The organism is [Roseibacterium] beibuensis (assembly GCF_039542305.1).
Classification (GTDB): domain Bacteria; phylum Pseudomonadota; class Alphaproteobacteria; order Rhodobacterales; family Rhodobacteraceae; genus Roseibacterium; species Roseibacterium beibuensis.
The window spans coordinates 1-53,932 of record NZ_BAABHW010000006.1 but is presented as its reverse complement, the minus strand read 5'-3'; the positions used below and the strand labels follow the sequence as shown (position 1 = coordinate 53,932).

The 53,932-nt window shown below is 64.9% G+C and carries 58 protein-coding genes and 1 tRNA gene; 35 read left to right on the top strand and 24 right to left on the bottom strand.

Annotated elements, in window-relative coordinates; translation table 11 throughout:
- Positions 1–205: 205 nt before the first annotated feature.
- The 4 genes from rpsO to ABD923_RS16575 all read left to right on the top strand — a co-directional run bounded on the left by rpsO (position 206) and on the right by ABD923_RS16575 (position 4,829).
- Positions 206–475, top strand: coding sequence for a 30S ribosomal protein S15 (gene rpsO / locus ABD923_RS16590; protein ID WP_259553383.1), 270 nt, complete (start codon positions 206–208; stop codon positions 473–475).
- Between the two features lie 118 nt (positions 476–593).
- Positions 594–1,568, top strand: a complete 975-nt coding sequence (locus ABD923_RS16585) for an NAD(P)H-binding protein (protein ID WP_259553384.1) — start codon at positions 594–596, stop codon at positions 1,566–1,568.
- 183 nt (positions 1,569–1,751) lie between these two features.
- Positions 1,752–3,887, top strand: coding sequence for a polyribonucleotide nucleotidyltransferase (gene pnp / locus ABD923_RS16580; RefSeq protein WP_259553385.1), 2,136 nt, complete (start codon positions 1,752–1,754; stop codon positions 3,885–3,887).
- Between the two features lie 315 nt (positions 3,888–4,202).
- Positions 4,203–4,829, top strand: coding sequence for a L,D-transpeptidase (locus ABD923_RS16575; protein ID WP_259553386.1), 627 nt, complete (start codon positions 4,203–4,205; stop codon positions 4,827–4,829).
- A 70-nt stretch (positions 4,830–4,899) separates the two neighbouring features.
- On the opposite strand, the gene ABD923_RS16570 is transcribed toward ABD923_RS16575, so the two are convergent.
- Positions 4,900–5,553 (bottom strand): peroxiredoxin, encoded by a 654-nt coding sequence (locus tag ABD923_RS16570; protein ID WP_259553387.1) that lies wholly within the window; start codon positions 5,551–5,553, stop codon positions 4,900–4,902.
- 236 nt (positions 5,554–5,789) lie between these two features.
- Here ABD923_RS16570 and ABD923_RS16565 point away from each other — a divergent pair, with 236 nt between their 5' ends.
- On the top strand, positions 5,790–7,223 hold the full coding sequence (locus ABD923_RS16565; RefSeq protein WP_259553388.1) for an aldehyde dehydrogenase family protein: 1,434 nt from the start codon (positions 5,790–5,792) through the stop codon (positions 7,221–7,223).
- 69 nt (positions 7,224–7,292) lie between these two features.
- Here ABD923_RS16565 and ABD923_RS16560 read toward each other — a convergent pair whose 3' ends face one another.
- The 5 genes from ABD923_RS16560 to ABD923_RS16540 all read right to left on the bottom strand — a co-directional run bounded on the left by ABD923_RS16560 (position 7,293) and on the right by ABD923_RS16540 (position 10,014).
- Positions 7,293–7,943: an RluA family pseudouridine synthase gene (locus ABD923_RS16560; RefSeq protein ID WP_259553389.1), complete on the bottom strand. Its 651-nt coding sequence runs from the start codon at positions 7,941–7,943 to the stop codon at positions 7,293–7,295.
- Between the two features lie 81 nt (positions 7,944–8,024).
- Positions 8,025–8,312 carry a hypothetical protein gene (locus ABD923_RS16555; RefSeq protein WP_259553390.1) on the bottom strand — a complete coding sequence of 96 codons (288 nt, stop codon included), beginning with the start codon at positions 8,310–8,312 and terminating at the stop codon, positions 8,025–8,027.
- A gap of 10 nt (positions 8,313–8,322) precedes the next feature.
- Positions 8,323–8,526: a hypothetical protein gene (locus ABD923_RS16550; RefSeq protein ID WP_259553391.1), complete on the bottom strand. Its 204-nt coding sequence runs from the start codon at positions 8,524–8,526 to the stop codon at positions 8,323–8,325.
- A complete protein-coding gene (locus tag ABD923_RS16545) occupies positions 8,523–9,050 on the bottom strand; it encodes a DinB family protein (protein WP_259553392.1) in 528 nt (175 codons plus the stop codon). The genes ABD923_RS16550 and ABD923_RS16545 overlap by 4 nt, the downstream gene beginning before the upstream one ends.
- 97 nt (positions 9,051–9,147) lie before the next feature.
- Positions 9,148–10,014 (bottom strand): MBL fold metallo-hydrolase, encoded by an 867-nt coding sequence (locus ABD923_RS16540; RefSeq protein WP_345229539.1) that lies wholly within the window; start codon positions 10,012–10,014, stop codon positions 9,148–9,150.
- Positions 10,015–10,171: 157 nt separating this feature from the next.
- Between ABD923_RS16540 and ABD923_RS16535 the strand changes: the two genes are divergently transcribed.
- The 3 genes from ABD923_RS16535 to ABD923_RS16525 are packed head-to-tail and all read left to right on the top strand — an operon-like array spanning position 10,172 to position 13,090.
- Entirely contained in the window at positions 10,172–11,233 is a 1,062-nt protein-coding gene (locus ABD923_RS16535; protein WP_259553394.1) for a pyridoxal-phosphate dependent enzyme, read from the top strand.
- Complete coding sequence (locus ABD923_RS16530; RefSeq protein ID WP_259553395.1) at positions 11,226–12,353, top strand: M24 family metallopeptidase; 1,128 nt, start codon at positions 11,226–11,228, stop codon at positions 12,351–12,353. Before ABD923_RS16535 ends, ABD923_RS16530 begins: the two co-directional genes overlap by 8 nt.
- Positions 12,350–13,090, top strand: coding sequence for a maleate cis-trans isomerase family protein (locus ABD923_RS16525; protein ID WP_259553396.1), 741 nt, complete (start codon positions 12,350–12,352; stop codon positions 13,088–13,090). Before ABD923_RS16530 ends, ABD923_RS16525 begins: the two co-directional genes overlap by 4 nt.
- A gap of 6 nt (positions 13,091–13,096) precedes the next feature.
- Here ABD923_RS16525 and ABD923_RS16520 read toward each other — a convergent pair whose 3' ends face one another.
- The 3 genes from ABD923_RS16520 to ABD923_RS16510 form a co-directional block, all read right to left on the bottom strand.
- The gene (locus ABD923_RS16520; RefSeq protein ID WP_259553399.1) at positions 13,097–13,744 is read right to left on the bottom strand and encodes a ChrR family anti-sigma-E factor; all 648 of its coding nucleotides are present in this window, start codon (positions 13,742–13,744) and stop codon (positions 13,097–13,099) included.
- Between the two features lie 6 nt (positions 13,745–13,750).
- On the bottom strand, positions 13,751–14,284 hold the full coding sequence (locus tag ABD923_RS16515; protein ID WP_308124710.1) for a sigma-70 family RNA polymerase sigma factor: 534 nt from the start codon (positions 14,282–14,284) through the stop codon (positions 13,751–13,753).
- A 151-nt stretch (positions 14,285–14,435) separates the two neighbouring features.
- Entirely contained in the window at positions 14,436–14,645 is a 210-nt protein-coding gene (locus tag ABD923_RS16510; protein ID WP_259553452.1) for a hypothetical protein, read from the bottom strand.
- On the opposite strand from ABD923_RS16510, the gene ABD923_RS16505 reads away from it, so the two are divergent.
- The 5 genes from ABD923_RS16505 (at position 14,578) to ABD923_RS16485 (ending at position 19,021) form a co-directional block, all read left to right on the top strand.
- Positions 14,578–15,870: an NAD(P)/FAD-dependent oxidoreductase gene (locus tag ABD923_RS16505; protein WP_259553400.1), complete on the top strand. Its 1,293-nt coding sequence runs from the start codon at positions 14,578–14,580 to the stop codon at positions 15,868–15,870. The two genes, ABD923_RS16510 and ABD923_RS16505, sit on opposite strands and share 68 nt — an antisense overlap.
- Positions 15,867–16,628 (top strand): DUF1365 domain-containing protein, encoded by a 762-nt coding sequence (locus tag ABD923_RS16500; protein ID WP_259553401.1) that lies wholly within the window; start codon positions 15,867–15,869, stop codon positions 16,626–16,628. Before ABD923_RS16505 ends, ABD923_RS16500 begins: the two co-directional genes overlap by 4 nt.
- Complete coding sequence (locus tag ABD923_RS16495; protein WP_259553402.1) at positions 16,625–17,869, top strand: MFS transporter; 1,245 nt, start codon at positions 16,625–16,627, stop codon at positions 17,867–17,869. Before ABD923_RS16500 ends, ABD923_RS16495 begins: the two co-directional genes overlap by 4 nt.
- Before the next feature lie 18 nt (positions 17,870–17,887).
- Positions 17,888–18,631 (top strand): SDR family NAD(P)-dependent oxidoreductase, encoded by a 744-nt coding sequence (locus ABD923_RS16490; protein ID WP_259553403.1) that lies wholly within the window; start codon positions 17,888–17,890, stop codon positions 18,629–18,631.
- 75 nt (positions 18,632–18,706) lie between these two features.
- Positions 18,707–19,021, top strand: a complete 315-nt coding sequence (locus ABD923_RS16485; protein ID WP_259553405.1) for a DUF3775 domain-containing protein — start codon at positions 18,707–18,709, stop codon at positions 19,019–19,021.
- Between the two features lie 175 nt (positions 19,022–19,196).
- Here the strand turns inward: ABD923_RS16485 and ABD923_RS16480 are convergent, their stop codons facing one another.
- The 4 genes from ABD923_RS16480 to ABD923_RS16465 form a co-directional block, all read right to left on the bottom strand.
- Positions 19,197–20,339, bottom strand: coding sequence for a saccharopine dehydrogenase family protein (locus ABD923_RS16480; RefSeq protein WP_259553406.1), 1,143 nt, complete (start codon positions 20,337–20,339; stop codon positions 19,197–19,199).
- A 14-nt stretch (positions 20,340–20,353) separates the two neighbouring features.
- Positions 20,354–21,409, bottom strand: coding sequence for a saccharopine dehydrogenase (locus tag ABD923_RS16475; RefSeq protein ID WP_259553407.1), 1,056 nt, complete (start codon positions 21,407–21,409; stop codon positions 20,354–20,356).
- A gap of 12 nt (positions 21,410–21,421) precedes the next feature.
- Positions 21,422–22,075 (bottom strand): histidine phosphatase family protein, encoded by a 654-nt coding sequence (locus ABD923_RS16470; RefSeq protein WP_259553408.1) that lies wholly within the window; start codon positions 22,073–22,075, stop codon positions 21,422–21,424.
- 66 nt (positions 22,076–22,141) lie between these two features.
- A complete protein-coding gene (locus ABD923_RS16465) occupies positions 22,142–22,306 on the bottom strand; it encodes a hypothetical protein (RefSeq protein WP_259553409.1) in 165 nt (54 codons plus the stop codon).
- A gap of 63 nt (positions 22,307–22,369) precedes the next feature.
- Here ABD923_RS16465 and ABD923_RS16460 point away from each other — a divergent pair, with 63 nt between their 5' ends.
- Positions 22,370–23,578 carry a hydantoinase/carbamoylase family amidase gene (locus tag ABD923_RS16460; RefSeq protein ID WP_259553411.1) on the top strand — a complete coding sequence of 403 codons (1,209 nt, stop codon included), beginning with the start codon at positions 22,370–22,372 and terminating at the stop codon, positions 23,576–23,578.
- A 17-nt stretch (positions 23,579–23,595) separates the two neighbouring features.
- Positions 23,596–24,030 carry a ferritin family protein gene (locus ABD923_RS16455; protein WP_259553412.1) on the top strand — a complete coding sequence of 145 codons (435 nt, stop codon included), beginning with the start codon at positions 23,596–23,598 and terminating at the stop codon, positions 24,028–24,030.
- On the opposite strand, the gene ABD923_RS16450 is transcribed toward ABD923_RS16455, so the two are convergent.
- Positions 24,027–24,728 (bottom strand): response regulator transcription factor, encoded by a 702-nt coding sequence (locus tag ABD923_RS16450; protein ID WP_259553413.1) that lies wholly within the window; start codon positions 24,726–24,728, stop codon positions 24,027–24,029. The genes ABD923_RS16455 and ABD923_RS16450 overlap by 4 nt on opposite strands.
- Complete coding sequence (locus ABD923_RS16445; RefSeq protein ID WP_259553414.1) at positions 24,725–26,674, bottom strand: hybrid sensor histidine kinase/response regulator; 1,950 nt, start codon at positions 26,672–26,674, stop codon at positions 24,725–24,727. The genes ABD923_RS16450 and ABD923_RS16445 overlap by 4 nt, the downstream gene beginning before the upstream one ends.
- A 194-nt stretch (positions 26,675–26,868) precedes the next feature.
- On the opposite strand from ABD923_RS16445, the gene ABD923_RS16440 reads away from it, so the two are divergent.
- From ABD923_RS16440 to ABD923_RS16425, 4 genes are all read left to right on the top strand, one after another.
- On the top strand, positions 26,869–28,845 hold the full coding sequence (locus ABD923_RS16440; RefSeq protein WP_259553415.1) for an AMP-binding protein: 1,977 nt from the start codon (positions 26,869–26,871) through the stop codon (positions 28,843–28,845).
- 58 nt (positions 28,846–28,903) lie between these two features.
- Complete coding sequence (locus ABD923_RS16435) at positions 28,904–29,158, top strand: hypothetical protein (protein ID WP_259553416.1); 255 nt, start codon at positions 28,904–28,906, stop codon at positions 29,156–29,158.
- Positions 29,155–29,994 carry an ABC transporter ATP-binding protein gene (locus ABD923_RS16430; protein WP_222191894.1) on the top strand — a complete coding sequence of 280 codons (840 nt, stop codon included), beginning with the start codon at positions 29,155–29,157 and terminating at the stop codon, positions 29,992–29,994. The genes ABD923_RS16435 and ABD923_RS16430 overlap by 4 nt, the downstream gene beginning before the upstream one ends.
- 68 nt (positions 29,995–30,062) lie before the next feature.
- The gene (locus ABD923_RS16425; protein WP_259553417.1) at positions 30,063–31,049 is read left to right on the top strand and encodes a branched-chain amino acid ABC transporter permease; all 987 of its coding nucleotides are present in this window, start codon (positions 30,063–30,065) and stop codon (positions 31,047–31,049) included.
- Positions 31,050–31,079: 30 nt separating this feature from the next.
- Here the strand turns inward: ABD923_RS16425 and ABD923_RS16420 are convergent, their stop codons facing one another.
- A complete protein-coding gene (locus ABD923_RS16420; protein WP_259553418.1) occupies positions 31,080–31,349 on the bottom strand; it encodes a hypothetical protein in 270 nt (89 codons plus the stop codon).
- Between the two features lie 242 nt (positions 31,350–31,591).
- Between ABD923_RS16420 and ABD923_RS16415 the strand changes: the two genes are divergently transcribed.
- The 4 genes from ABD923_RS16415 to ABD923_RS16400 all read left to right on the top strand — a co-directional run bounded on the left by ABD923_RS16415 (position 31,592) and on the right by ABD923_RS16400 (position 35,388).
- On the top strand, positions 31,592–31,837 hold the full coding sequence (locus ABD923_RS16415) for a hypothetical protein (protein ID WP_259553419.1): 246 nt from the start codon (positions 31,592–31,594) through the stop codon (positions 31,835–31,837).
- Between the two features lie 105 nt (positions 31,838–31,942).
- Positions 31,943–33,019, top strand: a complete 1,077-nt coding sequence (locus ABD923_RS16410) for a branched-chain amino acid ABC transporter permease (protein WP_259553421.1) — start codon at positions 31,943–31,945, stop codon at positions 33,017–33,019.
- Between the two features lie 97 nt (positions 33,020–33,116).
- Entirely contained in the window at positions 33,117–34,400 is a 1,284-nt protein-coding gene (locus tag ABD923_RS16405; protein ID WP_259553422.1) for an ABC transporter substrate-binding protein, read from the top strand.
- Positions 34,401–34,527: 127 nt separating this feature from the next.
- Positions 34,528–35,388 (top strand): ABC transporter ATP-binding protein, encoded by an 861-nt coding sequence (locus ABD923_RS16400; protein ID WP_259553423.1) that lies wholly within the window; start codon positions 34,528–34,530, stop codon positions 35,386–35,388.
- On the opposite strand, the gene ABD923_RS16395 is transcribed toward ABD923_RS16400, so the two are convergent.
- Positions 35,358–36,281 carry a hypothetical protein gene (locus ABD923_RS16395; protein WP_259553424.1) on the bottom strand — a complete coding sequence of 308 codons (924 nt, stop codon included), beginning with the start codon at positions 36,279–36,281 and terminating at the stop codon, positions 35,358–35,360. The genes ABD923_RS16400 and ABD923_RS16395 overlap by 31 nt on opposite strands.
- 145 nt (positions 36,282–36,426) lie before the next feature.
- On the opposite strand from ABD923_RS16395, the gene ABD923_RS16390 reads away from it, so the two are divergent.
- Positions 36,427–37,680 carry a phenylacetate--CoA ligase family protein gene (locus tag ABD923_RS16390; RefSeq protein WP_259553426.1) on the top strand — a complete coding sequence of 418 codons (1,254 nt, stop codon included), beginning with the start codon at positions 36,427–36,429 and terminating at the stop codon, positions 37,678–37,680.
- Positions 37,681–37,782: 102 nt separating this feature from the next.
- The gene (locus tag ABD923_RS16385; RefSeq protein ID WP_259553428.1) at positions 37,783–39,441 is read left to right on the top strand and encodes a peptidoglycan-binding protein; all 1,659 of its coding nucleotides are present in this window, start codon (positions 37,783–37,785) and stop codon (positions 39,439–39,441) included.
- Positions 39,442–39,512: 71 nt separating this feature from the next.
- Here ABD923_RS16385 and ykgO read toward each other — a convergent pair whose 3' ends face one another.
- Both ykgO and ABD923_RS16375 read right to left on the bottom strand, forming a co-directional pair.
- Positions 39,513–39,638 carry a type B 50S ribosomal protein L36 gene (gene ykgO / locus ABD923_RS16380; RefSeq protein WP_012177066.1) on the bottom strand — a complete coding sequence of 42 codons (126 nt, stop codon included), beginning with the start codon at positions 39,636–39,638 and terminating at the stop codon, positions 39,513–39,515.
- Between the two features lie 94 nt (positions 39,639–39,732).
- Positions 39,733–39,807 (bottom strand) — tRNA-Val (locus ABD923_RS16375).
- A gap of 170 nt (positions 39,808–39,977) precedes the next feature.
- Here ABD923_RS16375 and ABD923_RS16370 point away from each other — a divergent pair.
- Complete coding sequence (locus tag ABD923_RS16370) at positions 39,978–40,835, top strand: N-formylglutamate amidohydrolase (RefSeq protein WP_259553433.1); 858 nt, start codon at positions 39,978–39,980, stop codon at positions 40,833–40,835.
- Positions 40,836–40,847: 12 nt separating this feature from the next.
- On the opposite strand, the gene ABD923_RS16365 is transcribed toward ABD923_RS16370, so the two are convergent.
- A complete protein-coding gene (locus ABD923_RS16365) occupies positions 40,848–42,101 on the bottom strand; it encodes a DNA polymerase IV (protein WP_259553435.1) in 1,254 nt (417 codons plus the stop codon).
- Positions 42,102–42,200: 99 nt separating this feature from the next.
- Here ABD923_RS16365 and ABD923_RS16360 point away from each other — a divergent pair, with 99 nt between their 5' ends.
- From ABD923_RS16360 to ABD923_RS16345, 4 genes are all read left to right on the top strand, one after another.
- Positions 42,201–42,515, top strand: a complete 315-nt coding sequence (locus ABD923_RS16360) for a DUF6958 family protein (protein WP_259553436.1) — start codon at positions 42,201–42,203, stop codon at positions 42,513–42,515.
- An 84-nt stretch (positions 42,516–42,599) separates the two neighbouring features.
- On the top strand, positions 42,600–43,514 hold the full coding sequence (locus ABD923_RS16355) for an SPFH domain-containing protein (protein ID WP_425584034.1): 915 nt from the start codon (positions 42,600–42,602) through the stop codon (positions 43,512–43,514).
- The gene (locus tag ABD923_RS16350) at positions 43,511–43,801 is read left to right on the top strand and encodes an NfeD family protein (protein WP_259553438.1); all 291 of its coding nucleotides are present in this window, start codon (positions 43,511–43,513) and stop codon (positions 43,799–43,801) included. Before ABD923_RS16355 ends, ABD923_RS16350 begins: the two co-directional genes overlap by 4 nt.
- Positions 43,791–43,925 carry a hypothetical protein gene (locus ABD923_RS16345; RefSeq protein WP_259553439.1) on the top strand — a complete coding sequence of 45 codons (135 nt, stop codon included), beginning with the start codon at positions 43,791–43,793 and terminating at the stop codon, positions 43,923–43,925. The genes ABD923_RS16350 and ABD923_RS16345 overlap by 11 nt, the downstream gene beginning before the upstream one ends.
- Here ABD923_RS16345 and pyrF read toward each other — a convergent pair.
- Complete coding sequence (gene pyrF / locus ABD923_RS16340; protein WP_345229538.1) at positions 43,922–44,611, bottom strand: orotidine-5'-phosphate decarboxylase; 690 nt, start codon at positions 44,609–44,611, stop codon at positions 43,922–43,924. The genes ABD923_RS16345 and pyrF overlap by 4 nt on opposite strands.
- Before the next feature lie 150 nt (positions 44,612–44,761).
- Here pyrF and ABD923_RS16335 point away from each other — a divergent pair, with 150 nt between their 5' ends.
- On the top strand, positions 44,762–46,207 hold the full coding sequence (locus ABD923_RS16335; protein ID WP_345229537.1) for a hypothetical protein: 1,446 nt from the start codon (positions 44,762–44,764) through the stop codon (positions 46,205–46,207).
- A gap of 224 nt (positions 46,208–46,431) precedes the next feature.
- Complete coding sequence (gene clpB / locus ABD923_RS16330) at positions 46,432–49,047, top strand: ATP-dependent chaperone ClpB (RefSeq protein ID WP_259553440.1); 2,616 nt, start codon at positions 46,432–46,434, stop codon at positions 49,045–49,047.
- Between the two features lie 76 nt (positions 49,048–49,123).
- Here clpB and ABD923_RS16325 read toward each other — a convergent pair whose 3' ends face one another.
- Together ABD923_RS16325 and ABD923_RS16320 are read right to left on the bottom strand one after the other, a co-directional pair.
- A complete protein-coding gene (locus tag ABD923_RS16325) occupies positions 49,124–49,621 on the bottom strand; it encodes a fasciclin domain-containing protein (RefSeq protein WP_259553441.1) in 498 nt (165 codons plus the stop codon).
- Positions 49,622–49,696: 75 nt separating this feature from the next.
- The gene (locus tag ABD923_RS16320) at positions 49,697–50,179 is read right to left on the bottom strand and encodes a fasciclin domain-containing protein (protein ID WP_259553442.1); all 483 of its coding nucleotides are present in this window, start codon (positions 50,177–50,179) and stop codon (positions 49,697–49,699) included.
- A gap of 239 nt (positions 50,180–50,418) precedes the next feature.
- Between ABD923_RS16320 and ABD923_RS16315 the strand changes: the two genes are divergently transcribed.
- From ABD923_RS16315 to msrQ, 3 genes are all read left to right on the top strand, one after another.
- Positions 50,419–51,882 carry an FMN-binding glutamate synthase family protein gene (locus tag ABD923_RS16315; protein ID WP_405048331.1) on the top strand — a complete coding sequence of 488 codons (1,464 nt, stop codon included), beginning with the start codon at positions 50,419–50,421 and terminating at the stop codon, positions 51,880–51,882.
- Positions 51,883–52,026: 144 nt separating this feature from the next.
- Positions 52,027–52,935: a protein-methionine-sulfoxide reductase catalytic subunit MsrP gene (gene msrP, locus ABD923_RS16310; protein ID WP_259553443.1), complete on the top strand. Its 909-nt coding sequence runs from the start codon at positions 52,027–52,029 to the stop codon at positions 52,933–52,935.
- Positions 52,936–52,939: 4 nt separating this feature from the next.
- A complete protein-coding gene (msrQ, locus tag ABD923_RS16305; RefSeq protein WP_259553444.1) occupies positions 52,940–53,578 on the top strand; it encodes a protein-methionine-sulfoxide reductase heme-binding subunit MsrQ in 639 nt (212 codons plus the stop codon).
- A gap of 123 nt (positions 53,579–53,701) precedes the next feature.
- Here msrQ and ABD923_RS16300 read toward each other — a convergent pair.
- Positions 53,702–53,932 (bottom strand): hypothetical protein (locus ABD923_RS16300; protein WP_345229536.1); only part of this gene is annotated, 231 nt, incomplete at its 5' end.

Here is a 53,932-nt window from a genome sequence, read left to right as displayed (position 1 = left end):
TCGAAAATTGCCGGGCTTTGGACCTTGTGGTCAATACGCAACACCAAAGTTGGTTAATGCGGCCATCTGAGAAAAGCAGGGGGCTAGGCAAACCGGGACAAATGCAGTATCCGCCCCCATCCGGTCGCACCACGCGTCCGAATCCCTCCACGGGCCTTGCTGGACGACATCCCGGCTTGTGCCATGATCCTGAAAGGAGACCCCGATGTCGATTGCTGCGGAAGAAAAGACCCGCCTGATGAAGGAATATGCCACCAAGGACGGCGACACCGGTTCGCCCGAAGTGCAGGTGGCCATCCTGACCAGCCGTATTTCCACGCTGACCGAGCATTTCAAGACCCACAAGAAGGACAACCACTCGCGTCGTGGCCTTCTGAAGCTGGTCGCTCAGCGCCGTAAGCTGCTGGATTACCTGAAAGGCAAGGACGAGGGCCGCTACCAGGACCTCATCAAGCGCCTCGGTATCCGTCGCTGATCCCATCCCGCATGGGAAGATCTGGAAAGGCCGTCCGGTTCGGGCGGCCTTTTTTGCGTCGCACGGGCGCGACCCATTTGCCGATTGCGCCGCCCTGCCGGGCGCTTAGGCTGCCGCCATGGAAGACATGCAAACAGGTTCGGGCAAACGGGTGTTGCTGGTCGGTGGGACCGGCAGCATAGGGCGCGCCACCGCGGCGGCGCTGATCGCAGACGGTCATGAGGTGACCGCGCTGGTTCGACCGGGGGCAGATACATCGGCCCTGCAGGCCTGCACCCTTGTGTCGGGCGCGATCACCGATGCATCCGACAGGCGTGCCGCGCTGTCGGGTGGGTTTGACACCGTCATCTCCTGCCTCGCGTCGCGGACCGGAGCGCCGCAGGATGCCTGGGCCATCGATTACCAGGCCCATTCCGACCTGCTGAAAGACGCGCAGGAGGCGGGCGTCGGCCAGTTCGTCCTGCTCTCGGCAATCTGCGTGCAGAAGCCGCTTCTGGCCTTTCAGAAAGCCAAGCTGGCCTTCGAAGAGGAATTGCAGGCCTCCGGTCTGACATTCTCGATCGTTCGCCCCACGGCGTTTTTCAAATCCCTGTCGGGTCAGATCGACCGGCTGAAGGCGGGCAAACCTTTCCTTGTCTTCGGGAACGGAGAGTTGACCGCCTGCAAGCCGATCAGCGATGCCGATCTCGGCACCTATATCGCACGCTGCCTGGTCGACGCTGGCTTGCAGAACCGCGTCTTGCCGATTGGCGGCCCGGGTCCGGCGATCACCCCGCTGGATCAGGCAGAAATGTTGTTCGATCTGCTGGGGCAGGAGCCGAAAATCCGCCATGTCACCCCACGCTTGCTCGATGCGATCATAGGGGCGCTGTCGCTGGCGGGGCGTGTGTCGCGCAAGGCGGCCGAGAAGGCGGAACTGGCGCGTATCGGGCGGTACTATGCCACCGAGTCCATGCTGGTGCTCGACCCCGCCACGGGACGTTACGACGCGGACGCCACCCCGGAATTTGGCGAGGACACGCTGCGCGAGCATTACCGCAAACTGCTGCAAGGGGAGATTGCGGATGATCGCGGCGCGCACGCGGTGTTCTGAGACGTGCCGCAACCGGACAAGGCCCTTTCAAACGTGGCCCATCTCCTGTATGGCCCCCGACATCTGAGACGTGACGCTCTGACCCCGGCGCATGGAATGATGAGGGGGTCGGCGGCAATGGGGCCGCCATGAAAACGGGAGACCCGACAGGGGTTGGGAGTGCTCCCCGATAGGAAACGATTGATGTTCAATATCTCTAAGAAAAGCATGCAGTGGGGGGAAGAGACCCTCACGCTCGAAACGGGCAAGGTTGCCCGTCAGGCCGACGGTACCGTTATCGCCACACTGGGCGAGACCTCGGTCATGGCGAACGTGACGTTCGCCAAGGAACCCAAGCCGGGGCAGGATTTCTTTCCCCTGACGGTTCACTACCAGGAGAAATACTACGCCGCGGGCAAGGTGCCCGGTGGCTTCTTCAAGCGCGAGGCGCGTCCGACCGAAAAAGAGACGCTGACCGCGCGCCTGATCGACCGCCCGATCCGCCCGCTCTTCGTGCCGGGCTTCAAGAACGAAGTCCTCGTCATGTGCACCGTGCTGTCGCATGACCTGGTCAACGACCCCGACATCGTCGCGATGATCGCGGCCTCGGCGGCGCTGACCATTTCGGGCGCTCCGTTCCGTGGCCCGATCGCAGGCTGCCGCGTCGGTTTCGAGGATGGCGAATACATCCTGAACCCGACCGTCGACGACATGCACGACCTGCGCAACAACCCCGACCAGCGTCTGGACCTTGTTGTCGCCGGCACCAAGAACGCCGTCATGATGGTCGAGTCGGAAGCCTACGAGCTGTCCGAGGCCGAGATGCTGGGCGCGGTGAATTTCGCGCACGAGCAGATCCAGCCGGTGATCGACCTGATCATCTCGCTGGCCGAAGAAGCCGCGAAAGAGCCGTTCAACTTCACCCCGCCGGATTACTCGGACCTCTACGAGGCCGTGAAAGCCGCGGGCGAAGCCAAGATGCGCGACGCTTACGCGATCCTCGACAAGCAGGAACGCCAGTCGGCCGTGTCCGCCGCCAAGGAAGAGATCATCGCAGGTCTTTCCGAGGAGCAGCAGGAAGATCCGAACCTCGGTTCCGCACTGAAAAAGCTGGAATCGACGGTCTTGCGCTCGGACGTGGTCAAGAACGGCCGCCGCATCGACGGTCGCGCGCTGGATGAGGTTCGCCCGATCGTCTGCGAAACCGGCCTTCTGCCGCGGACGCACGGCTCGGCCCTGTTCACCCGCGGGGAAACGCAGGGCCTGGTCGTCACCACGCTGGGCACCGGCGATGACGAGCAGATGATCGACGCGCTGCAAGGCACCTATCGGTCGAACTTCCTGCTGCACTACAACTTCCCGCCCTACTCGGTTGGTGAAGTGGGTCGTGTCGGCTCGCCCGGTCGTCGTGAAATCGGTCACGGCAAGCTGGCATGGCGCGCGCTGCAGGCCGTTCTGCCGGCGCCGACCGATTTCCCCTACACGATCCGCGTCGTGTCCGAGATCACCGAGTCGAACGGCTCGTCCTCGATGGCGTCGGTCTGCGGCGGCTCTCTGTCGATGATGGATGCGGGCGTGCCGCTGAAGGCGCCGGTCGCTGGTGTGGCCATGGGCCTCGTCCTCGAAGAAGACGGTTCCTACGGCATCCTGACCGATATTCTTGGCGACGAGGATCACCTCGGCGACATGGACTTCAAGGTTGCGGGCACCGAGAACGGCATCACCTCGCTCCAGATGGACATCAAGGTAGCCGGCATCACGCCCGAGATCATGGAGAAGGCCCTGGCCCAGGCCAAGGCCGGCCGGATGCACATCCTTGGCGAGATGGCCAAGGCGCTGACCGAAGCGTCCGAGTTCTCGGTCCACGCCCCGCGCATCGAAACGATGCAGGTGCCCACCGACAAGATCCGCGAAGTGATCGGCTCGGGCGGCAAGGTCATCCGCGAGATCGTGGAGGTCTCGGGTGCCAAGGTCGACATCAACGATGACGGCATCATCAAGATCGCCAGCCCCAACGGCGAAGCCATCGAAAAGGCCCGCGAGATGATCCATTCGATCGTCGCCGAGCCGGAAGAAGGCAAGGTCTACAAGGGCAAGGTCGTGAAGATCGTCGATTTCGGCGCCTTCGTGAACTTCTTCGGCAAGCGTGACGGCCTCGTGCATGTCAGCCAGATCGAGAACCGCCGCCTGAACCATCCGTCTGACGTTCTGAAGGAAGGTCAGGAAGTGTGGGTCAAGCTGCTTGGTTTCGACGATCGTGGCAAGGTCCGTCTCGCCATGAAGATGGTCGACCAGGAGACCGGCAAAGAGATCGCGAAAGAAGACGCGGCGGCTGACTGACGCCACGCTTCCGCGTTTTGACACTGTTACGGGCGCGTCCAGACCGGGCGCGCCCGTTTCCTTTGACGGTGAAATCCTGCGATGCATAGCGCGCGTTGACTCGCGCAAACGCGGGGTATGGCGCTGTCGCCTGCAGGGGCCTTGTCGTGATCAGACGGAGTCTTGCCGACGGGCGGCAGGTTTCGGCAGGATCGAGTCCGCGCGCAACACTGACCGAAAAGTGAGAGTGTTGGGACTTGTCCACAGGAACTTGAGACCGCAAAAGGGGTTTGCTTTGCAGAGCGATTCCGAAGTTTGACCAGAGGAGGTGAGCCAATGCTGACTCGCCGTCATTTCATCATCACGTCCGCGGCCCTGTTTTCGGGGCCGATTGCCATGCCGGCCTTTGGTCAGGACGCGGTCGATTTCGACTTCGACCAAACCGTCGAGCGGCCTGATCCGCAGGGCGACAACCCGTGGGGGCTGCATCCGCGCTTCATGCCGACGCGCGTGGCGCACCGCGCTGGTTTGCGCCCGGGCGACATCCATGTCGATCCGGTTCCGAAATACCTCTACCACATCGGCGATGACGGCACCGCGATGCGCTACGGCGTAGCGGTGGGGCGCTCCGGTCTGCAAAGCCCGGGCACCTACACCATCAATCGCAAGGTCGAATGGCCGAGCTGGACGCCCACGGCGAACATGATCGCCCGCGAGCCCGAGGTTTACGCGCAGTTCGCCGGTGGCGTGCCGGGCGGCCCGGAGAACCCGTTGGGGGCCCGCGCGCTGTACCTCTATCGCGGCGGGGCCGACAGCTACCTGCGCATCCACGGCACGCCGCAGCCCTGGTCGATCGGCACCTCGGCAAGCTCTGGCTGTGTCCGCCTGGTCAATGACCACGTCATCCAGCTTTACGAGAACGTGGAAATGGGAACGCGTGTCACGCTGCATTCGCCGCGCTGACGGCGACCGTTTCCAAAAGGAAAGGCCCCCGATGTTTCGGGGGCCTTTTTCTTGGGGTGCTGTGCCTGAATCAGGCTGGCATCTTGGTCGTGCGGAGATAGGGCAGCTTGACGTCGATCTCGCCGAATTTTTCCTTGGCGGCGGCATCGTCCAGCGACAGGGCCACGATGACATCCTGGCCATGCACCCAGTTCGCGGGCGTCGCGATCGGCACGTTGTAGCACGCCTGCAGCGCGTCGAGCGCGCGCAGCACTTCGGCAAAGTTGCGGCCGACCGACATCGGGTAGGACATCATCAACTGCACCTTCTTGTCGGGCGAGACGATGAAGACGACACGCACGCTGGCCGAGTCGGCGGCGGTGCGGCCATCGGGCAGGTAGGCCTCGGCCGGCAGCATGTCGAGCGCCTTGGACACTTCAAGCGACTCGTCGGCGATGATCGGGAAGGCGGCCTCGGCGCCGGCATAGCTTTCGATGTCGGACTTCCACTGCTTGTGCTCTTCGACGGCATCGACGGACAGGCCGATCACCTTCGTGTTGCGCTTGGCCCACTCATCGGCCAACTGCGCCACGGCGCCGAACTCGGTCGTGCAAACCGGGGTGAAATCCTTGGGGTGCGAGAACAGGATCATCCACGAGTCGCCGATATAGTCATGCATCGAGATCGTGCCCTGGTCGGTCTCGACGGTCAGGTTCGGGAAGGTATCGTTGATGCGCAGAGCCACGGCGGGCCTCCTGTGTTGGTTACCAGTGTCAAATTAGAGTATAGGTATGCGCTGTGACGGTTTCACGGGTACAAATCTGGAATCATTCCAGAAAAGGATGTGCATAATGCCGCACCTGCAAAATCGGCACACGCATCCTTCATTGCCCTGCTCAGCGAAACGCACGTTTGATGCCTGCGCGGCTTGCGGCTGGCCGAACGTGGTGACAGGTTCTGACCAGCGAAAGGGAGGCAAAGATGCCCAACAGCACCGATTTCTACATCAATGGCAAATGGGTCGCGCCGATCCGGCCCAAGGATTTTCCGGTCATCAACCCGGCCACCGAAGAGGTCTGCGCCACGATCAGCCTTGGCGAGGAAGAGGACACGAACGCCGCCGTCGCCGCCGCCTCGGCCGCCTTTGACGGCTGGTCGATGACCGACCCGGCCGAGCGTATCGCCGCGGTCGAGCGCCTGCTTGAAATCTACAATCGTCGCGCCGACGAGATGGCCGAGGCGATCAGCCTTGAAATGGGCGCGCCCATCGATTTCGCGCGGCAGCAACAGGTCGGCGCGGGCTCGTGGCATCTGGATGGGTTCATCCAGGCCGCCAAGGCGTTCGAATGGGACCGTCCCTTGGGCGACTGGGCACCGGGCGAGCGCATTTTCCACGAACCGATCGGCGTCTGTGCGCTGATCACGCCGTGGAACTGGCCGATGAACCAGATCACGCTCAAGGTGGCGCCGGCGCTTCTGGCCGGGTGCACCATGGTTCTGAAACCCTCGGAAATCGCGCCGCTGTCCGGTCTGCTCTTCGCCGAGATGATCGACGAGGCCGGTGTGCCCGCTGGCGTGTTCAACCTCGTGAACGGGGATGGCCCGGGTGTTGGTAGCACCCTGTCTGCGCATCCCGAGGTCGACATGGTCAGCTTTACCGGCTCGACCCGGGCTGGTCGCCTGATCTCCATCGCGGCGGCCGACACGATCAAGCGCGTCAGCCTCGAACTGGGCGGCAAGGGCGCGAACATCATCTTCGCCGATGCCGGCGAAAAGGCGGTCAAGCAGGGGGTTATTCGCTGCTTCAACAACACGGGCCAAAGCTGCAACGCGCCGACGCGCATGCTGGTCGAACGCTCGCGCTATGACGAGGCCGTGGAACAGGCCGCCGCGGCCGCGCAATCCATCAACGTCGGTGCGTCCAGCGAACCGGGCCGCCATATCGGCCCCGCCGTCAGCGAGGTGCAGTTCAACAAGATCCAGGACCTGATCCAGACGGGGATCGACGAAGGCGCTCGCCTGGTTGCCGGTGGCACCGGCCGCCCCGAGCACCTGAACCGCGGCTATTTCATCCGCCCGACCGTCTTTGCCGATGTCACCCCGGACATGACGATCTACCGCGAGGAAATCTTCGGCCCGGTCCTGTCGATCCTGCCATTCGACTCGGAAGAGGACGCCGTTCGGATTGCGAATGACACCGATTACGGCCTGACGAACTATGTCCAGACGACCGACAAGGACAAACTGCGCCGGGTCGCCCGGCGTCTGCGCTCGGGCATGGTGGAGTGCAACGGCAAGGGCCTTGGCAAGGGAAGCCCCTTCGGCGGGTTCAAGCAGTCCGGTAACGGACGCGAAGGCGGTGCCTTCGGCTTGCACGAATTCCTCGAGGTCAAGACCGTCACCGATTGGGACTGAAGTCAGGACGTCATATTCAAAGAAACGGCCCCAGTCGGGGCCGTTTTTCATTTGCGACCCACCAATCTGTCAGAACGGGACTTTCGCGCTGAAACTCATGCCCATTCCGCCGTCCGGGTGGCGCAGTTTCAGGCTTTCGGCATGAAGCATGAGGCGCGGGAAATCGCGCGCCGGCCCCTCGGCATAGAACGGATCGCCAAGGATCGGGTGACCGATTTCCTTCATGTGAACCCGGAGCTGATGCGACCGCCCCGTCAGTGGGAACAGGCGGATGCGGGTCGTGCCGTCCTCGTGCCGGACAACGCGCCAGTCGGTCTTGGCGGGTTTGCCGTTCTCGAAATCGACATGCTGCTTGGGCCGGTTGGGCCAATCCACGATCAGGGGCAGGTCCACTGTGCCGGTCTTGTCCTGCACCTCGCCCCACAAGCGCGCGTGGTAGACCTTCTTCATGTGGCGCCGCTCGAACTGCAGCCCAAGATGCCGCTGCGCCGCCGGGGTCCGGGCAAAGACCATGACGCCCGACGTGTCCATGTCCAGCCGGTGCACCAGCAACGCCTCGGGGAAAGCGCCCTGAAGGCGCGACATGAGGCAATCGGCCAGATGCTCGCCCCGACCCGGCACGGACAACAGCCCGGCCGGTTTGTTCACAAGGATGATCGACGCATCCTCGTGGAGGATATCCAGCGGCGTGTCGGGCGGGGCGTAAACGAAATCTGTCATCGCGCCCCTATGTGGCCCCTCCCGCGAGGGTTGCCAAGGCGCGGTGTCTGGGATGTCGCGTGATGGGGTCGCCGGCGCTGCCTAGTCGATGCCCCCCGCGGCCTCGTTTCCGGCGACCATCGCCTGGATCGCCGCCATCGCGATCAGAACCGCCGTCAGGAAGAACAGGGTCTGGCGGTCTTTCCGGTCCGCGGGGTTCTTCAGCCAGAACCCCAGTTGCCGGATGAACCCCCCGGTCGAGGGGATGCCCGCGCCCGAGCGTTCCACCTCGCGCTCGCGGAACAGGAACAGCGTGCGGAACATCAATCCGGCCCACGCCAGAAAGACGAGGGCCATCGTTACCAGCCGAATGATTTGTCCCGTGTTCATGGTTTTCTCCTTACTGTTTGTCCGATCTGCGTAGCTTGATCAGGCTGGAAATGGCCGAGGCCCCGAAAAACGCCGCCGCGATCAGGCCGATTTCCAGCGATGCGATGCCGGAAATGCCGTTCATCCCGTAGGCGGCGGCCAACAGGGCAATCCCGCCGAGGCTGATGGCAAGGCGCAGTTTCAACTCGCCGCGACTGGGTCCGAACCGGCTCATGCGTGGTAGGGGTGCGCGCTGGGGTGGCGGTCATAGGCGAGGTGGAACTCGTCCAGTTGCGGCGGCGCGACCCCGAGCGATTGCAGCTGCACATGCGCCTGTCCCCGGTGGTGGATCTGGTGCTGAAAGAGATGCAGCAAGAGGGCGTCCACCCGTTCGTCAAACGCCCCGTCGCAGCGAATGGTCTGCCGGTGTTCGGCCAGCCGGTCCGGCGTCAGGTCGTGGCAGAACCTGGCAAGGCGCAAATCGGCTGCACTCTGCAATTCCGCAAGCGTCTTTGGGTTGGTGACGGGATCGCGGTCATAGACGGCGCGTCCCAACCCACCCGCGTCGAGCGCGTCGATGTAGAACAGGTCCACCTCGTAGATATGGTTGAGCGTGTCGCAGAGCGTGGGAAAGAATCCCGGCGCCGGGGCGGTGAAGGCGCCGTCCGGCAATGCCTCCACGGCATTATGGAAACGGGCGTTCGCCCAGGCATTGTTGAGCGCCATCAGGGCGTAGGGATGCGCGGCTTTCGTCGTCATGGCGGCCCTTTCGGTCGGGGTCGATGCGGGCAGTGTAGCGTGTCGCGGTGCCTTTACCTTGATCTGACGCGGTTTTGGCGCGATCTGCGCGACCCGCTCAGCGCTTTGGCCTGATCTCCATCCCGTCACGCCCGATGATGACTTCGCCGCCGAAATGGCCCTCCATGGCAGCGCGCCAATCCGCCTCGGAAATGCCGGGGTCGTCGGCCGGGACAAGGTGGTGCAGGGCGAGGGTCCGCACCCCGGCCATCTCGGCGATCCGGGCGGCATCGCGGGCCTCGGTATGGCTGCGCACGATGTGTTCCTTCAGCCGCGCTCCATTGCCCGTGCGCGCCACGAGCCGGTCGACGCCTGCCTCGAGCATGGCCTCGTGAACCAGAATGTCCGAGCCGCGCGCGAACTCGGCCAGCGGTGGGAAATAGGCGGTGTCGGACGAAAAGGTCACCGACCAGTCCGCGCTGACGAACCGCAGGGCGAAGCAGTCGGTGACGGGCGGGTGGTCGACGCGCATCGCGCGCACGGACAGGCCATCGATCTCCAGCGGCCCGTCCTCGATATCCCGCACCTGCACGAGATCCCGGATGTCGGGGCGGCCTTCATCCTCGATCCGCAGGTCGATGTCGTAGGAGAGGGAGGCGCAAAATCCCTCCCACACGCCCCTTGTGCCCTTGGGTCCGTAGATCGTGACGGGCGTGGCAAGGCCGGTCGTCCATGCCGTGTGCAACAATGGCCCAAGCTCCAGCACATGGTCCGAATGCAGATGCGTGATGAAGATCAGATCGAGGTCCTTGAGCGAGAGGCCCGCCTCGACCAACCCCTTGCTGACGCCCAATCCGCAATCCACGACGCAGATGCGGTCCGCGATGCAGAGCAAGGACGCGGTCGGCATCGGCCCGCCGGGACGGATCGCGGGCCCGCCTTTCGTTCCCAGGAGAACGAGCCTGTCTGGAATCGCTTTGCCCATCGGTGCCTCTCCATCCACTGTGGTGCCGGCAAGGTCGGCCGGACGCCCCGCCTTGTCCAGAGGCGACCGACAAAGGGGCGCCCGCCCGGGCAAGGCAACGCTTGCAATCATGAGAGGTGCAGTCAGGATAGCCGGACTGCTGTCAAAGGGGGGCGCGATGAAATTCCTGCAAAACCCATGGCGTCACGCGCCTTTGCCCGACGGGCTGTCCGCGATCCCCGGCGACGTGGCCGAGGATGCCACCCCGGTCGAGGCGCTGCTGGCGCAGTGTCCGAAGCATCGCGAAACGCCACTGGTCTCGGTGCCGGAACTGGCCGCTGAACTTGGGGTTTCCGCCATCCACGTGAAGGATGAGCGCAACCGCATGGGGCTGGGCAGCTTCAAGGCGCTTGGCGCGTCGCACGTGATCGCGCGCGATGCCGTTGAGGTCGTGGGCGATGATCCGGCCAAGGCACTGACGGGTCGAACCTATGTCGCGGCGTCGGCGGGCAACCATGGACTGTCCGTCGCCGCCGGAGCGGGCGTGTTTGGCGCGCGGGCGGTCATCTACCTGTCGGAAACCGTGCCGGCCGCCTTTGCCGAACTGTTGCGGGCGAAAGGGGCCGAGGTCGTGGTGGAGGGCGCGGATTACGAGGCCTCGATGGCCGCCGCCGAGGCCCGCGCCGCCGCCGAGGGATGGACGCTTCTGTCGGATTCCACCTGGGACGGTTACGAAATCGGCAAGGGCGTGATGGAGGGCTATCTTGCGATGGCCGCCGAAGCCGCGCGCCAGATCCCCGAGGCCCCCACGCACATCTTTCTGCAGGCCGGTGTGGGCGGCCTTGCCGCCGCCTGTGCCGCTTATGCTCGGCGCGTGTGGGGCGATGGCCCGATCATCACCGTCGTCGAACCGGACGCGGCCGAAACTCTTATGGCGTCGATCAAGGCAGGCCGCCCGACCCATGCCGCGGGGCCGGTCAGCACGATGGGACGGCTTGACTGCAAGGACCCGTCCCATATCGCGCTCAAGTCTCTCGCCCAAACGGCAGACACTTTCCTGAGCATCAGCGACGCGGAATGCGACGACGCCATCTCGCGCCTGCCCGTCCATGGCTTGGCGACCTCTCCATCCGGCGGGGCGGGGTTTGCCGGATTGCTCCACGCCCCCCGCAAGGAGCTGCACCTCGGCCCGGACGCGCGCGTCTTGCTCTACCTGTCGGAAGGTCCGGTGGATGCCTGATTTCCCCGCCGAAGAATACGCGGCCCGGACAGCCAAGGCGCAGGAGGGCATGGCGCGGCAGGGCATCGACGCGATGTTCCTGACAACCGAGGCCGAGTTCCGCTATTTCTCCGGCTTTCGAACCGCGTTCTGGCAGAGCCCGACACGGCCTTGGTTCCTGATCCTGCCCCGGCGCGGCAGCCCCATTGCCATCATCCCGCAGATCGGCGTGGAGTTGATGGAGACCACCTGGGTCGACGACATCCGGCCCTTCGACTCCCCCGCGACGGATGCACCGCATCTGCATCTTCTGCAAAACGCGCTGTCAGACGCGAGCACCATCGCCACGCCGATGGGCGAGGAATCGTCGCTGCGCATGCCCTTGGCGGAGTTCGATCGCCTGCGGCGCGGCCTGTCCGCGACGTGGGTGGACGCGACCCCGCTCATCAAGGCGTTGCGGATGGTGAAATCGCCCGCCGAACAGAAAAAGATCCGAGAGATCTGCCGGATCGGCAGCGCCGCCTTCGCGCGGGCGGGGGATTTGTTCCACCCCGGTCAGCCGCTGGACGAGGTGTTCCGCAGCTTCCGCATCGCATTGTTGCAGGAGGGCGCCGAAGAGGTGCCCTATCTCGTCGGCGCCGCCGCAGCGGGTGGATACAGCGACGTGATCTCCCCGCCCGGTTCGCGCCCGCTGGCAGATGGGGATGTCCTGATGCTGGACACTGGGGCCAGCTTGGGGGGCTATTTTTGCGATTTCGACCGCAACTGGGCGATTGGGCAGGCCTCGGATGCGGCGGCGTCGGCGCATCGGCACTTGCACGCGGCGACGGAGGCGGCGCTTGCCGCGATCAGGCCCGGCATGACGGCGGCCCTGCTATGCGAGGTCATGGCCCAGGCCTTGGGGCAGGGGTCGGGCATCGGGCGGCTGGGTCACGGTCTTGGCATACAGTTGACGGAATGGCCCTCGCTCGCGCCCCATGACCAGACCGTGCTGGAACCCGGCATGGTGCTGACGCTGGAGCCGAGCCTGCAAATCGCACCGGGAAAGATGATGGTGCACGAAGAGAACATCCTGTTGACCGAAACCGGGGTAGAGCTGTTGACGGACCGCACGCCCCCCGACCTTCCGGTGCTTTCATGACCCACGCCTTGTCTTACGATACCGACGGCGGCGCAGGATCGCGTGCGCGGTTTGGACTGATCGTGCTCAGCACCGACGAAACGCTGGAGGTCGAAGCGCGCGGGGTCATGGCTCACGATGGGATCGGCCTCTATCACGCGCGTATCCCGGCCCATGCCTTGGTGACGCCGGAAACTCTGCGTGAGATGGAGGCGCATCTGCCCGACACAGCGGGGCGGTTGCCGGCCGGTCTGGACGCGATTGGCTATGCCTGCACGTCGGCGGCGACGGTGATCGGGCCGGACCGCGTGGCGGAGCTTGTCCAGTCGCGCCATCCGGATGCCCTGGTGACCAACCCCATCACGGCCGTTATCGCCGCCTTGCAGGCGCTGGATGCAGAACGCATCGCCTTGGTGACACCCTACGTGGCCGAGGTGAATGCGCCGATCCGTGCGAAACTGGCCGAGGCCGGGGTCGCCTGCGTCGATGAGCGGTCGTTCCTGCAGAAAGAGGATTGGACCGTTGCCCGGATTTCCGAAGCCTCGACGCTGGACGCGCTGATCGCGGCAGGCGCCGCCGGGGCAGATGCCGTGTTTGCCTCCTGCACGAACCTGCGCAGCTTCAACGTTCTGGAAAAAGCCGAGGGCCTGATCGGGTGCCCCGTCGTGACATCCAACCAGGCCCTTTTGTGGCACATGCTCAAGCTGGCGAAGGTCGAGGCGCGCGGCTGGGGGCCGGGGCGTCTGTTCGACCTGTAAGCGCCGTCAGATCCCGATAAAGGGCTGCGCGATGCGCGGCAGCAATTTCTGGAATTTCAGGCGCGCGTCGGTGGCGACAAGGCAAATACAGTCCTCGCCATCATCGTCGGCAATCGGCGTATGGTGCGTGTCGTTGTCGGCAACCTCTAGATCGCCGCGTACGAAATGCCCGTCATCCGCGCTGTAACCGCCCTGAAGCACAAGCGTCAGCTCCATGCCACCGTGGCTATGCTCGGGCATGGCCTGTCCGGCGGGAATATAAAGAAGGCGCGCGGTGCCCTCCTTGTCGGCATGCAGGACGGCCTGCCTGGCCCCCAAGCCAACGCTGCGCCATTTCACGCTGTCGGTGTCGCCGCCGAGCAGCGCGCGCAACGGTCCGGGAAACACACCAGCCTTGGGCTGTGCGGTGACCGTGCGATCGGTGTCCTCGCCGATCCGCGCCAAGGTCTGTTCAAGGCTGTCGGGGGCGATCTCTGCCTCTTCGAGGTCTTCGAGCACGGCGCCGCCGAGGGCTTCGAAACCGGCCAGACGGGACCGCACGTCATCGCTCATCGAGACATGGGTCGCGATGACCAGGTCGAACGCCTGCGGCAATGCACCCGTGGCATAGCCCATCAGCAGGTCATCCGGAATTTGATGCTGTACGTCGGTCATCGGTCTTCAACTCATTGAATGGCGTAGCCTTTCGAGAGCCAACCTAATCCGGGACTTGATCGTGCCAAGGGGCAGTCCCGTTTCGGCGGCGATCTCGGAATGGGTGAGATCGCCGAAATAGGCTCGTTCGATCAGGCGGCGCTGTTTCTCGGGCAACTGGCGGATCGCATCCGTCAGCCTTGCGCTATCCTGTTGAAGTGCGAGCACGTCTGCCTGGTCGGGCTGTTCCTCGGGGCCCCAGGGAAGGTCCTCGGGTTCGGGGCGGGCATTCTTCCTGATCAGGTCGATCTTGCGGTTCCGCGCGATCGTGAAGATCCACGTCGCCACGGAGGCGCGTGCCGCGTCATACATGTGCGCTTTCTGCCAGAGCGTGGCCATCACGTCCTGCATGCATTCCTCGGCGAGGCTTTCATCCGCCCCGGACTTGATCAGGAACGCCTTTACCCGGGGTGCAAAATGCCGGAACACCTCGGCAAAGGCCGATTTGTCCTCGTCTTTTGCAATCGCCGTGATGCGGGCGACCCAATGTGCTTCGGTCACTTCGTTTGCCGCCACCGTCTGGTCACATCTTTCCCGGCAGCGCCGCACCACAGCATCCGCATCGCGGACGGCTGAAGCTTGGCTGCCTGTCTGATCGACATGGTCATTCGGCACCAACATATGACTTATACGGCGCTTTTCCTAATCTGGATCACACAAACTTTTCATGCGAAACAGATTTTTCCGTAGTGTCCATCCATTTGGCAATCTTGGATTTTTCTTTGATCCATCTGGCGCGCGGGGCCGTAAAGCTTTCAACATCGGAAAAATTCTTCAAGGATCGGGGAAAGTAAGTGCCATTCGAAACATCGAACGCAGCACCCAAGCGCATTGCGGTCATCGGGGCGGGTATTTCGGGCATGGGGGCCGCCTATCATCTGGCCACCGACCATGCCGTCACCCTGTTCGAGGCCGAGCCGCGCCTTGGCGGTCATGCGCGGACCATCGTGGCGGGCAAGAATGGCGATCAACCGGTCGATACCGGGTTCATCGTGTTCAACTACGTGAACTACCCGCACCTAACCAAGCTGTTCGCCGAACTGGACGTGCCGGTTGCGAAATCGGACATGAGTTTCGCGGCATCCATCGGCGGCGGGAAGATCGAGTATGGCTTGCGCAACCTCTCCGCCCTGTTCGCGCAGAAGTCGAACCTGGCGCGGCCCGGGTTCCTGCGCATGATCCGTGACCTGATGCGCTTCAACGCCGAGGCCGATCGGGTGGCGACGGATTCCTCGATCACCTTGGGGGAGTTGATGGACCAGATGGGCATGGGCCAGTGGTTCCGCGACTACTACCTGACGCCGATCTCCGGCGCGATCTGGTCGACCCCGAAAGAAGAGATCATGGATTTCCCGGCGCAGGCGCTGGTGCGGTTCTTCCGCAACCATAACCTGTTGCAGGCCTCGGGTCAGCACCAGTGGTGGACGGTGCAGGGCGGCTCCATCGAATACGTGACGCGGCTTGAGCAGGCGATGCGCCGTCGCGGGGTCGACATTCGGGTCGCGGCGCCGGTCGATGCCGTGCGCCGCCTGCCCGGCGGGATCGAGGTGATCCGGGACGGTCACCCCGAGGCCTTTGACGAGGTGGTCTTCGCGACCCATTCGGACGACACGCTGCGCCTGCTGGCCGATCCGACGGCGGCGGAGACGGCGGCCCTCGGCGCGGTGCGCTATCAGCCGAACGAGGCCGTCCTGCACGCCGATGCCCGCGCCATGCCCAACCGTCGCGCCACCTGGTCCAGCTGGAACTACACCGAGCGCCCGGGCCATGAGGGCGGCCCGATCGACCTGACCTACTGGATGAACTGCTTGCAGCCGATCCCGGAAACCGACCCGCTTTTCGTGACGCTGAACAGCCGCGCGCCGATCCGCGACGAGTTGATCTACGACACCACGACCTTCCGTCACCCCGTTTACGACTTGGCCGCACTTGCCGCGCAAGGCACTATCCGCGAGATGAACGGGGCGAACAACACGTGGTTCTGCGGGGCCTGGATGAAGAACGGTTTTCATGAGGACGGCTATGCCAGCGCCATCGACGTGGTCGAGGCGATGACCAGCCGCGACGAACGGGTCATGGCCGCATGAGCGCGGTGGATCATATCGCCGGGGAAACCTTTCACGGGCGGCGCGGGTCGGTCGAGAACGCCTTCAAATACGGCATCGACTACGTGTTGTTGGACGCCGAGGAGGCCAAGCCGCGCGCGCCATGGCTTTTCGGGCGCAACCGCGCCGGGTTTCTGTCGCTTCAGGACAAAGACCATGGCGGGCCGGTGAAGGATGGGCGCGGTGCCGCCTGGGCACGCGAGGTTCTGGCGGCAAACGGTCTGACGGATGTGACCGACGGGAAACTGATGCTTCTGGCACAGCCGCGGACGCTCGGGCACGTGTTCAACCCGGTCAGTTTCTGGCTCGCGCATGACGGGCCGGGGCGCTTGCGTGCCGTGATTGCCGAGGTCACCAACACGTTCGGCGATCGCCATTCCTATCTTTGTGTCCATGACGACCGGCGCCCGATCACGCGCGAAGACACCCTGACCGCGCAGAAGATCTTTCACGTCTCGCCGTTCCAGCCGATCGAGGGGGGTTACACCTTCCGCTTCGACATTCGGAATGACCGGGTTGGCGTCTGGATCGACTTCTCGACCGGAAATGAGGGGCTCTATGCAACGCTGACCGGAAAGCGACAGGTTCTGACCACCGGTGCGATCCTGCGCTCGGCGCTCAGGCGGCCCCTCGGGGCACGGCGCGTTTTCGCCCTGATCCACTGGCAGGCCCTTGTGCTGTGGTGGAAAGGGGCCTCCTATCGCGACCGGCCCGAGCCGCCGGGCCACGAGGTGTCGTGACACCTCGACCCAAGCCGAACCTCGCGGGATTCGGAACCTTCGCGGCGATGCTGTCGGCAGCGGGCCTGCCGATCTACATCCACGCGCCGAAATTCTACGTCGATGAATATGGCGTCGGTCTGACCGCCCTGGCCGGAGTGCTTTTTGCCCTGCGGCTTATCGATGTGGTTCAGGATCCGGCCCTTGGCTGGTTGGCCAGTTGGGTGCGGCAATCGCGGGCGCAGGCGGTGGCCTTGGGTGTGGCGGTTTTGGCCGGGTCCATGGTGGGCCTGTTCGCGGTTGCTCCGCCGGTTGCGCCGCTTTTGTGGTTCGGCCTGATGATGACGGGGCTGTTCTCGGCCTTCTCGTTCCTGACGATCTGCATGTATGCGGAAGGGGTGCAAACCGCCGCGCGCCTTGGGGAAACCGGTCACCTGCGGCTTGCGGCATGGCGCGAGACCGGGGCGCTTTTGGGGGTTTGTGCCGCCGCGGTCCTGCCCGCGGTTTTGTCCGGCTCTCCCGCGCCCTTTACTGGGTTTGCACTCGGGTTCGTCGCCCTTTGCGCGGCGGCGCTGTGGCTGATGCGCGGGGAGTGGGGGCAGGCCGCGCAGGTCGGCCGGGCCGGTTTCGCCGAGGTTCTGTCCGACCCGCTGCTGCGGCGGCTTTTGTTGATCGCGCTTCTGAACGCGGCGCCGGTCGCCGTCTCTTCCACCCTGTTCCTGTTCTATGTGGAAAGCGTGCTGGGCGCGCCGGGGTGGGAGGGGCCGCTTCTGGTGCTGTTCTTCCTGACGGCCGCCGCAACCACGCCGATCTGGACGCGCCTTGCCCGACGGTTTGGGGCGCGCGCCATGCTGCTTGCCGGCATGGTCCTGGCCATCGCCAGTTTCTCGACCGTCCTGACGCTCGACGCTGGCGATACCGTGGCCTTTGCCTTGGTTTGCCTGGCCTCGGGCGCGGCCATCGGGGCCGATTTCGCGCTGCTTCCCGCGCTTTTCGCCACGCGGATGGAACAGGTCGCGCCCGAGGCTTCGGCCGGGTTCGGCCTGTGGTCCTTCGTGCAGAAGGCGACCCTCGCCTTGGCCGCGATCCTGCTCTTGCCAGCGCTTGACCAGGCCGGGTTCCGCTCGGGGCAGGAGAACACGTCCGAGGCCTTGCAAATGCTGACATGGCTCTATGCTTTGGTGCCATGCGTGTTGAAACTCGGGGCGCTCGTCCTTTTGTCGGTGACTAGGTTGCCCGCGCAAGTGGCGCGCAACGTGTGATGTGAAAGGAACGGCGGTATGCGGGATTGGAGCGGCAAGAGATACTGGTTGATCGGGGCGTCCGAAGGGCTCGGGCGGTCGCTGGCCCACCAGATGAGCCGGACCGGCGTTGACCTCGTGCTGTCGGCTCGCTCCGAGGACCGGTTGCAGGAACTTGTCGCGGATTTGCCCGGAAAGGCCTCTTACGTGCCGATCGACATCGCCGATCGCGGCAGCGTCGAGGCCGCCGCCAAGGAGGTCGGCGAGATCGACGGCGTCGTGTTCCTGGCCGGGGTGTATTGGCCCATCGCCGCCACTGAATGGGACGCCGAAAAGGTCGAGGCGATGTTCGATATCAACCTGACCGGCGCGGTGCGTGTGCTGGGGCAGGTGGTGCCGCGCTTCGTCGAGAAGGGCGAGGGCCATATCGTTTTGACCGGCAGCCTGTCGGGCTATCGCGGGCTACCCGGGGCCATCGGGTATTCGGCCTCGAAGGCGGGGTTGTTCAGCCTGGCCGAGTCGCTGCACGGCGATCTGCGGGGCACCGATATCCATGTGCAGATCATCAATCCCGGGTTCATCCGCACGCGCCTGACCGACAAGAACGATTTCAAGATGCCCGCGATCCTGGAGCCGGACGAGGCGGGCCGCGTCTTTTTCGAGAAGATGAACGGCGGCAGCTTCGCGTCGCATTTCCCCTGGGCGTTCGGGATGATTTTCAAGCTGAGCCAGTTGATGCCGGCCTGGATGTATTTCCCGCTGTTTTTCAAGAAGGGCGACTGAGGGCATTTGCGTCAGATCAAGGTGACGAAGGTCTCGTCCGGCTGATATGGAAGACGGAAAAGGAGGACGCGCGATATGGAAATCTCTGTACGGAAAGTGGCCCAGATTGTCCTCATGGGGCATGAACTGGATCGGGCCGAAGGCGAGCTCAGGGCGTTCATCGAACGCCTGAACGAGGATGAAGCGGCGGAACTGGTCGCGCTGTTCTGGATCGGGCGTGGATCGTTCGATGCCGATGACTGGGCCGAAGCGGTGGAAACCGCGCAGGCCGAAGCGACCGTGCCGACCGCCGACTACCTGCTGGGAAGCCCGCATTTCTCGGATCACCTCGAGGCTGGTTGCGAGGCCATGGGCATCGACGTGGCCGACGAGGAAGACGGGCTGATGTAGGCCAAAACCCCGAGCGGTTGCGCCGCGCGTGCCGCGCGTCGCCCGGGGGAGGCACGGCCTCACGCCCCTTTGGGGCGATCGCCCGTGCCTTCTGCCTTCGGCAGGCATATTTGAGGGATAAAGATGGGGCGGGCCGTGGTGCCCGCCTTTGTCGTTGTCTTGCCGCGTCGCCGGGTCAGGCCGCGTGGTCGACGATTTCCAGATGCTGGGCGAGGGTTCCGACCGTCTGCATCCAGTCCTTGACCAAGGCGGGATCGGAGGGTGCTGCGTGAACGCCGGGGGCGATCTTGCCGGCGATCGCGGCTTCGACGGCGAGCGAGACCGGGACGGAGACAAGCCGCGCCATGGCGGTGCCGCGGCTGTCGCCCCAGGCATCCATGACATAGGTCTTGTGCCAGACCGGTTCGCCGTTCTTCCGGGCTTCGAGCCCGACACAGAGGACGACCCGGTCCGGCTCGCCCTCGTCATAGGCGTTGTCGGTCCAGAACCCGTCGGACATCTCTTTCAGCCGCGCATCGCCTTCGGGGCCGCTGAGCGTTTCGATCTCGGCGAAGACGTCGGCCCAGGCCTCGGACCAGCCGTCGAGGCGCAGGGTACCGCGCACGAACTGGTCGACCGTCCAGTCATCGCCGAGCCCGTATTCCGCCATGAAAGGCAGGGAGTCGCGGTTGGGATAGACCTCGAAGCTTTCGGGGCTGGGCAGCGGCGCGGTGTAGGTGGAGATGGCGTTCCACGGGCGGTCCACCACCCATTCGGCGCCGTCCTTGATGGAGCGCGAGGGCGAACGCAGGGCCTTGAGCACGCCCAGGGGCGACCAGCTGAACTTGTAGCGGAACGGGTTGGGCGTTTTGGGGATGCCGCCGCAATAGGAGATGAAGCGGTGCGTGTTGGACGGGTCGAAGGCGTCGGAGGCGCGATACGCGGCCATCAGCGCGTGGGCCATCAGGTGGTCGATCCCGGGGTCGAGCCCGACCTCGTTCACGAGGGTCACGCCCGCCTTTTTCGCGGCCTCGTCGAGCGCGCGCATCTCGGGCGAGATGTAGCTGGAGGAGACGAAATGCGCGCCCTTGGCGATGCAGGCCTCGGCAATTGCGACATGCCAGTCGCCCGGCAGCATCGAGACGGCGACGTCGCCGGGGGTCAGGGCCTCGGTCAGCGCGGCGAGGTCGAAGGCCCGGATATCGTCGGTCAGGTCGCCCACGGCCTCGCGGGCCTTCTCGACGGTTCGGTTCCAGACCACCACGTCATGCCCCGCCTCGATCAGGCGGCGAAGCCCCGGGATGGCCGAAAGGCCGGTGCCGCACCAATGGATCGTCATCTTGCGCCTCCTGTTCAGACGGTTGCGATATGCTTGTCGAAGATGGTTTTCGCCCGGCCCCAGACGCCGTCGTCCAGCGCATCGAGCGTCTTGAGCGATGGCAGAAGCTGGCCCGCGTAATCCTGCGCGCTTTCGACCGGAAGAAGCGAGGGCAGGTTGTCGATGGCCATCACGTCAAGCGGCGGGTCGTCGTGGACCCGCAGGGCCGGGGCGGCCCAGTCGGTGGCACGGTCATAAACCTTGATCGGCGAGAACTCCGAGGTCGGGTCGCAGGCGATATCGCCGATCACGCGCAGCGTGCGCGGGGCGGTCCTGGCCTCGGCGGGAACGAAGACCGGGACACCGGGCGTGGCGAGGATGCAGTTGAGGAAAATATCGTGCTGCAGGATTTCGGGGAAGGGGCCGCCATGGGCGGTTTCGTCGATATCCCAGCGCGTGACCGCCAGCCCCATCTGGTCGCAGAAATCGCCCGCGCCGGTGCCGACACGGCCCTTGGCGCCGATGATGATCGCGCTGGGGCGGTGGCTGTCGATCCGGTCGAGGGCGGCGGCGATGGTGTCACGCAGGGCCTCGGCGTTCGGGTAGGTGGCGACGGGCCCGCAGACGCCGCCCTCGGCCTCGGCGATCCAGCACATGGTCGAGATGGCGGCCCCGGCATAGCCCGCCCAGTAGCCGAAGGCGGCGACGCGGCGGCCGTCGTCGTCGGTCAGGTACTCGAGATCGTAGAGCGTACCGCCGCCCGCCTTGAACCGCTTGAGCAGTTCGCGCCCGGCTGGCTGGCCCTTGTAGGCATGGCCGAACATGATGTGGCGATGCGGCAGCGGGGTGCCATCCTCGGGCAATTCCTTGAGGCCGAAGATGATCGCGTCTTCCGGGGCCTGCCGCCAGCTGCCGGCCTGGGCGATGCGGGCGCCGGTGGCGCGGTAGCCGTCGATCGGAATGGCGCGCACCGGGCTGTCTTCGACGGTGACGGTCATGCCCGCGGCCAGCAGGTCTGCCACGCCCTCGGGGGTGATGCCCACGCGTTCCTCGTTCGGGCGTTCCTCGGCGCGGACCCAGAGATGTGTCATCGGCTTTCCCTTTCAGAACTCGGTGCGGGCATGGATGCGGTCGGGTGTATCGAGATGGGGCGTGGCGTTGAACCCTGACAGGATCCGCGCCTGGTCCAGCACCATCACGCGGTGGATCGAGCAATTCCGGATCGGCACCAACAGGTGGGCCATGCGCGCGATGTCGAGTTCGAGCAGGTGGCGCACCATCATGCCGATCACGCCGCCAGACGTGACGCACAGCACGCGCCGCCCCGGCGTCGCGGCAAGGTCCAGCACCTCGGCCACGCGTGCCTCGAAATCGGCATAGCTTTCGTCGCCACGGATCTCGGCGCGATGCCAGGCTTCCATGATGTCGCGGATGTGATGGACGAAATCCTCGGGGCCATGCATCTCGGTCTCGCCGTTCTTTTCGGCATGCGCGCGGGAGAGGTTGAAATAATCCAGCTCGTTCAGGCGCGGATCGACCCGTGGCTGCGCCCCCATGTTGCCCATGCCTTCCGCCGTTTCGCGGTGGCGGCGCAGGCCACCCATGAACACCTCGTCGAAGGGGGCGTCATGGGTGCGCAGCCACTCGCCCAGCCAAACGGCCTGCTGGTGGCCCAGATCGCTCAGCCGGTCATAGCCCGCCTCGTCATTCGCTGCTGAATTCGCCTGCCCGTGCCGGACCAGAACCAGTTCGCCCACACCAAACCTCTCTCGCGGATCCTGTGCCCTGTGATGGGGGATCGCGCGGCGAAGCGCAAGGCGGCCTCAGCCGAGGCCGAAGGCGGTTCTGAGGATCGGCAGGAGGGTGGCCGCGGCGATGCCGACCACGGCACCAACGGCGAGACGTATGAAAGGCCGCCCGAGGCGGGGTGACGCAAGGCTGAGAAGCCCGCAAATCGCGGCGTAGAAGACAAGGGCCGTCACATCCATGGGGTGGACGCTACCATGATCGGATGCGAATAGCTTGGGAAACCTGCCGACAGGAGGCCACACATGACCCCGAACGCCGACCGTTTCCTTGCCGATCTCCACATGCTGCGCACATTCGGGGGCGATGATGCGCCGGGCAGCAAGGGGGTGCGGCGGCGCGCGTTCACCGATGCCGATCTCGCGGCCCGAGACTTGCTGGCAGATCGCTTTCAGGAGGCCGGGCTGACCCCGCACATGGATCCGGCGGGAAACCTTTTCGGCCTTGCCGATGCGGAGCGCAGCCTTCTGATGGGCTCGCATTCCGACACCCAGCCCGAGGGCGGCTGGCTGGACGGGGCCTATGGGGTGATCGCGGCGTTGGAGGTCGCGCGCACGGCACAGGAGGCCGGCGGCCCGCCGATCTCGGTCGTGTCCTTCCAGGACGAGGAGGGGCGTTTTGGCGCGCTCACCGGATCGTCGCTCTGGTCCGGCAAACTGAGCATGGAGGCCGCGGACAAGCTTGTCGCGACCGATGGCACGACATGGCCAGAGGCACGGGCGCGGATCGCGGACCGGGCAGGCGACTGGGTGGATCCCGCGCGTTTCAACGGCTTCCTGGAGGCGCATATCGAACAGGGGCCGGTCCTCGACGCGGCGGACGAAGCTGTGGGCGTCGTGACGGGCATTGTTGGCCTGCGCCAGTTCCACATCACCGTTCACGGCCAACAGAACCATGCAGGCACCACGCCCATGGGCATGCGCAAGGATGCCTTCACCATCGCGGCCCGGATCGCCACGGCTTTGCCGGATCGCTTTGCCAATGTGGTCACGCCGCAGACCGTCTGGACCATCGGCCATATCCGCCTGCATCCCGGGTCGCAGTCGGTGGTGCCGGGGCGCGCCGAGTTCTCGCTGCAATGGCGCGATATCGCTGCCGACCGCCTCGACCGGATGGAGCGGGTGATCAACGATCTTCTGGAAGAGATGTCGGTTGAGACCGGCTGCGAGATCACGCTCGACAAGCTGCGCCACGATCTGGCGCCGATGCCGATGGATGACGCGATGCAAAAGGCCCTGTCGGATGCCGCCGAAGAGGTCGCGCCGGGGCGCTGGCGGTCCATGCCCTCGGGCGCGCTGCACGATGCGTCGAACCTTGCCGGTCTGATGCCGGTGGGGATGCTTTTCGTGCCGTCGATCAACGGCATTTCGCATGCCTTCGAGGAAGACACCAAGGAACCGGACCTGGTGACAGGGGTTGAGGTGCTAGCCCGGGCGGTGCAGCGTTTGGGCTGACCAGCCCGGAGTGGACCATGAGCGACCCACAGGACCCTTCCCGCCAGATCGCCGCACCGGAGGTCTTGCTGACCCATCTGGTCGATGCGCGGACCGCGACAGATGCGCTGCTGCCCCATGCCGAGGGACAGTTCGAGCACCTTCTGAAAAAGTTCCGGGAGGAGCACCACCAGCATATCCAGCGCGTCGGGCGGATCCTCTTTGCCCTCTGTCAGGACCCGGACGAGGGTGGATCGCTGAAGGGGCGGGCGGCCTCGATGCTCACCGCGATCAAGGCGTCGTTCGACACCCCTGACGCCAGCGATATGTCGGCCCTGGCCGATGCGGGAGCAGTTCTTCTACAAGAATTCGACGCGGCCATCCGCGCGACGCCGGCCAATCACCATCGGGATGATCTGGAAGACATGCGCGAGGAACTGGCGGGTCTGGTCGCGGAAGCGCGCGGGCGCTAGATCCACGCCACGTCGCCCAGAAAGATGTAGCCCGCGCCGTAGATCGTCTTGATCAGCCGGGGGTTCTTGGGGTCCTCACGCAGTTTCGTACGAAGGCGCGAAATTCGGACATCCATCGCCCGGTCAAAGCTTTCTCCTGCAGCGCCGCCAAGGCTTTCCTGCATCTGCTGGCGCGAGATCAGGCGCTTGGGGGCCTCCAGGAACATGCGCAGCACCTCGCCCTCGGCATGGGAAAAGGCGGTTTCCTCGCCCGTTTCGTCTTCGAGGACATAGCGGTCGAAATGCGCGGTCCAGCCGTTGAAGCGCGCGGTTTGCTGCGCCCCCGATTTCGGCTTGGAGACCCGCAGGCGGGCGCGGACGCGTGCCACCACTTCGGCCGGGTCGAAAGGTTTGATGATGTAGTCATCCGCCCCAAGCTCCAGCCCGGTCACGCGATCCTGCACCTGCGCGCGGCCCGAGATGATGATGATCGCGGCGCCCGATTCCAGGGCAAGGCGATGCACCAGCGCCAATCCGTCCCGATCCGGCAGGCCAAGATCGACAAGACACACATCAGGGGTGGAGCGTTGCAGCGCGGCCTCGAACTCGGTCGCGCGGGCAAACCCGGCGGTGCGGAACCCGGCCTCGGTCAGCGCATCCGACAGCATGGACCGGATCTGCGGTTCGTCATCGAGGATGGCGACGAAGGGTTGGCTCATGCGGCGACCTCGGCGTTCAGAACGGCGGCAAGACGCGTAGGCTCGATCGGCTTGCTCAAGACAGGCCAGCGCGCGGCCCCCTCTACCCGTCTGGGGTCGTTTTCCGGCAACGAGGTCAGGAGCGCAAGGCGCAACTGCGGGTGGCGCGCCGCGAGCCTCGACAGCAACTCGACCCCGTCCATCTCCCCCAGGCGCAGGTCCGAGATCACCCAGTCGATGCCGGGAATCTCGGCAAGGGCCAAGGCCTCTTCGCCGCTGGCGGCCTCGATCACCTGGTGGCCCAACTGGGTCAGCGTCTCGCGGATGCCCGCGCGCAGTTCGGCTATGTCGTCGACCACCAGGATCAGAAGGGGCCGGGCCTCGGCCTCGGCAGCCTTCAAAGGGAGGCGCAGGGTGACGACGCCGCCCCCGTCGGGCGCGTTCGACAGGTCCAGCTTGCCGCCGGCCAGTTTCGTCAGGTCGTAGACCATCGTCAGGCCAAGGCCCGACCCCTCGTCGCCCTTGGTCGTGAAGAACGGGTTCAGCGCATTCGCCAAGGCATGGTCGGAAAATCCGGGGCCGGTATCGCTGACGCGGATTTCCAGCCAGGTGTCGCGCAGGTTGGCCAGCCGAATGTCGATGCGCCCGTCCTGTCCACCGATCGCATCCCGCGCATTGAGGACCAGGTTCAACAGGCTGTCCTGCAAACCGCCCGCATCCAGCATCAGCGCCGGGTGCTCGACGGTATTCTCGATGCTCAGCGTGACGCCTTCGGGCAGGGCCGCGCGGCCCAGCTGGGCGAATCCGTCGAGGAAATCGCGCAGGACGACCGGGGCGGTGCGCATCTCGTGCGGGCCGGTAATGCGCGCGATCTTGTCGAGCAGCGTTCCGCCGCGCCGTGCCGCCATCTTCGTCGCCTCGGTCAGGTCATGCGCGCCAAGCGGTAGGGGCATCCGCTCCAACCGGCCTTGCAGCCCGAGGATGATCGTCAGGAGATTCGCGAAGTCGTGCGCCAACCCGCTGGTCAGTTGCGCCGCCAGTTCCCGCTTGTGGGTCTGCGCCAGCGCCGCGCGCGCCTGCGCCTCTTCGGTCATGTCGGTGGACAGAAGGTAAACCCCGGTGATCGGGCCGTCCGGGTCCATCCGGTCGGGCGTGAAGGCCGTTCGAATGCGCCGCCCCGACCCTTCGTCGTCGTATTCCAGAACGCTCGCCTCGCCGCGCAAGGCTGCGGCCACGGGGCCCTTGAGCTTGCCGGCGGTGACCGGGTCGAACACCTCGTCAAAGCGCATTCCGACCACGTCCGACCGTTTGCCCGGCATGACCGAGGACAGGCGGCGGTTGGTGTAGGTATAGACCCCGTCCGAATCGAGCCGCGCGATATGAGCCGGCGCCATCTCGGTGGTGACGCGGATGCGCGCTTCCATCTCGGTCAGTTGCCGCTTCGCCTCTTCCAACTGGGCGATGGTGGCTTCCAGCCGCCGATTCGTCCGCGCCAGTTCCTCGGAATGGCTCAGCACCTGGTCGGAGAGTTCCTCGGACCGGGCCCTGAGCAACGTCTCCTGCCGCTTGGTCGCGGTGATGTCGGTATAGACCGTGACCCAGCCGCCCTCGGGCAGCGGCGATCCCTCCACGCTGATCGTGCGCCCGTTCGCGCGTTGCCGCTCCATGTAGTGGGGAACGAAGGCGCGGGCGGCTTTGACCCGGTCATGGACAAAGGCGTCGACGTCATCCACCTCGCCGTATTCGCCGTTTTCCGCCAGCCAGCGCACGGTTTCCTCGAAATGCGCGCCTGCTGTCACCAAACGTTCGGGCAAGCCGAACATCGCCTGGAAGGGACGGTTGCTCACGGCAAGGCGCAGGTCGGCATCGTAGATGGTCAAGGCCTGCTGGATCAGGTTCAGCCCGGCCAGCGTCAGGTGATCGGTCAGCGCCGATTTCGCCATGATATCGTCCTCCCTCTCACCCATCGCTGGCCCCCTTTGCGTCACGGCGTCAAGCTTCCCCTGCGTCTTGTTACAATTCGTAAGGATTGGGAAAAAGTCAGGCAAAACTTGACCGCGAGCTATTTGCGGGCACGGTAGAGGCGATGGGAGTCGCCCGGCATGTCGAAGAGGCGGCCCCGTGAGCGCCGGTGGGGAGACCGGCGAAGGGAGGAACGAATTTGGCTCTTGCAACATCGCCTGCGGGCGCACCGCAATCCGTGCCTGCGCTACTGGCCCGTAACGTGGCAAAGTGCGGGACCAAGCCCGCGTATCGCGAAAAGGAATTCGGGATCTGGCAAAGCTGGTCCTGGTCGGAAGCGTCCGAAGAGATCGAGGCGCTGGCGATGGGGTTTCTCGCCCTCGGGCTTCAAAAGGGCGACTATCTTGCCATTATCGGGCGCAATCGCCCCGCGCTCTACTGGTCCTTCGTGGCCGCGCAAAAATGCGGCGCGATCCCGGTCGCGCTGTACCAGGACTCGCCCGCCGAAGAGATGGCCTACGTGTTGGAACACTGCGGCGCCCGCTTCGTTGTCTGCGGCGACCAGGAACAGGTCGACAAGGTCATCGAGGTGCAGGAGACGGTCCACGGCATCGACCAGATCATCTATGTCGACAAGCGCGGGATGCGCAAATACGACCACACGCACATGAACGCGATGGAGGACGTACAGTCCGAAGGGCGTGCCGGGCATTACCGGCTTGAGCCGATCATGCGCGAACGCGAAGCGGCGCTCGGTTACGACGACACCTGCGTCATGCTCTACACCTCCGGGACCACCGGCAAGCCCAAGGGCGTGGTTCTGTCGAACCGCAACATCATCGAGACGGCCAAGAACTCGTCCGAGTTCGACCATCTTGACGTGCGCGAAGAGGTGCTGGCCTACCTGCCGATGGCCTGGGTGGGCGATTTCATCTTTTCCATCGGTCAGGCGTACTGGACCGGGTTTTGCGTGAATTGCCCCGAAAGCCCGGAAACGATGCTGACCGACCTGCGCGAAATCGGGCCGACCTATTTCTTCGCTCCGCCGCGGATTTTCGAAAACATGCTGACCAGCGTGATGATCCGCATGGAGGATGCCGGGCGCTTCAAGCGCCGCATGTTCCACTACTTCATGGATCACGCGCGCGAGGTCGGGCCGAAGATGCTCGATGGCGAATCGGTCGGCGCCATGGACCGCCTGAAATACGCGTTGGGCAACCTGATGGTGTTCGGACCGCTGAAAAACACCCTCGGCCTTAGTCGTGTGCGGGTTGGCTACACGGCAGGTGAGGCCATCGGGCCGGAGATCTTCGATTTCTACCGCTCGCTGGGGATCAACCTGAAGCAGCTCTACGGTCAGACCGAAGCGTCGGTCTTCATCACCCAGCAGCCCGATCACGAGGTGCGCCCCGACACGGTTGGCGTGCCGTCTCCGGGCGTGGAGCTGCGCATCGACGAGAATGGCGAGGTCTACTACCGCAGCCCCGGTGTTTTCGTGGAATACTACAAGAACGCAGAGTCGACCGCCTCAACCAAGGATCCGGAGGGATGGGTCGCGACCGGCGATGCAGGTTTCATCGAACCCGATACCGGCCATCTGCGGATCATCGACCGGGCCAAGGACGTGGGCAAGATGGCCGATGGCAGCCTGTTTGCGCCGAAATACGTCGAGAACAAGCTGAAGTTCTATCCCAACATCCTCGAAGCGGTGGTGTTCGGCAACGGGCGCGAGATGTGCACGGCCTTCATCAACATCGACCTGACCGCGGTGGGCAACTGGGCCGAGCGCAACAACATTGCCTATTCCTCCTACCAGGAACTGGCCGGGCATCCGCGCGTGCTGGAAACGATCCAGAACCATGTCGAGGAAACGAACCAGAGCATCGCGCAGGACGAGATGCTGTCAGGCTGCCAGATCCACCGCTTCCTGGTGCTGCACAAGGAACTGGATGCCGATGACGGCGAGTTGACCCGGACCCGCAAGGTGCGGCGCAACATCATCGCCGAGAAATACAGCGACCTGATCGATGCGCTCTATGCCGGCAAGACCGAGCAATACACCGAGACCGAGGTGACCTACGAGGACGGCCGCAAGGGCAAGATCACGGCCACGCTTGAGCTTCGCGATGCACAGGTCGTGCCCACCGGCGCCCCGGCACAGGTGGCTGCGGAATGACGGGCGGACGCTCAGCTATCGCTGTCGCCCCACCCGCCATCCCGCGGGGGCTGCGCGCATGAGTTTCGTGGCGGTTGCATTGTTCCTCTTGGGCTTTGCCTCAAGCTGGGTGGCCGGCCGCTACCTGCGCACGGGGGCAACGGCCATCCAGGGCGGTGCCATCGGGATCTGCGGCGTGGCGGCGTTGCTCTACGGAATGCCGGAGCTTTGGGAAGAAAATCTCACCTGGGCGCTGATCGCCCTGTTGGTTTACGGCCTGATCGGAGCGTTGATCTTCCGCTCCGGGCAGGCGGCGAGGGAGAACGCGGAATGAACGAGGCGATCCATCCGCCCATCGATCCCAACGAGGGATACGTCACCGAGGACGGCCGCAGAATTGGCGGCGTGGTGATGGAAATGAAGCATATCACGCTGCGCTTCGGCGGGGTGGAGGCGATCAAGGACATCTCCTTCGACATCCGCGAGGGCGAGATCCGGGCGATCATCGGGCCGAACGGCGCGGGAAAATCCTCGATGCTCAACGTGATCTCGGGTTTCTACAATCCGCAGGAGGGCGAGGTCTGGTACAAGGGCCAGATCCGCAAGCCGATGAAGCCCTTCCAGGTGGCCCGCCAGGGCATCGCGCGCACCTTCCAGAACATCGCTCTGTTCGAGGGGATGAGCGTTCTCGACAACGTCATGACGGGGCGGCTGAACCACATGAAGGCCAGCTTCCTCGACCAGGGATTCTGGTGGGGCAAGGCCCAGCGCGAAGAGGTCGAGAACCGCGAAAAAGCCGAACAAATCATTGACTTCCTCGAAATCCAGGCGATCCGCAAGACGCCCGTGGGGCGCCTGCCCTACGGCCTGAAGAAGCGGGTCGAACTGGCCCGCGCGCTGGCGGCGGAGCCGCAGATCCTGCTGCTCGACGAGCCGATGGCGGGGATGAATGTCGAGGAGAAGGAAGACATGTCGCGCTTCATCCTCGATGTGAACGACGAGTTCGGCACCACCATCGTGCTGATCGAGCATGACATGGGCGTGGTCATGGACCTGTCCGACCGCGTTGTCGTGATGGATTACGGCAAGAAAATCGGCGACGGCACGCCCGACGAGGTGCGCAACAACCAGGAGGTCATCGACGCCTATCTGGGGGTTTCGCATGACTGACGCCGCACGTCACACCCCGTACACAGCCTGTACACACCCCGTACATACACCGAGCGAGGGAGGCCAAGATGCCTGATCAACTCATCTGGGCGATGGAGGTCACGCTGAACGGCCTCATGACCGGGGTGATGTACGCCCTTGTCGCGCTGGGCTTCGTCCTGATCTTCAAGGCCTCCGGCATCTTCAACTACGCGCAGGGGGTCATGGCGCTCTTCGCGGCGATGACGCTGGTGGGCATCCAGGAGGGGCGCATCCCCTTCGCGCACCTGATCAACGAGATCTTCGGCACCGAGATCCACCATTTCGGATGGCACGTGCCCGCGCTGCTGGCGATCCTGCTGACCGTGGTGGTGATGATCGGCTTTGCCTGGGCGGTGCAGAGGTTCATCTTCAAGCATCTCGTCGGACAGGAACCGATCATCCTGTTCATGGCGACGATCGGCCTGGCCTATTTCCTCGAAGGGGTCAGCGACCTGATGTGGGGCTCGGAGATCCGCACGCTGGACGTGGGCCTGCCGCAGGGCATCAACGGCTGGATCGACAACACCACCTTCGACGTCTTCGGCTACGGGTTCTTCATCGACAATCTCGACATCTCGGCCTCGATCGTGGCGGCGATCCTTGTCGCGGGCCTGATCCTCTATAGCCAGTACACCAAGAACGGCCGTGCCATGCGTGCGGTGGCCGACGACCACCAGGCGGCGCTGAGCGTGGGAATCTCGCTCAACTATGTGTGGGTTCTGGTCTGGTCGCTGGCGGGTATCGTGGCGCTGGTCGCGGGCATCATGTGGGGCAGCAAGTCGGGCGTTCAGTTCTCGCTCAGCCTGATCGCGCTCAAGGCACTGCCGGTGCTGATGCTCGGCGGGTTCACCTCGATCCCCGGTGCCATCGTGGGTGGGCTGATCATCGGCGTGGGCGAGGCGTTGTTCGAATTCTCCATCGGCCCGATGATCGGCGGCGCGACCGAGAACTGGTTCGCCTATGTGCTGGCGCTTGTCTTCCTCGTCTTCCGGCCGCAGGGCCTGTTCGGCGAAAAGATTATCGAGAGGGTGTGACCGGATGCGAACCGCACCCCATACCGCCCTTTACGGTGCTTGCTGGTCGCTTAGGCTGCCGAGCAGCACGAGGCAGAACAGCATGGCGTTCATCGCAAGCGCGACTGCCGTGAGCGCGACGCCGGGGCTGATCTCTGCAAAAAACACCAGGGCGGAGAACCCGAACAGGGCGGCGGTGGATATCCCCAGCAGCGATCCGAGCATGGCCTCGATGATGAGTTTGAAGGCCTCCAAGGCAAACCGGAGTGCCGGTTGGCGCAAGGCAGGCGATGCTGCAGCAAAATTCTGTGAATCGGACATGGGCACAATTTTCGCAGTTTTGGATCGAAGCAGGTTTCTTTACCAATCTGGCGGCAATGCGGCAGCCCGGCGGCAGGCGCATGTCGCAACCGGGCCGCACGAAGGTGGCCCGCGTAAGAAAATTGCTGACGCCCAGCTTCGGCCAGTGCATGATGGCGCGGCGTTGTCCATCGAGGCAGCGCTGCGGGGGACCGGGCGGGGAGGCCCGTTGACCCCCTTTGTCCTAGGGAGGATGGACGAAAATGGCATTGGACGATCTCCAGCAGCCGAATATCGGCGAGCCAGACTTCGCGAAGGGGGCATCGTCACCCGGATTGAAGATGTGTGCGATCCTGACGACGATCGGCTTCGCGATCTTCTGGGTGAGCGCACTCTTCATCGTGGCCGGGGTGGTCGGGGGATCGGGCATGCACTGGAGCATGCCGGTTCTTTGCGTCATCGGTCTGGCGGTCGGCATCTTCGGCCGGCGCCGGGTGGAGTGCCGCTGACGCCGCCTGTGGCGGCCGAATTCAAACAACGTAACGACCGAGAGGCATCGGGGCGCGCACGCGACCGCGGTGCCTGTTCGCATGCGCTGATCCGGGGAGGGATGCATGTTTTACCGTGAGGCCGGCGACTTCAAGACAAGCTACGCCGAGGACAACCAGACCTTCCCGATCAAGTTCGACCGGTTCCGTTACTATGCCGTGCTGCTGGTCGCCCTGGGGGTCATCCCGTTCTTCATCAATGACTACTGGGCGAACGCGCTGCTGATCCCGTTCCTGATCTACGCCATCGCGGCCATCGGGCTGAACATCCTGACCGGCTATTGCGGGCAGGTGTCCCTGGGGACGGGCGGGTTCATGGCCGTGGGCGCCTATGCGTCCTACAAGCTGATGACGGCCTTTCCCTGGATGGACATGGTGAGCGTCACGCTGCTGGCGGGTCTGATCACCGCGATGGTCGGGGTCGCGTTCGGCCTGCCCTCGCTGAGGATCAAGGGATTCTACCTGGCCGTGGCGACACTGGCGGCGCAGTTCTTCCTCGTGTGGATGTTCAACAAGGTGCCGTGGTTCTACAACTACTCGGCCTCGGGGCAGATCAGCGCCCCGGAACGCACGATGTTCGGCCTTGCCGTTACCGGCCCCAATGCCGATGCCTGGGTGCGCTACCTGTTCTGCCTGTTCTTCGTCTTCGTCCTGGCCTGGCTGGCACGCAACCTGACGCGCGGCTCGATCGGGCGGCAGTGGATGGCGATCCGCGACATGGATATCGCGGCAGAGATCATCGGGGTGAACCCGCTCAAGGCGAAACTGACGGCCTTCGCGGTCAGCTCGTTCTTCGTGGGCATCGCGGGAGGGCTGCTGTTCACCGTCTATCTTGGCGCGGTCGAAGTGGGCGAAGCCTTTGGCATCACCAAGTCGTTCCTGGTGCTGTTCATGATCATCATCGGCGGGCTCGGCAGCCTGTTCGGCAGCTTTGCCGGAGCGGCGTTCATGGTGCTCTTGCCGGTGGTTCTGCGGAACTTCATGACCGGCACGCTGGGCTGGGAAAGCACGATCGCGACCCATTTCGAATTCGTCATCGTCGGCGGCCTGATCATGTTCTTCCTGATCGTCGAGCCGCACGGCCTGGCGCGGCTTTGGCAACTGACCAAGGAAAAGCTGAGATTGTGGCCCTTCCCGCACTGAGGAGGAGGACGGGAGGCGTCACGACGAAACGACAGACCGGGGGCAACCCGGCGCTCTAGGAAACGCATCGGACAAACCAAATGGGAGGATACCCCCGATGAAGAAACTGGCAACATTCGCCGCAGCCGGCATGATGGCCGCAAGCCCGGCGCTCGCTGACCTGGTGATCCCGGATCTGCACTACCGCACCGGGCCCTACGCTGCTGGCGGCATCCCGTTCTCGGACGGCTACCAGGATTACTTCAACCTGCTGAATGCACGCGATGGCGGCATCGGCGGCGAGGAAATTCGCATCATCGGCTGCGAAACCGCCTACAACACCGAGCGTGGCGTGGAATGCTACGAGTCGACCAAGGGCGAAGGCGCGCTGGTCTATCAGCCGCTGTCGACCGGCATCACCTACCAGCTGATCCCGCGTGCGACTGCCGACGGTATCCCGCTTCACACGCTGGGCTATGGACGCACCTCGGCCGCGAATGGCGAAGTTTTCAGCCATGTCTTCAACTACCCGGCCAACTACTGGGATGGCGCGAGCGTGATCATCAACCAGTTGCTGGAAGAGAATGACGGCAACCTCGAGGGGCAAACCATCGCGCTGCTCTATCACAACTCGGCTTATGGCCGGGAGCCGATCCGCACGCTGGAGATCCTCTCGGAACAGCACGGGTTCGAACTGACCCAGCTGGCCGTGGACCACCCCGGTCAGGAGCAGGGCAACCAGTGGCTGCAAATCCGCCGCGAACGCCCCGATTACGTGATCATGTGGGGCTGGGGCGTGATGAACCAGGTCGCCGTGCAGGAAGCCGCGAACATCCGCTACCCGATGGAGAATTTCATCGGCAACTGGTGGGCCGGGGCCGAGCATGACGTGATCCCCGCCGGTGCGGCCGCGAATGGCTACCGGGCGCTGAACATGAACCGCCTGGGCGAAATGCCGGTGTTCGACGAGATCCGCGAACTGGTGCACGAGGCCGGCAATGCGGCCGGTGACGGCAGCAACATCGGCACCGTGCTGTACACCCGCGGGATGTATGCTGCGATGCTGGCTGCCGAGGCGATCCGCACTGCACAGGAGATGCACGGTGTTGCCGCCATCACGCCCGAGATGATGCGTGACGGTATGGAGGCGCTGTCGATCACCAATGCGCGCATGGAAGAGCTGGGCATGCCGGGCGTCGGGCCGGAGTTTAACGTGACCTGCGCCGATCACGGCGGCACGGGCATGGCGATCATGCAGCAGTGGAATGCAGACGCTCAGGAATGGGTGACGCTTACCGACTTCATCTCGCCCGATGACAGCGTGACCCAGCCGCTGGTCCTCGAGGACTCGGCCCAGTTCGCCGAGGAAAACGGCATCGAGCTGCGCTGCCAGGACGGCTGATCTGACAAGACCTCCGGCGGCGGCGCGGGCCGCTGCCGCCGGACCACCAATTCGACGACGGAAGACGACGACGTGGCAGCGCGCAGGGCGGCGCGGGCGACGTGACCCTAAACCGAGGATTGCCGAGATGCTGGATCAGCCGACAGAAGTGCATGGCGACGGGCACGCGCCCGAACTGGCCGGGGCCGAGGACCTGCTGGAAGTCAACAATATCGAGGTGATCTACAATCACGTGATCCTCGTGCTGAAAGGCGTGAGCCTCAAGGTGCCGAAAGGGGGCATCACCGCGCTTCTGGGCGGGAACGGGGCGGGCAAGACCACCACGCTCAAGGCGATCTCGAACCTGCTGCATTCCGAACGCGGCGAGGTGACGAAGGGCAATATCAAGTATCGCGGCGAGGGCGTTGCGAACCTGTCGCCCTCGGACCTGGTGGATCGCGGCGTGATCCAGGTGATGGAAGGCCGCCATTGTTTCGAACACCTGACCATCGAGGAAAACCTGCTGACCGGCGCCTATACCCGCAAGGACGGGCGCGGTGCGGTCGCGGCCGATCTCGACATGGTCTACGAGTATTTCCCGCGGCTGAAACAGCGCCGCACCAGCCAGGCAGGCTATACCTCGGGCGGGGAGCAGCAGATGTGCGCCATCGGGCGCGCGCTGATGAGCCGGCCCGAGACGATCTTGCTGGACGAGCCGTCGATGGGCCTCGCGCCGCAGCTGGTGGAACAGATCTTCGACATCGTGAAGCGGCTGAACGAGGAGCAGGGCGTGACCTTCCTGCTGGCCGAGCAGAACACGAACGTGGCGCTGCGCTTTGCGCATTACGGCTACATCCTGGAATCGGGCCGCGTCGTCATGGACGGTCCGGCGCAGAGCCTGCGCGAGAACCCGGATGTGAAGGAATTCTACCTCGGCATGAGCGACGAGGGCCGCAAAAGCTTCCGCGACGTGCGCAGCTACCGCCGCCGCAAGCGCTGGCTGAGCTGATGGGCGCGGCGTCGCTCGACATGCCGGCGAGGCGGGGGCGGGACCTGTGCGGTCGCGGCTTCGGCCTTGATCTCGTCGAGCCGGGCGAGCGCCTCGTCCCGCGTGTTGCGGACATTGGGGCGGAAGCCCTGGCTTTCGGCACACATGCGGATCGTTTCCTCGGTTTCCGAGCCGGTGGCGTAGCGCACGGTGCCGAGCGACCCGTCGATATTGAGCTGCTTGCCACGATGGGCGTAGCGGACCCAGGCCGCCGGGTGGATCTCGCAGCCGTTCATGTTGATCAGGAAGAACCACTTGCGCCCGGTCGCGGCGCGTTCCTCGGCGACGTAGTCGTAGAAATCGTCGACGTCGCGGCTGTGGTAGAAGACGAACCCGGAAAGGTCGACCTCCATGATCTCGGTCGCCGCGTCGAAGGACAGCCGTTTGACGAAGTCGTCGCGGGTGTAGCTGGGATCGTGGCTGATGAATTTGCGCCGCTTGCGGGGCAGGCTTTTCAGCCGGGCAAGCGCGTCTTCGCGGTTGGTGAAGAGGTTGGGGTCGAAGGCCTCGGTATCGGCGGCAAAGGCGATCTGGCGGCGCGTGACCTCGGACGGATCAAACCGGGTGGAACCCATGGAATGGGCGAGGTTGAGCGCCTTGCCGCGCCGCGAATAGGAAAACCATGCATCGTGGTCGATGCGGGTGTCGGACAGGTTGACGAGGAAGAACCACAACGCTTCGCCGCTTGCGGCGATGCGGTCCTCGACCCGGTCGTAGAAGCGGTTGGTGATGGCCGAGCCGTCGAAGTTGAACCCGGTCAGGTCAAACTCGATGATCTGCAGATCGTCGTGGAAGATGATGCGGCGGTCGATCTCGGCGTCGGTGACCTGCGTCGGCGTGGCTGTGTCGCTCAAGGGCATGCCCTTTCTTCGTCTTTTCCGGCCCGCTGCCTGCCACGGGTCAATCGTGAACCATCTTTTTTCCGGGAACCTGCGTACGGGATGGGGCGCCGCCGATCAATTCGGCAGGCTGTCGCGCGTCCCAAGGGAGTATGATTCGATGAGGGATGACGTGAGCCAGTTCTTCGACGCGTTGGAAACGCGCACCGCCGACGAGCGTACCGCCGACATCGCGCAGCGTCTGCCCGAGCAGGTGGCGCGTGCGAAATCCCTGCCCGGCTATGGCGAGAGCCTTGCAGAGGTCGATCCTGCGGCGGTGGTCGATCGCGGCGCGCTGGCGAGGTTGCCGGTGTTGCGGAAATCGGAGCTGGGCAAGGCGCAGGCGGGGCATACGCCCTTTGGCGGGTTCACGGTGAAACCGGCCAGCGGGTTCGCCCATATCTTCCAGTCGCCCGGGCCGATCTACGAGCCCGGCGACGTCAGCCATGACTGGTGGCGCATCGGGCGGTTCCTGCATGCGGCGGGCGTGGGCGCTGGCGATATCGTGCAGAACTGTTTCGGCTATCACCTGACGCCCGCGGGGATGATCTTCGAGTCCGGGGCGCGGGCCGTGGGGGCCGCGGTGGTGCCCGCAGGTGTCGGGCAGACCGAGTTGCAGGTGCGCGCGGCGGCGGATGTCGGCTCGACCGCCTATGCCGGGACGCCGGATTACCTGAAGGTGATCCTCGACAAGGCCGAGGAAATGGGTGTCGCCCTCGGGTTTACCAAGGCGACGGTCGGGGGTGGGGCGCTGTTTCCCAGCTTGCGGCAGGAATACGCGGATCGCGGCATCCGCTGCCTGCAGAATTACGCCACGGCGGATCTTGGCAATATCGCCTACGAAACCCCCGCGCCCGATTTTCCCGCGAACCCGCCCGAGGGGATGATCGTGGACGAGGGCGTGATCGTCGAGATCGTGCGCCCCGGCACGGGCGATCCGGTGGCGGAGGGCGAGGTGGGCGAGGTTGTCGTGACCACGCTGAACCCCGACTACCCGTTGATCCGTTTTGCGACGGGCGACATGTCGGCCGTTCTGCCGGGCGAAAGCCCCTGTGGCCGGACCAACATGCGGATCAAGGGCTGGATGGGCCGCGCGGACCAGACCACCAAGATCAAGGGCATGTTCGTGCGCCCCGAGCAGGTGGCGGAATTCGTGGCCCGCCATCCCGAGGTCAAGCGCGCCCGCGTGATCGCGACGCGCGAGGGCGAGATGGACGCGATGACCGTGCAGGTCGAGGCCGAGGGGGGCGATGCGGGCGCCTATGGCGACAGCGTTGTGTCCTGCCTGAAACTGAAGGCCAAGATCGAGGTCGTGGCGCCCGGAACCCTGCCCAATGATGGCAAGGTGATCGACGATCAGCGCAGCTACGACTGATCGGGTGGATTGATATCCGCTGGCAGGGCGCTGTCATCGGTTAACATGGGCGGGTGATGCTAGCTGGGGGAGATGATTCCCCAAATGCGGAGGTGCCCGTCCATGCGCGCGCGATCCATTCTTCTTGCCCTGTCCATTGCCCTGCCGGTTCCGGCCTTTGCCGATACGGCCCTGATCCTTGCCAATGCGCGCTACGCGGAGGCCCAGAACCTTCGGACCACGCGCGATTTCCTGCGGTTGGAAGACGACTTGCAAGCCGCAGGCTTCGACGTGATCGTCGTGGAAAACGGCGATGCGGGCGCATTGCGGCAGGGGTTGTCCGAATTGCTGGATGCCGATGAGGACGCGCGTGTCCTGATCGCCGCCGTCGGGCATTTCGTGCGCAGCAGCGGCGGAGGCGAAAGCTGGCTGACGGGCACGGATGCGAACCGGCCCGATCTGGCCGGGATCTCCGGCCAGGGCCTTCCGGTCTCGGTCATGGCCGAGGTTGCGGCCAGCGCGCCGGGGCGCGCGATGGTCCTGCTGGGCGTCGAGAACCGGCAATTCATCCTTGGGCGCGGATTGGAACAGGGGCTGGGACCGGTGGACCCGCCGCAGGGTGTGACCGTGATCTCCGGGCCGACGCGCGACCTGTCGGCCCTGGTGCGCGGCCCGCTTCTGACGCCGGGCACCGACCTTTCGGCGGTCCTGGAGCGCACATCGTCCCTGACGGTCAGCGGGTTCGTCTCGCCGGCCCTTCCCTTCACCGCCGAGGCCACGGCCCCGCAACCGGCCCCGCAACCGGCCCCGCCGGCCCCGCAGCCCCCGTCCGGGCCGAGCGCCGAGGAACTGGCCCTGTGGGAGGCCGCAGAGGAGTTGAACACGCCCGCGGCTTACAACGCCTATCTGCAACGCTACCCGCAAGGCGCTTTTGCCGCGATCGCACGGGAACGGGCCGCTGCGCCGCAACCCACGCCGGAAGAGGTGGCGCAGGCGAATGAAGACGCCCTGAACCTCGACCGCAACGCGCGGCGGCAGGTGCAGCGTTACCTTACAATCCTCGGCTATGACACGCGCGGGATCGACGGGATTTTCGGCAACGGCACGCGCACGGCGATCCGGTCGTGGCAGGTCGCGCAAGGCGTGGCCGTCACGGGCTACCTGAACGCCCCGCAACTGGCCGCGCTGAGCGAACAGGGACGCGTGCGTCAGGCCGAGATCGAGGAAGAAGAGCGCCTGCGCCGCGAGGCCGAGGCGCGTGCCGACCGCGCCTATTGGCAGGCGACGGGGCAGGGCCAGACCGAGCAGGGGCTGCGCGACTACCTCGACCGCTATCCCGACGGGTTGTTCGCAGATGTCGCCGAAGCGCGCCTGGCCGATATCCTGGCCGCGCGCGAAGGGGCGGCATGGCAGGCCGCGCGGCAGACCAACACGGTTGCCTCATACCGCGCCTATCTCGACGATTACCCGAACGGGACCCATGCCGATGACGCGCGGGCGCGGATCGAGGCGCTGCAATCGGGCCTGACCCCCGAGGAGCGCGCGCGGCTGGAAGCGCAGGAAGCGGCGCTGAACCTGCAACCGATCACGCGGTCGTTGATCGAACAGCGGCTGGACCGGCTTGGCTTCAACCCCGGCCGGGTGGATGGCCGGTTCGACGCCGATACGCGGCGGGCGATCCGCCGCTACCAGCAGGCGCGGGGCTTTCCGGTGACGGGCTACCTGGACCAGGTGCTGGTGGTGCGCCTTCTGGCGGAGTCCATCGGTGGCATCCTGCGCTAAGGCGCGCGTCCCCCCGAAACGAGAAAGGCCGCCCAACCGGGCGGCCCTTTTCGCAAGTCGCTTGCGCGATCTCAGCCCTGGCGGGCCTTGAACCGGCGCTGGGTCTTGTTGATCACGTAGACCCGGCCCTTGCGGCGCACGACGCGGCAATCGCGATGGCGCTGCTTGAGCGAGCGGAGCGAGTTCTTGACCTTCATCGGTCTTCTCCTTCGTCGCGGCGCGGCGATGCGCCTTGAAATCTTTGGTCCCTTGGAGGGACCGGCGAACCCGCGACCTTTCGGAGCGCGGGGGTGGTGGGCGGTACTGGGATCGAACCAGTGACCCCTACGATGTCAACGTAGTGCTCTACCGCTGAGCTAACCGCCCGTAACCCTTGGCGTCTGGACCGGGGCAAGGCGAAAACGCCTGCGCCCCATGCCGCGTCGCGCCGCGTGGGTGAGCGGTCTATAAAAGGAGTCGAAACGGGGTTCAAGGGCTTTTGGCATCCTAAAAATCCCCGCTATATATTAACGGAGAAAAGCCCCCGAGGAGACCGGATGCACCCGCCCTTCCGCCTGATCCAGCCCGACGAGGCGGCGACCCCGGTGATCGTGGCCTCGCCGCATTCGGGTCGGCATTATCCCAAGGCATTCTTGCAGGCCAGCATGCTGGATCAGCGTACGATCCGGTCCTCGGAAGATGCGTTCATGGACGATCTCGTCTGCGAGGCGCCGCGGCTGGGGGCGCCTTTGCTGCTGGCGGAATACCCGCGCGCCTACCTGGACCTCAACCGCAGCCGCGACGAGCTGGACCCCGCGGTGATCGACGGCGTGACGCGCGTCGTGACAACGCCGCGGATCAATTCCGGCCTGGGCGTGATCCCGCGAGTCGTCGCCAACGGTCGGGCGATCTATCGCGGCAAACTGCGGCTGGCCGAGGCCGAGATGCGGCTGAACACGATCTGGCAGCCCTATCACGATTGCCTCGACGGCTTGATGCGCACGACCCATGCGCAGTTTGGCGAGGCCGTGGTGCTCGATTTCCACTCGATGCCGCATGAGGCGCTGGACAGCCTTGCGCGGCCCGGCCATCGGCGGCCCGAGGTCGTGCTGGGGGATCGGTTCGGCGCCTCGGCGCGGGCCGATATCGTCGATGCGCTGGAAGCGGGCTTTTTCGACGCGGGGCTGGTTGTCAGCCGCAATGCGCCTTTTGCCGGGGCCTATGTCGCGCAGCGTTATGGCCGCCCGTCGCGCAACTGGCATGCGGTTCAGATCGAGATCGACCGGTCGCTTTACATGAACGAGCAGATGATCCGCCCGAACGGAAATTTCGATGCGGTGAAGCAGATCGTCACCGAGGTGCTGTCGCGCGTGATCGGCAACGAGGGCCTCAGCCTGCCGCTTGCCGCGGAATGATCTTGCCCTGACCTAGCGCAGCGCGCGGCCCTTCAGAATCGCCTCGGCCCCGAACTTGGCACGGATCTTGTCGGTGGCCTGTTCGGCGGCGATCCGCGCGGCCTCTTGCGGGTCGAGCAGGTCGCCTTCGCGGTCGGCTTCGGCGGCTGGCAACAGGTCCGAGATGCCGACGCCGATCAGGCGGTAGGGCTTGGGGTGCTCCATGCGGTCGAACAGGCCGCGCGCGGTGCGATAGATCCGGTCGGCGGTCTGGGTGCCGTCGGGCAGGGTCACGCGGCGGGTCAGGAGGCGGAAATCGTTGCGCTTGAGCTTGAGCGTGACGGTGCGCCCCGCCAGCCCCTTGGCCTTGGCGCGGTCCGACAGCTTTTCCGACAGGCGCCAGATATGGCCATCCAGCAGGCTGACATCGGCGATGTCATCGGAAAAGGTCGTCTCGTTCGAGATGCTTTTGACGGCGCGGTCGCGGGCCACGCGCCGGTGGTCGATGCCGCGGGCAAGATCGTAGAGGCGCAGCCCCTGAGAGCCGAAGCGGTCTGCCAGCGCGTCACGCTCCCAGCGGCGCAAATCTGCGATGGTGCGGATGCCCGCATCGGCCAGCGCGCGCTGACCCGCATCGCCCAGGCCCCAGATCACGCCGACGGGTCGCGCTTCGAGGAAGTCGAGGGTTTCGGCCTTGCCGATCAAGGAAAACCCGCGCGGCTTGTCGAGGTCCGAGGCCATCTTGGCGAGAAACTTGTTGTGGCTGAGCCCGATGGACCCGGTGATGCCAAGCTCAGCCTGCATGCGTTTGACGAGGCGGGCCAGCATGACGGCGGGCGGCTGGCCATGCAGCCGCTGGGTGCCGGTCAGGTCGAGAAACGCCTCGTCCAGCGACAGGGGTTCGATGGCGGGGGTCATGTCCTCCATCATCTGGCGGATCTGGCGGCTGACCTCGGAATAGACCTCCATCCTGCCTTTGACGACAACCGCCTCGGGGCAGAGTTTCAGCGCCTTGAACATCGGCATGGCCGAGCGCACGCCCTTGATCCGCGCGATGTAGCAGGCGGTGGAGACGACGCCGCGCTTGCCGCCACCGATGATGACGGGCTTGTCGCGCAGCTCGGGATTGTCGCGTTTCTCGACCGAGGCGTAGAAGGCGTCGCAATCCATATGGGCGATGGACAGGTCGAACAGTTCCGGGTGGGCCGTGACACGCGGGCTGCGGCAGGCCGGACACCGGGTGCCGGTTTCGAAACTGGTCAGACAATCGCGGCACAGGGCGGGCATGGCCTAAAAGATAGGCGTTGGATCGCCGGTCCGAAAGCGCGCAGATGCGGAGGGCTGCGAATATCGGCTATGATAGGTTGACCGATGACACCGGGGGCCATGATGCCGGACCGAGAAATGATCGCCTGCCGCACACCCGCCGAGGGCAAGGAGGGTGTCACCAACATCCCCGCCTGGAAATACAAGGCCGTGCGCCGCGCCATCCTGCACGCGGTCGAAGGGGCGGGGGGCGATGGCCTGCCCTTCGCGGAACTGACGGTCGCGGTGCGATCCCGCCTGTCAGGGGATGAACTGGCGCGGCTGGGCGCGCTGGGGCGGCATTGCACGACGGTGAAGCTGAACATGGAAGTCGAGGGCGAGATCGCCCGCCTGCCCGGACCCGGTCCGCAACGCCTTGTGCGCGGCACGCGCTGAACGCGCGAGGGTGGGGAAATCCCGCCCCCGTTTCCCGTGTGAAAGCGCTTTGCCCGGCGGTATCTTCGGGGCATTCTCCGCCGCATGAAGCCGGAAGATACCGATATGGATATTGATATGATTACCGATCTCGTAGGCGGGAACCTCGTGGTTCTCCTGCTGGCCCTTTTCATCATTCTTTGCGTGTTCCTTGCGATCCGGATCGTGCCGCAATCCGAGCAGCACGTGGTGGAACGCTTTGGCCGGCTGAAAGCCGTGCTTGGGCCGGGGATCAACTTCATCGTGCCGTTCCTGGACAAGGTGGCGCACAAGGTCTCGATCCTGGAACGCCAGTTGCCCAATGCCAGCCAGGACGCGATTACCGCGGACAACGTGCTGGTGCAGGTGGAAACCAGCGTGTTCTACCGCATTCTCGAACCTGAAAAGACGGTCTACCGCATCCGTGACGTGGACGGCGCCATCGCGACGACCGTGGCCGGTATCGTGCGGGCCGAGATCGGCAAGATGGAACTGGACGAGGTGCAGTCGAACCGCTCCACGCTGATCGCGACGATCAAGACCAGCGTCGAGGATGCCGTCGACAACTGGGGGATCGAGGTGACGCGGGCCGAGATCCTCGATGTGAACCTCGACCAGGCGACGCGCGACGCGATGCTGCAACAGCTGAACGCCGAGCGTGAACGCCGGGCCGCCGTGACCCGGGCCGAGGGGCAGAAGCGCGCGGTCGAGCTTCAGGCCGATGGTGACCTCTACGCCGCCCGCCAGGAGGCCGAAGCCCGCCGCGTGCAGGCGGATGCCGAGGCCTATGCCACGGGCGTGGTCGCCGAGGCCATCGCCAAGGGCGGGTTGGAAGCCGTGCAATACAACATCGCGCTGGAGCAGGTGAAAGGTATCACCCGCATGGCCGAAGGGCAGGGCACGCAAACCATCGTGGTGCCCGCCGACGCGGCAGATGCCTTTGGCAAGGCGTTCCAGATGCTGAAAGGGCGCAGCACATGACCCTTTGGAGCGAATGGTGGGTCTGGGGCGTCGCCGCGATCGCGCTGGCGGTGGGCGAGGTGATCCTGCCGACCTTCGTGCTGTTGGGGTTCGCCATCGGCGCGGCGGTTGTCGCCCTGTTGTTGCTGGTGGGCGGTCCGCTTGCGGTCTGGCTGGGCGGGTCGATCCCGGCGCTGCTGCTGGTCTTTGCCGTGATCTCGCTGATCTCGTGGCTGGGGCTGCGGCAGTGGCTGGGCGTCTATCGCGGGCAGGTGAAGACCTTCGATCGCGATATCAATGACGACTGACCTGTCGGCCTATGCCGATCTGTCCGAGGCGGACCAGGTCATCCTGGGCCTTGCGGCGCGGTTCTGGTTGCCGGGCAGCTTTGCCTTCCGGGCCGAGGCGTTGGACGGGCTGACGCCGGCCTAGGGCAGTTCGGCCAGAACGGCACGGGCGGCGGCGGCGGGGTCTTCCGCCTGCCAGATGGGCCGCCCGATCACGATATGATCCGCCCCTTCCGCGATGGCGGCAGCCGGCGTGGCAATGCGCTTCTGGTCGTCCTGCGAGGAGCCGGCGGGGCGCACGCCGGGGGTCACGATCAGCCGCCCCTCGGCTTCGGGCAGGGCGCGGATCGCCGCGGCCTCGTTCGGAGAGGCGATCACACCGTCCGCCCCCGCGGCAAAGGCGCGCGCGGCCCGCTCGATCACCATGTCGCGGACATCGCCCGCCTGCATCATTCCGTCATCCAGGTCGCTGCGGTCGAGCGAGGTCAGGATCGTCACGCCAAGGATCTTGAGGTTCTTTCCGGCGGCCCCTTCCTTGGCGGCGCGCACCACGTGCGGGTCGCCATGCACGGTCAGGAAATCGAGGTCGTATTGCGCAAGGCCGCGCACCGCCGCTTCTACCGTGGCTCCGATGTCAAAGAGCTTCATGTCGAGGAAAATGCGTTTGCCATGTTCCTGCTTGAGTTCGTTGGCCAGGGCGAGGCCGCCGCCCGTCAGCATCCCGAGCCCGATTTTGTAAAATCCGACGGCGTCGCCGATGCGGTTGGCCAGTTCCAACCCTTCGAGCGCATTCGGCACGTCGAGGGCCACGATCAGACGGTCATCGGACATCGGAAACTCCCTGCTTGGTTCGGGTGTCTGTCGCGTCTGACACCCCGTGCTGTCAAGCAGTGTTGCATCGCAGCAAATTCATGTAAGGTCCGGAACAACGACCGGGAAACGCGCTTTGATGCAACTTGGTGCTTAACGGAGGTAGCCGAGATGTCTGAGGATAAACCCGACAGTGGGTTTTCGACACCGGTCAAGGGCGGGATTGCCGCTCTGGTCGCGCTGGCGTTCATTATACTGGGGATCGATTTGGCCAATGGCCCACGCGAAAATGACGTGGACGCCGAGCAAATCGCCATGGTGGAAGACGCCGTTGTCGAGGGCGAAGAGGCCGCGGTGACGGACGACGCTGCCACGGCAGCGGAAGAAACTGAGATGGCGGCCGACGAGGCCACCGAGGATGCGGCGGAAGCGGAGGGTGAGTCGCCCGAAGCCGCCGAAGCCGGGGACGGCGCAGACGCCGCCGCCGAGGCCGAGACGGTCGAAGAGGGTGAGGAAGCTGCCCCCGAGATGGCCCAAGAGGCATCTGACGAAGGCACCGAAGCCGAAGCTGCCGTGACGGAAGACGCTGCTGCTGCCGAAGACGGCACCGAAGCAGAGGCCACCGAAGAAACTGCCGTTGACGAAGAAGCCGTTGACGAAGCTGCTGCCGAGGGCGAAGGCACCGATGCCGCGGCACCGGAAGCCATGGAAGCGGAAGCTGCGGCCGACACCACCGAGGCCGCTGCGACGGATGAGGCGGTTGAAGCCGAAGGGACCGAAGCCGCCACCGATGCGGCGATGACGGAAGAGGCACCGGAAGCAGAAACGGTTGCCGCAGAGGAAGAGACCACGGAGCCGGAAGCAACCGAGGCCGAAGCTGCCGAAGACGCCGCTCCGGCAGAGGACGCGGCTGAGGCTGCCGAAGGCGACGCGGCTGCGACCGAAGAGGGCGAAGAGGCCACCGAAGAGGCTGCGGCCGACACGGAAGGCACCGAGCCCGAGGCGACTGAAGGTGAAGCCGCCGAAGCCGTTGCTCCGGAAGCGGAAGGCACCGAGGCCGCCGAAGGCGACGCCGCTGCAACCGAAGAGGGTGAGGCCGCTGCCGCTGACGAAGGCGACGCTGCTGCAACCGAAGAAGGCGACGCAGCCGCCGCTGAAGGTGAAGAAGCCGCTGAACCCGAAGCCGCCGAAGGTGTAGCCGAGGAAGCCACGGTCGAAGACGGCACCGAGCCTGCTGCCGAGGAAGAGGGCGTCACGCCCGCGACCGAGTCGACGCAGACCGATGCCGCCCCGGCGATCCCGGCCTCCGAGCAGGACGAGACGCCTGCCGCCGCAACCGGCGCAGAGGACGGTGCCGCCACCGAGCCTGCCGAGGGTGAGGCCGAGGCCGCCCCTGAGGCGACCGAGCCCGCAGCCGAAGAGGCAACGGCCGAAGCCGCTCCGGCCTATGAGCCGTCGGCAGAGGAACTGGAGATCCTTCGCCAGATCTCGGTGGCCAGCCGGGCGGCTGTCGAGCAGACCGAGATTGCCCGCGCCGCCAGCGCAGCCGCTGCCGCCGCACAGGCCGATTTCGAGCGCCTTCTGCAAGAGCTTGAGGCCATGCGCGCAGCCGAATAAGCGCGCATTGCCGAAAATTAACGAAAGGGCGCCTTCGCGGGCGCCCTTTCATATGTCTGAACGGTCCTGTCCGGGACGTGCCCGGCGATAGTTGGCGATTGAAAACACCGGCCCATCGCTTGCAGCGCACCGGCCCGCTTCCCATATCCTTGGACGAGGCCCCACCAAGGCCATGCCGCAAAGCGGGTGGTTATCTCGGGGGCGCTTGGAAAAGGAGAGACGTGATGAACTTGGAGAAGTTCACGGATCGTGCCCGCGGTTTCCTTCAGGCCGCGCAGACGATTGCACAGCGCGAGGACCATCAGAAACTGGTTCCCGAGCACTTGCTGAAGGCCCTTCTGGATGACGACCAAGGCATGGCTGCCAACCTGATCCAACGGTCGGGGGGCGCTCCGGCGCGCGTGCGCGAGACGCTGGATGCAGCGATGGCGAAATTGCCCAAGGTGACGGGCGATGGCGCGCAGGTCTATCTGGACAAGCAGACCGCCAAGGTTCTGGACGAGGCCGAGAAGCTGGCCGAGAAGGCCGGCGACAGTTTCGTTGCGGTGGAGCGTGTGCTGACCGCTCTGGCCATGGTGAAATCCGGCGCCAAGGACGCGCTGGATGCGGGTGCGGTGAACGCGCAGGCGCTGAATACCGCGATCAACGATCTGCGCAAGGGGCGCACGGCCGACAGCGCCGGGGCCGAGGACAATTACGATGCCCTCAAGAAATACGCCCGCGACCTGACCGAGGCTGCGCGCGAAGGCAAGATCGACCCGATCATCGGCCGTGACGAGGAAATCCGCCGCGCCATGCAGGTGCTCAGCCGCCGGACCAAGAACAACCCCGTTCTGATCGGGGAACCCGGCGTCGGTAAAACCGCGATTGCCGAGGGCCTCGCCCTGCGGATCGTGAATGGCGACGTGCCCGAAAGTCTGCGCAACAAGACGCTGATGGCGCTGGACATGGGCGCGCTGATCGCCGGTGCGAAATATCGCGGTGAGTTCGAGGAGCGTCTCAAGGCGATCCTGTCGGAAATCACGGCCGCCGCCGGTGAGATCATCCTGTTCATCGACGAGATGCACACGCTGGTCGGCGCGGGCAAGACGGATGGCGCGATGGATGCCGCCAACCTGATCAAGCCGGCGCTGGCGCGGGGCGAGTTGCACTGCGTGGGGGCGACGACGCTGGATGAATACCGCAAATACGTCGAGAAGGACGCGGCGCTGGCCCGCCGGTTCCAGCCCCTCGTGGTCGAGGAGCCGACGGTCGAGGACACGGTCAGCATCCTGCGGGGCATCAAGGAGAAGTACGAACTGCACCATGGTGTGCGGATCTCGGACGCTGCCCTGGTGGCTGCCGCGACGCTGAGCCATCGCTACATCACCGACCGCTTCCTGCCCGACAAGGCCATTGACCTTATGGACGAGGCCGCCAGCCGGTTGCGGATGGAAGTGGACAGCAAGCCCGAGGAGCTCGATGCGCTGGATCGTCAGATCCTGCAAATGCAGATCGAGGCCGAGGCGCTGAAGAAGGAAGACGACCAGGCATCCAAGGACCGGCTGGAAAAGCTGGAAAAGGAACTGTCCGACCTGCAACAGCAATCCGCCGAGATGACGGCCAAGTGGCAATCCGAACGCGACAAGCTGGAAAGCGCGCGGGGCCTCAAGGAAAAGCTGGACCACGCCCGCGCCGAGTTGGAGCAGGCGAAGCGCAATGGCGATCTGGCCAAGGCCGGGGAGCTGTCCTACGGCGTGATCCCGCAGCTTGAAAAGCAGCTGGCCGAGGCCGAGGCGCAGGATGACGAGGTGATGGTCGAAGAGGCCGTCCGCCCCGAGCAGATCGCCGCCGTGGTCGAGCGTTGGACGGGCATCCCGATGTCCAAGATGCTGGAAGGCGAGCGCGAGAAACTGCTGCGCATGGAAGAGGAGTTGGGCCGCCGCGTGATCGGTCAGACCGCTGCCGTGACCGCCGTGTCGAACGCGGTGCGCCGCGCGCGCGCAGGCTTGCAGGACGAGAACCGCCCGCTGGGGTCGTTCCTGTTCCTCGGGCCCACGGGTGTCGGCAAGACCGAGTTGACCAAGGCGCTGGCCGAGTACCTGTTCGATGACGATCAGGCGATGGTCCGCATCGACATGTCCGAGTTCATGGAGAAGCATTCGGTCGCCCGCCTCATCGGCGCGCCTCCGGGCTATGTCGGCTATGACGAGGGTGGCGTGTTGACCGAGGCCGTGCGTCGGCGCCCCTACCAGGTGATCCTGTTCGACGAGGTCGAAAAGGCCCACCCCGAGGTGTTCAACGTCCTGTTGCAGGTGCTGGATGACGGGATCCTGACGGACGGGCAGGGCCGCACGGTCGACTTCAAGCAGACGCTGATCGTGCTGACCTCGAACCTCGGGTCGCAGGCGCTGAGCCAGTTGCCCGACGGGTCAGACCCCAGTCAGGCCAAGCGCGATGTGATGGACGCCGTGCGCGCCCATTTCCGGCCCGAGTTCCTGAATCGTCTGGACGACATGATCGTCTTCGACCGCCTGACGCGCGAGGATATGGACGGGATCGTCCGCATCCAGCTGAGGCGTCTGGAACGGCGTCTGGCGCAGCGCAAGATCACGCTGGACATGGACGAGGCCGCGATGAAGTGGCTGGCCGACGAGGGCTATGACCCGGTCTTCGGGGCGCGTCCGCTGAAGCGCGTGATCCAGACCGCGTTGCAGAACCCGCTGGCCGAGATGATCCTGGCGGGTGACGTCAAGGATGGTGACACGCTGCATGTCGGCGCCGGAACCGACGGCCTGATCGTCGGGGATCGCGTCTCGGCCTCGAACCGTCCCAAGCCGGATGATGCCGTGGTGCACTGAGTGCCGATACAGAATTGGGAAAGGCCCCGTGCATCGCGCGGGGCCTTTCTCGTTTTTCGGAAGGATGGTTGCCGGATCAGTGCGGCAGGAGAACGCCGTCGATGATGTGCACAACGCCGTTCGAGGCGAAGACATCCGCGGTGGTGACGGCGATATTGCCGTTCAGATGCACGCCGCCCCCGCGACCGTTCATGCGAATGGTGCTGCCCTGCACGGTGGGCAGAACGCCGCTTTGTCCGATCAGCGCCTCGGCCGGGTAATAGTCGGCGCTGACGTGATAGGTCAGCACGTCGGTCAGCGCGGCGGTATCGGCCAGCAGGCTGTCGAGCACGCCATGGGGCAGGTGCTCGAAGGCGCGGTTGGTCGGGGCGAAGACGGTGAAGTTGCCATCCGCCGAAAGCGTATCGACCAGGCCGGCGGCCTGAACGGCGGTGACGAGCGTGGAGAGATCGGGCGTGGCGGCAGCAAGCTCGACGATGGTCTGCGAGCCGGTCACGGCGCGGGCCGGGACCGAAAGGGCCAGTGGCGCGGCAAGCGTTGCGGCGGTTGCGGTGATGAATTGACGACGATCCATGGTGGTCCCCTTCTTGAATTCTGATTTGGATGCAAAAAGGCCGGGCGCGTTGGCCCGGCCTTGTCGATCAGCGCCTTACATCGGCGGCATGATCACGCTGTCGATGACGTGGATCACGCCGTTCGAAGCTTCGATGTCGGCGGCGGTCACGGTTGCATCGTTGACCATCACGGTGTCCCCGAGGGTGATGGTGATGTCCGAACCTTCCACCGTTGCGGCGGTCATGCCGTCCGACAGGTCACCCGACATGACGGCGCCGGGAACCACGTGGTAGGTCAGGATGGATACCAGCTGGTCGCGGTTCTCTTCCATCAGAAGCGACTCGACGGTGCCTTCGGGAAGGGCGGCGAAAGCTTCGTCGGTCGGCGCGAAGACGGTGAACGGACCTTCGCCCGAAAGCGTCTCGACCAGGCCGGCGGCTTCAACGGCGGCGACGAGGGTGGTGAAGGTGCCGGCTTCGACAGCGGTTTCAACGATGGTCATGCCGCCATGGGCTTCGGCAAAGGCGGGGCCGGCGAGGGCGGTGGTGGCGGCGAGTGCGATAAGGGTGTTGCGCATTGGTCGTCTCCTGTTTTCCAGTTAGAAAGCGGGCACCGATACCGGCCCCGTCGCAGCGGGAGATGCGCGCGCCCCTTGCGGTTTCAACATAGGCGTTTGCCTGCCTATGGCCTTGACGGGTGGTCTTTTTCGCCTAAGCCACGCCGATTTCCGGTTTCCATTCAAACCCGTGTGATATGAGTTGAGGCGACGTGACCCAACCTGTCACAAATCGCGGGCAATCGTGTGGGGGTATAGCCTTGGCCTGGTATCTTGAAGCACTGGCACTGGCCTTCTGGCTGGTGATCGGGTTCGCGGCGCTGCTGGCGGTGATCGTCTTTCTGATTGACCGGATGCAGACGGGCGACGCGATCCGGCGCAATTACCCCGTCATCGGGCGGTTCCGTGGACTCTTCACCACGCTGGGCGAGTTCTTTCGCCAATACTTCTTCGCCATGGATCGGGAGGAGTTGCCGTTCAACCGCGCGCAGCGCGACTGGGTTGCTCATGCCGGGGCCGGTGGATCGAACACGCGGCCTTTCGGATCGACACGGAATATCGAGGTGGTTGGCACTCCGCTGTTCACGCCCGACCCGTTCCCGCCGCTGGACGATCAGTTCGCCAGTTCCGAGCCGATGCAGATCGGCCCCCATGCGACGATCCCCTACGAGGCGAAAAGCTTCTTCAACATCTCGGGGATGAGCTATGGCGCGATCTCGGCCCCGGCGGTGCGCGCGCTCAGCCGGGGCGCGCGGATGGCCGGGATGTGGATGAACACCGGGGAAGGGGGGCTGTCGCCCTATCACCTGGAGGGGGAGGCCGACCTCGTCTACCAGATCGGAACGGCGAAATACGGGGTGCGCGATGCCGAGGGCAACCTCGACGACGCCAAGCTGCGGGCGATTGCCGAACACACGCAGGTCAAGATGTTCGAGCTGAAGCTGGCGCAGGGGGCCAAGCCCGGCAAGGGCGGCATCCTGCCCGCCGCCAAGATCACGGACGAGATCGCCGAGATCCGCGGCCTGCCGAAAGGGCAGGACGGGATCAGCCCCAATCGTCACCGCGAGGCGGGCAATATCGGCGAGCTTCTGGACCTGATCGGCCATATCCGCGACGTCACCGGCAAACCCACGGGGATCAAGACCGTGATGGGCGACCCCGAGGATTTCCGGTTGCTCTTCGACGAGATCATCCGGCGGGGCGCGGAATGCGCGCCGGATTTCATCACGCTCGACGGCGGGGAGGGGGGCACCGGCGCCGCGCCGATGCCCCTGATGGACCTTGTCGGCCTGTCGATCCGCGAAGCCCTGCCGCGCCTGACGGACATGCGCAACCGCGCGGGCCTGCGTGACCGGATACGGCTGATCGCCAGCGGCAAACTGGTGAACCCGGGTGACGTGGCCTGGGCCCTGGCGGCGGGGGCGGATTTCGTGGTCTCCGCACGCGGGTTCATGTTCGCGCTGGGCTGTATCCAGGCCCTCAAGTGCCACAAGAATACCTGCCCGACGGGCATCACCACCCATGATGAACGCCTGCAGGCGGGGCTGGTTGTGCAGCAAAAGGACAAGCGCGTGGCGAATTACGCCAAGGGCATCGTGAAAGAGGTCGAGGTGATCGCCCACTCGGTCGGCGTGTCCGAGCCGCGCAAGCTGCGCCGCCGCCATGTTCGGCTGGTGCAGCCGAACGGGTCGTCGATGCCGATGGACCAGCTGTATCCCGCCTGAGACGCCCCCGCGCGTACGCGGTCTCCACAGGCACACGCCAAAACACGCGACCTGAACAGTTTCGTGAGATTGCGTGTCAGATGTTGGGTCAAGCCCATCTATCGGGGCAGAACACACGCAAGCCGATAGAAAGGGAGGTTCCGCATGGCCCGCCGCTACACATCCGACCTGACCTGGGATGACGTCACGCCCAAGGCGCTGTTCCTGAACCGCCGCCAGATCATGGCCGGCGGTGGTGCCCTGGCCGCGTCGGGCATGATGGGCCGTGCGGCCCATGCGCAGGACAATGACCTTCAGCTGAACAGCTGGGAAGAAATCACCACCTACAACAACTACTACGAGTTCGGCACGCGCAAGAACGATCCGGTCGAGAACGCCCATATGCTGACGACGCAGCCCTGGTCGATCGAGATCGACGGGATGGTCGAAAATCCCGGCACCTATAGCCTCGAAGACATCCTGTCCGAGGTCGAGATTGAGGAACGCATCTACCGCCTGCGCTGCGTCGAGGCGTGGTCGATGGTCGTGCCTTGGAACGGGTTCGAACTGGCCGATCTGCTCACCCGCGTCGGCGTGCAGGACGGCGCGCGCTACGTCGCCTTCCAGACGGCGAACCGCCCCGAAGAGATGCCGGGCCTGCGGGTGCCGGTTCTGGACTGGCCCTATCGCGAGGGGTTGCGCCTCGACGAGGCGATGCATCCGCTGACCATCATGGCGACCGGCATCTACGGCGAACCGATCCCGAACCAGAACGGCGCGCCGATCCGGCTGGTGGTGCCATGGAAATACGGGTTCAAGTCGATCAAGTCGATCGTGCGGATCACCCTGACCGATGAACAGCCCTATGCCAGCTGGAATGCATCGCAGCCGCGGGAATACGGGTTCTATTCCAACGTGAACCCCAACGTGGATCATCCCCGCTGGAGCCAGGCGACCGAACGCAGGGTTGGGGGCGGCCTGTTTGCGCGCCGCATCCCGACCTTGATGTTCAACGGCTACGAGGAGGAGGTCGCCTCGCTCTACGAGGGGATGGACCTGGCGGAGTATTTCTGAACCGATGGCAAGTCTTGGCCAGATGGCGGCGCAAAGCGACATGGTGCAGGGCCTGAACGCCGGACTGCGCCGGGTGCCCCCATGGGTGCTCTATCTGGCCGGGGCCGGATGGGCGGGTTGGTTGTTCTACCTTGCCGCGACCGGTGGCCTGGGCGTCGAGCCGATCGAGGCGCTGGAGCATCGTTATGGCGAGTTGGCCCTTCAACTGATCGTCGTCGGATTGGCCGTGACACCCCTGCGCCGGCATCTCGGCGTGAACCTGATGCCGTTCCGGCGGGCCATCGGCGTGCTGACCTTCTTCTTCGTGCTGGCCCATTTCCTGGTCTGGGCCATCCTCGACGTGCAGACCCTCTCGGCGGTCTGGGCCGATATCCTCGAACGGCCCTACGTGACGATCGGCATGGGGGGCTTTCTTCTGCTGCTCCCGCTGGCGGTCACCTCGAACAATTGGTCGGTGCGCAAACTGGGCGGAGCCGCGTGGCGCCGCGTGCACAAGCTGGTTTACCCGGCGGCTGTGCTTGGGGCGGTTCACTATGTGTGGCTGGCAAAGGGCTTCCAGATCGAGCCACTGGTTTACCTGGGGCTGATCCTGGTGCTGCTGGCGCTGCGGAGTCGTCCCAAGGCGACTCGCTTGGCCCGGTGAGTCACCCGCGACTCGGCGGAGTCGCAGCGCCCACGGGGCATATCTGGGGAGAAGCTTGTGAGTAACCACAAGCGACCCAAGGTAAGCTTCCGTCCCGAGCCAAATGAGTCGACTTGTCGGTTATCAAATCTGGCCGATCCAGAGGCTCAATAAGCCATGGGATATTCTCCAAGGCATTGAAAAGGCGTATTTTTCCAGCCCATAGCGAAAAAATGACATGTTTCTGCAAAAAACCACTTGCGGGTCTTTGGCGCTATCCGTAAACACCCCTTCACCGGCGGCGCTGAGGCGCTGACGGGACGCCAAGCGGGTCTGACGCGGACGAAGCGGATGGGTAGCGCGGCACAACATTTG

What these genes read in the sequence shown, in the direction of transcription:
- rpsO (WP_259553383.1), top strand. Translation starts at nt 206, where the DNA reads ATGTCGATTGCTGCGGAAGAAAAGACCCGCCTGATGAAGGAATATGCC.
- ABD923_RS16585 (WP_259553384.1), top strand. Translation starts at nt 594, where the DNA reads ATGGAAGACATGCAAACAGGTTCGGGCAAACGGGTGTTGCTGGTCGGT.
- pnp (WP_259553385.1), top strand. Translation starts at nt 1,752, where the DNA reads ATGTTCAATATCTCTAAGAAAAGCATGCAGTGGGGGGAAGAGACCCTC.
- ABD923_RS16575 (WP_259553386.1), top strand. Translation starts at nt 4,203, where the DNA reads ATGCTGACTCGCCGTCATTTCATCATCACGTCCGCGGCCCTGTTTTCG.
- ABD923_RS16565 (WP_259553388.1), top strand. Translation starts at nt 5,790, where the DNA reads ATGCCCAACAGCACCGATTTCTACATCAATGGCAAATGGGTCGCGCCG.
- ABD923_RS16560 (WP_259553389.1), bottom strand. Translation starts at nt 7,943, where the DNA reads ATGACAGATTTCGTTTACGCCCCGCCCGACACGCCGCTGGATATCCTC.
- ABD923_RS16555 (WP_259553390.1), bottom strand. Translation starts at nt 8,312, where the DNA reads ATGAACACGGGACAAATCATTCGGCTGGTAACGATGGCCCTCGTCTTT.
- ABD923_RS16550 (WP_259553391.1), bottom strand. Translation starts at nt 8,526, where the DNA reads ATGAGCCGGTTCGGACCCAGTCGCGGCGAGTTGAAACTGCGCCTTGCC.
- ABD923_RS16545 (WP_259553392.1), bottom strand. Translation starts at nt 9,050, where the DNA reads ATGACGACGAAAGCCGCGCATCCCTACGCCCTGATGGCGCTCAACAAT.
- ABD923_RS16540 (WP_345229539.1), bottom strand. Translation starts at nt 10,014, where the DNA reads ATGGGCAAAGCGATTCCAGACAGGCTCGTTCTCCTGGGAACGAAAGGC.
- ABD923_RS16535 (WP_259553394.1), top strand. Translation starts at nt 10,172, where the DNA reads ATGAAATTCCTGCAAAACCCATGGCGTCACGCGCCTTTGCCCGACGGG.
- ABD923_RS16530 (WP_259553395.1), top strand. Translation starts at nt 11,226, where the DNA reads ATGCCTGATTTCCCCGCCGAAGAATACGCGGCCCGGACAGCCAAGGCG.
- ABD923_RS16525 (WP_259553396.1), top strand. Translation starts at nt 12,350, where the DNA reads ATGACCCACGCCTTGTCTTACGATACCGACGGCGGCGCAGGATCGCGT.
- ABD923_RS16520 (WP_259553399.1), bottom strand. Translation starts at nt 13,744, where the DNA reads ATGACCGACGTACAGCATCAAATTCCGGATGACCTGCTGATGGGCTAT.
- ABD923_RS16510 (WP_259553452.1), bottom strand. Translation starts at nt 14,645, where the DNA reads ATGCCCGAAATACCCGCCCCGATGACCGCAATGCGCTTGGGTGCTGCG.
- ABD923_RS16500 (WP_259553401.1), top strand. Translation starts at nt 15,867, where the DNA reads ATGAGCGCGGTGGATCATATCGCCGGGGAAACCTTTCACGGGCGGCGC.
- ABD923_RS16490 (WP_259553403.1), top strand. Translation starts at nt 17,888, where the DNA reads ATGCGGGATTGGAGCGGCAAGAGATACTGGTTGATCGGGGCGTCCGAA.
- ABD923_RS16485 (WP_259553405.1), top strand. Translation starts at nt 18,707, where the DNA reads ATGGAAATCTCTGTACGGAAAGTGGCCCAGATTGTCCTCATGGGGCAT.
- ABD923_RS16480 (WP_259553406.1), bottom strand. Translation starts at nt 20,339, where the DNA reads ATGACGATCCATTGGTGCGGCACCGGCCTTTCGGCCATCCCGGGGCTT.
- ABD923_RS16475 (WP_259553407.1), bottom strand. Translation starts at nt 21,409, where the DNA reads ATGACACATCTCTGGGTCCGCGCCGAGGAACGCCCGAACGAGGAACGC.
- ABD923_RS16465 (WP_259553409.1), bottom strand. Translation starts at nt 22,306, where the DNA reads ATGGATGTGACGGCCCTTGTCTTCTACGCCGCGATTTGCGGGCTTCTC.
- ABD923_RS16460 (WP_259553411.1), top strand. Translation starts at nt 22,370, where the DNA reads ATGACCCCGAACGCCGACCGTTTCCTTGCCGATCTCCACATGCTGCGC.
- ABD923_RS16455 (WP_259553412.1), top strand. Translation starts at nt 23,596, where the DNA reads ATGAGCGACCCACAGGACCCTTCCCGCCAGATCGCCGCACCGGAGGTC.
- ABD923_RS16450 (WP_259553413.1), bottom strand. Translation starts at nt 24,728, where the DNA reads ATGAGCCAACCCTTCGTCGCCATCCTCGATGACGAACCGCAGATCCGG.
- ABD923_RS16445 (WP_259553414.1), bottom strand. Translation starts at nt 26,674, where the DNA reads ATGGGTGAGAGGGAGGACGATATCATGGCGAAATCGGCGCTGACCGAT.
- ABD923_RS16435 (WP_259553416.1), top strand. Translation starts at nt 28,904, where the DNA reads ATGAGTTTCGTGGCGGTTGCATTGTTCCTCTTGGGCTTTGCCTCAAGC.
- ABD923_RS16430 (WP_222191894.1), top strand. Translation starts at nt 29,155, where the DNA reads ATGAACGAGGCGATCCATCCGCCCATCGATCCCAACGAGGGATACGTC.
- ABD923_RS16425 (WP_259553417.1), top strand. Translation starts at nt 30,063, where the DNA reads ATGCCTGATCAACTCATCTGGGCGATGGAGGTCACGCTGAACGGCCTC.
- ABD923_RS16420 (WP_259553418.1), bottom strand. Translation starts at nt 31,349, where the DNA reads ATGTCCGATTCACAGAATTTTGCTGCAGCATCGCCTGCCTTGCGCCAA.
- ABD923_RS16415 (WP_259553419.1), top strand. Translation starts at nt 31,592, where the DNA reads ATGGCATTGGACGATCTCCAGCAGCCGAATATCGGCGAGCCAGACTTC.
- ABD923_RS16410 (WP_259553421.1), top strand. Translation starts at nt 31,943, where the DNA reads ATGTTTTACCGTGAGGCCGGCGACTTCAAGACAAGCTACGCCGAGGAC.
- ABD923_RS16405 (WP_259553422.1), top strand. Translation starts at nt 33,117, where the DNA reads ATGAAGAAACTGGCAACATTCGCCGCAGCCGGCATGATGGCCGCAAGC.
- ABD923_RS16400 (WP_259553423.1), top strand. Translation starts at nt 34,528, where the DNA reads ATGCTGGATCAGCCGACAGAAGTGCATGGCGACGGGCACGCGCCCGAA.
- ABD923_RS16390 (WP_259553426.1), top strand. Translation starts at nt 36,427, where the DNA reads ATGAGGGATGACGTGAGCCAGTTCTTCGACGCGTTGGAAACGCGCACC.
- ABD923_RS16385 (WP_259553428.1), top strand. Translation starts at nt 37,783, where the DNA reads ATGCGCGCGCGATCCATTCTTCTTGCCCTGTCCATTGCCCTGCCGGTT.
- ykgO (WP_012177066.1), bottom strand. Translation starts at nt 39,638, where the DNA reads ATGAAGGTCAAGAACTCGCTCCGCTCGCTCAAGCAGCGCCATCGCGAT.
- ABD923_RS16370 (WP_259553433.1), top strand. Translation starts at nt 39,978, where the DNA reads ATGCACCCGCCCTTCCGCCTGATCCAGCCCGACGAGGCGGCGACCCCG.
- ABD923_RS16365 (WP_259553435.1), bottom strand. Translation starts at nt 42,101, where the DNA reads ATGCCCGCCCTGTGCCGCGATTGTCTGACCAGTTTCGAAACCGGCACC.
- ABD923_RS16360 (WP_259553436.1), top strand. Translation starts at nt 42,201, where the DNA reads ATGATGCCGGACCGAGAAATGATCGCCTGCCGCACACCCGCCGAGGGC.
- ABD923_RS16355 (WP_425584034.1), top strand. Translation starts at nt 42,600, where the DNA reads ATGAAGCCGGAAGATACCGATATGGATATTGATATGATTACCGATCTC.
- ABD923_RS16350 (WP_259553438.1), top strand. Translation starts at nt 43,511, where the DNA reads ATGACCCTTTGGAGCGAATGGTGGGTCTGGGGCGTCGCCGCGATCGCG.
- ABD923_RS16345 (WP_259553439.1), top strand. Translation starts at nt 43,791, where the DNA reads ATGACGACTGACCTGTCGGCCTATGCCGATCTGTCCGAGGCGGACCAG.
- pyrF (WP_345229538.1), bottom strand. Translation starts at nt 44,611, where the DNA reads ATGTCCGATGACCGTCTGATCGTGGCCCTCGACGTGCCGAATGCGCTC.
- ABD923_RS16335 (WP_345229537.1), top strand. Translation starts at nt 44,762, where the DNA reads ATGTCTGAGGATAAACCCGACAGTGGGTTTTCGACACCGGTCAAGGGC.
- clpB (WP_259553440.1), top strand. Translation starts at nt 46,432, where the DNA reads ATGAACTTGGAGAAGTTCACGGATCGTGCCCGCGGTTTCCTTCAGGCC.
- ABD923_RS16325 (WP_259553441.1), bottom strand. Translation starts at nt 49,621, where the DNA reads ATGGATCGTCGTCAATTCATCACCGCAACCGCCGCAACGCTTGCCGCG.
- ABD923_RS16320 (WP_259553442.1), bottom strand. Translation starts at nt 50,179, where the DNA reads ATGCGCAACACCCTTATCGCACTCGCCGCCACCACCGCCCTCGCCGGC.
- msrP (WP_259553443.1), top strand. Translation starts at nt 52,027, where the DNA reads ATGGCCCGCCGCTACACATCCGACCTGACCTGGGATGACGTCACGCCC.
- msrQ (WP_259553444.1), top strand. Translation starts at nt 52,940, where the DNA reads ATGGCAAGTCTTGGCCAGATGGCGGCGCAAAGCGACATGGTGCAGGGC.